General features: G+C 65.0%; 56 protein-coding genes and 1 tRNA gene (2 of these 57 only partly in view). 28 read left to right on the top strand and 29 right to left on the bottom strand.

The features are described 5' to 3' along the window. Positions 1 to 149 carry the 5' end (the start) of a sulfite exporter TauE/SafE family protein gene (locus HU735_RS06425; protein ID WP_186712850.1) on the bottom strand. The gene continues 601 nt to the left of window position 1, outside the view, so only the first 149 of its 750 coding nucleotides appear in the window; its start codon is at positions 147 to 149; the stop codon falls past the left edge of the window. A gap of 117 nt (positions 150 to 266) precedes the next feature. Between HU735_RS06425 and HU735_RS06420 the strand changes: the two genes are divergently transcribed. From HU735_RS06420 to HU735_RS06410, 3 genes are all read left to right on the top strand, one after another. Continuing rightward, positions 267 to 1,223 (top strand): LysR family transcriptional regulator, encoded by a 957-nt coding sequence (locus tag HU735_RS06420; protein WP_110736662.1) that lies wholly within the window; start codon positions 267 to 269, stop codon positions 1,221 to 1,223. Between the two features lie 55 nt (positions 1,224 to 1,278). Next, on the top strand, positions 1,279 to 1,734 hold the full coding sequence (locus tag HU735_RS06415) for a MarR family transcriptional regulator (protein ID WP_028691735.1): 456 nt from the start codon (positions 1,279 to 1,281) through the stop codon (positions 1,732 to 1,734). A gap of 130 nt (positions 1,735 to 1,864) precedes the next feature. Continuing rightward, a complete protein-coding gene (locus HU735_RS06410) occupies positions 1,865 to 2,293 on the top strand; it encodes an organic hydroperoxide resistance protein (RefSeq protein WP_023632623.1) in 429 nt (142 codons plus the stop codon). Positions 2,294 to 2,453: 160 nt separating this feature from the next. Here HU735_RS06410 and efp read toward each other — a convergent pair whose 3' ends face one another. After that, positions 2,454 to 3,023, bottom strand: coding sequence for an elongation factor P (efp, locus tag HU735_RS06405; RefSeq protein WP_028691737.1), 570 nt, complete (start codon positions 3,021 to 3,023; stop codon positions 2,454 to 2,456). 48 nt (positions 3,024 to 3,071) lie between these two features. Next, positions 3,072 to 4,205 (bottom strand): elongation factor P maturation arginine rhamnosyltransferase EarP, encoded by a 1,134-nt coding sequence (gene earP, locus HU735_RS06400; RefSeq protein ID WP_186712849.1) that lies wholly within the window; start codon positions 4,203 to 4,205, stop codon positions 3,072 to 3,074. Between the two features lie 134 nt (positions 4,206 to 4,339). Between earP and HU735_RS06395 the strand changes: the two genes are divergently transcribed. Beyond that, complete coding sequence (locus HU735_RS06395) at positions 4,340 to 4,738, top strand: hypothetical protein (protein WP_186712848.1); 399 nt, start codon at positions 4,340 to 4,342, stop codon at positions 4,736 to 4,738. A 2-nt stretch (positions 4,739 to 4,740) separates the two neighbouring features. Beyond that, positions 4,741 to 5,223 (top strand): GreA/GreB family elongation factor, encoded by a 483-nt coding sequence (locus tag HU735_RS06390; protein WP_186712847.1) that lies wholly within the window; start codon positions 4,741 to 4,743, stop codon positions 5,221 to 5,223. 16 nt (positions 5,224 to 5,239) lie between these two features. Here HU735_RS06390 and HU735_RS06385 read toward each other — a convergent pair whose 3' ends face one another. Further along, the gene (locus HU735_RS06385) at positions 5,240 to 6,181 is read right to left on the bottom strand and encodes a LysR family transcriptional regulator (protein ID WP_186712846.1); all 942 of its coding nucleotides are present in this window, start codon (positions 6,179 to 6,181) and stop codon (positions 5,240 to 5,242) included. 116 nt (positions 6,182 to 6,297) lie between these two features. On the opposite strand from HU735_RS06385, the gene HU735_RS06380 reads away from it, so the two are divergent. Further along, positions 6,298 to 7,047: a 3-oxoacyl-ACP reductase family protein gene (locus tag HU735_RS06380; RefSeq protein ID WP_110736651.1), complete on the top strand. Its 750-nt coding sequence runs from the start codon at positions 6,298 to 6,300 to the stop codon at positions 7,045 to 7,047. 60 nt (positions 7,048 to 7,107) lie between these two features. On the opposite strand, the gene HU735_RS06375 is transcribed toward HU735_RS06380, so the two are convergent. Then, the gene (locus HU735_RS06375) at positions 7,108 to 7,986 is read right to left on the bottom strand and encodes a LysR family transcriptional regulator (protein ID WP_186712845.1); all 879 of its coding nucleotides are present in this window, start codon (positions 7,984 to 7,986) and stop codon (positions 7,108 to 7,110) included. Positions 7,987 to 8,094: 108 nt separating this feature from the next. On the opposite strand from HU735_RS06375, the gene HU735_RS06370 reads away from it, so the two are divergent. Next, complete coding sequence (locus HU735_RS06370) at positions 8,095 to 9,294, top strand: MFS transporter (protein WP_186712844.1); 1,200 nt, start codon at positions 8,095 to 8,097, stop codon at positions 9,292 to 9,294. 131 nt (positions 9,295 to 9,425) lie between these two features. Here HU735_RS06370 and HU735_RS06365 read toward each other — a convergent pair whose 3' ends face one another. The 5 genes from HU735_RS06365 to HU735_RS06345 form a co-directional block, all read right to left on the bottom strand. Then, entirely contained in the window at positions 9,426 to 10,709 is a 1,284-nt protein-coding gene (locus HU735_RS06365; protein ID WP_232966193.1) for a TolC family outer membrane protein, read from the bottom strand. A 78-nt stretch (positions 10,710 to 10,787) separates the two neighbouring features. Continuing rightward, positions 10,788 to 12,080, bottom strand: coding sequence for an HlyD family type I secretion periplasmic adaptor subunit (locus tag HU735_RS06360; protein ID WP_186712843.1), 1,293 nt, complete (start codon positions 12,078 to 12,080; stop codon positions 10,788 to 10,790). After that, on the bottom strand, positions 12,077 to 13,798 hold the full coding sequence (locus tag HU735_RS06355) for a type I secretion system permease/ATPase (protein ID WP_186712842.1): 1,722 nt from the start codon (positions 13,796 to 13,798) through the stop codon (positions 12,077 to 12,079). Before HU735_RS06355 ends, HU735_RS06360 begins: the two co-directional genes overlap by 4 nt. A 44-nt stretch (positions 13,799 to 13,842) precedes the next feature. Then, on the bottom strand, positions 13,843 to 14,220 hold the full coding sequence (locus HU735_RS06350; protein WP_186712841.1) for an AprI/Inh family metalloprotease inhibitor: 378 nt from the start codon (positions 14,218 to 14,220) through the stop codon (positions 13,843 to 13,845). 53 nt (positions 14,221 to 14,273) lie between these two features. After that, on the bottom strand, positions 14,274 to 15,731 hold the full coding sequence (locus HU735_RS06345) for a serralysin family metalloprotease (protein ID WP_186712840.1): 1,458 nt from the start codon (positions 15,729 to 15,731) through the stop codon (positions 14,274 to 14,276). A gap of 441 nt (positions 15,732 to 16,172) precedes the next feature. Here HU735_RS06345 and HU735_RS06340 point away from each other — a divergent pair, with 441 nt between their 5' ends. Both HU735_RS06340 and HU735_RS06335 read left to right on the top strand, forming a co-directional pair. Beyond that, positions 16,173 to 16,550 carry a hypothetical protein gene (locus HU735_RS06340; protein WP_186712839.1) on the top strand — a complete coding sequence of 126 codons (378 nt, stop codon included), beginning with the start codon at positions 16,173 to 16,175 and terminating at the stop codon, positions 16,548 to 16,550. 299 nt (positions 16,551 to 16,849) lie between these two features. Further along, positions 16,850 to 18,991, top strand: coding sequence for a TonB-dependent siderophore receptor (locus tag HU735_RS06335; RefSeq protein ID WP_186712838.1), 2,142 nt, complete (start codon positions 16,850 to 16,852; stop codon positions 18,989 to 18,991). Between the two features lie 132 nt (positions 18,992 to 19,123). Here the strand turns inward: HU735_RS06335 and HU735_RS06330 are convergent. Further along, positions 19,124 to 19,213: transfer RNA gene (locus HU735_RS06330), tRNA-Ser, on the bottom strand. A 290-nt stretch (positions 19,214 to 19,503) separates the two neighbouring features. Between HU735_RS06330 and HU735_RS06325 the strand changes: the two genes are divergently transcribed. The 3 genes from HU735_RS06325 (at position 19,504) to HU735_RS06315 (ending at position 22,150) form a co-directional block, all read left to right on the top strand. Continuing rightward, a complete protein-coding gene (locus HU735_RS06325) occupies positions 19,504 to 20,193 on the top strand; it encodes a crotonase/enoyl-CoA hydratase family protein (protein WP_186712837.1) in 690 nt (229 codons plus the stop codon). 190 nt (positions 20,194 to 20,383) lie between these two features. Then, on the top strand, positions 20,384 to 21,103 hold the full coding sequence (locus tag HU735_RS06320) for a 1-acylglycerol-3-phosphate O-acyltransferase (protein ID WP_186712836.1): 720 nt from the start codon (positions 20,384 to 20,386) through the stop codon (positions 21,101 to 21,103). A 75-nt stretch (positions 21,104 to 21,178) separates the two neighbouring features. After that, entirely contained in the window at positions 21,179 to 22,150 is a 972-nt protein-coding gene (locus tag HU735_RS06315) for a magnesium and cobalt transport protein CorA (RefSeq protein ID WP_186712835.1), read from the top strand. Between the two features lie 42 nt (positions 22,151 to 22,192). On the opposite strand, the gene HU735_RS06310 is transcribed toward HU735_RS06315, so the two are convergent. Further along, on the bottom strand, positions 22,193 to 22,918 hold the full coding sequence (locus tag HU735_RS06310) for an amidotransferase (protein WP_186712834.1): 726 nt from the start codon (positions 22,916 to 22,918) through the stop codon (positions 22,193 to 22,195). A 528-nt stretch (positions 22,919 to 23,446) separates the two neighbouring features. Here HU735_RS06310 and HU735_RS06305 point away from each other — a divergent pair. Beyond that, positions 23,447 to 24,250 carry a cytochrome c gene (locus HU735_RS06305; protein WP_186712833.1) on the top strand — a complete coding sequence of 268 codons (804 nt, stop codon included), beginning with the start codon at positions 23,447 to 23,449 and terminating at the stop codon, positions 24,248 to 24,250. Positions 24,251 to 24,263: 13 nt separating this feature from the next. On the opposite strand, the gene HU735_RS06300 is transcribed toward HU735_RS06305, so the two are convergent. From HU735_RS06300 to HU735_RS06285, 4 genes are all read right to left on the bottom strand, one after another. Next, the gene (locus HU735_RS06300) at positions 24,264 to 24,596 is read right to left on the bottom strand and encodes a ribonuclease E inhibitor RraB (protein WP_186712832.1); all 333 of its coding nucleotides are present in this window, start codon (positions 24,594 to 24,596) and stop codon (positions 24,264 to 24,266) included. A 185-nt stretch (positions 24,597 to 24,781) separates the two neighbouring features. Then, positions 24,782 to 25,018: a hypothetical protein gene (locus HU735_RS06295; protein WP_028691758.1), complete on the bottom strand. Its 237-nt coding sequence runs from the start codon at positions 25,016 to 25,018 to the stop codon at positions 24,782 to 24,784. A gap of 144 nt (positions 25,019 to 25,162) precedes the next feature. After that, a complete protein-coding gene (locus HU735_RS06290; RefSeq protein ID WP_186712831.1) occupies positions 25,163 to 27,238 on the bottom strand; it encodes an LTA synthase family protein in 2,076 nt (691 codons plus the stop codon). Between the two features lie 186 nt (positions 27,239 to 27,424). Next, positions 27,425 to 27,616: a PLDc N-terminal domain-containing protein gene (locus tag HU735_RS06285; RefSeq protein WP_023629733.1), complete on the bottom strand. Its 192-nt coding sequence runs from the start codon at positions 27,614 to 27,616 to the stop codon at positions 27,425 to 27,427. A 126-nt stretch (positions 27,617 to 27,742) separates the two neighbouring features. On the opposite strand from HU735_RS06285, the gene HU735_RS06280 reads away from it, so the two are divergent. Further along, entirely contained in the window at positions 27,743 to 28,681 is a 939-nt protein-coding gene (locus HU735_RS06280) for a ZIP family metal transporter (RefSeq protein WP_186712830.1), read from the top strand. A 149-nt stretch (positions 28,682 to 28,830) separates the two neighbouring features. Here the strand turns inward: HU735_RS06280 and HU735_RS06275 are convergent, their stop codons facing one another. After that, positions 28,831 to 29,361: a hypothetical protein gene (locus HU735_RS06275; RefSeq protein ID WP_186712829.1), complete on the bottom strand. Its 531-nt coding sequence runs from the start codon at positions 29,359 to 29,361 to the stop codon at positions 28,831 to 28,833. A gap of 60 nt (positions 29,362 to 29,421) precedes the next feature. Continuing rightward, complete coding sequence (locus HU735_RS06270) at positions 29,422 to 29,943, bottom strand: ankyrin repeat domain-containing protein (protein ID WP_186712828.1); 522 nt, start codon at positions 29,941 to 29,943, stop codon at positions 29,422 to 29,424. 268 nt (positions 29,944 to 30,211) lie between these two features. Here HU735_RS06270 and HU735_RS06265 point away from each other — a divergent pair, with 268 nt between their 5' ends. Next, positions 30,212 to 30,484, top strand: a complete 273-nt coding sequence (locus tag HU735_RS06265) for a DUF3509 domain-containing protein (RefSeq protein ID WP_028691763.1) — start codon at positions 30,212 to 30,214, stop codon at positions 30,482 to 30,484. 80 nt (positions 30,485 to 30,564) lie between these two features. Here the strand turns inward: HU735_RS06265 and HU735_RS06260 are convergent, their stop codons facing one another. From HU735_RS06260 to aroC, 3 genes are read right to left on the bottom strand one after another with little or no spacing between them, the layout of a single operon-like run. After that, positions 30,565 to 31,101: an oxidase gene (locus HU735_RS06260; RefSeq protein WP_186712827.1), complete on the bottom strand. Its 537-nt coding sequence runs from the start codon at positions 31,099 to 31,101 to the stop codon at positions 30,565 to 30,567. Then, complete coding sequence (locus HU735_RS06255) at positions 31,101 to 32,255, bottom strand: MFS transporter (protein WP_186712826.1); 1,155 nt, start codon at positions 32,253 to 32,255, stop codon at positions 31,101 to 31,103. The genes HU735_RS06260 and HU735_RS06255 overlap by 1 nt, the downstream gene beginning before the upstream one ends. Before the next feature lie 44 nt (positions 32,256 to 32,299). Continuing rightward, the gene (gene aroC / locus HU735_RS06250; RefSeq protein WP_186712825.1) at positions 32,300 to 33,391 is read right to left on the bottom strand and encodes a chorismate synthase; all 1,092 of its coding nucleotides are present in this window, start codon (positions 33,389 to 33,391) and stop codon (positions 32,300 to 32,302) included. 193 nt (positions 33,392 to 33,584) lie between these two features. On the opposite strand from aroC, the gene HU735_RS06245 reads away from it, so the two are divergent. Both HU735_RS06245 and HU735_RS06240 read left to right on the top strand, forming a co-directional pair. Continuing rightward, a complete protein-coding gene (locus HU735_RS06245; RefSeq protein ID WP_186712824.1) occupies positions 33,585 to 34,544 on the top strand; it encodes an alpha/beta fold hydrolase in 960 nt (319 codons plus the stop codon). A 151-nt stretch (positions 34,545 to 34,695) separates the two neighbouring features. Continuing rightward, positions 34,696 to 35,478: a hypothetical protein gene (locus tag HU735_RS06240; RefSeq protein WP_186712823.1), complete on the top strand. Its 783-nt coding sequence runs from the start codon at positions 34,696 to 34,698 to the stop codon at positions 35,476 to 35,478. Positions 35,479 to 35,562: 84 nt separating this feature from the next. Here HU735_RS06240 and prmB read toward each other — a convergent pair whose 3' ends face one another. Continuing rightward, on the bottom strand, positions 35,563 to 36,471 hold the full coding sequence (prmB, locus tag HU735_RS06235; protein ID WP_028691769.1) for a 50S ribosomal protein L3 N(5)-glutamine methyltransferase: 909 nt from the start codon (positions 36,469 to 36,471) through the stop codon (positions 35,563 to 35,565). Between the two features lie 179 nt (positions 36,472 to 36,650). Here prmB and HU735_RS06230 point away from each other — a divergent pair, with 179 nt between their 5' ends. The 5 genes from HU735_RS06230 to HU735_RS06210 all read left to right on the top strand — a co-directional run bounded on the left by HU735_RS06230 (position 36,651) and on the right by HU735_RS06210 (position 39,465). Continuing rightward, positions 36,651 to 37,241: a cysteine hydrolase family protein gene (locus HU735_RS06230; RefSeq protein WP_050704637.1), complete on the top strand. Its 591-nt coding sequence runs from the start codon at positions 36,651 to 36,653 to the stop codon at positions 37,239 to 37,241. A gap of 88 nt (positions 37,242 to 37,329) precedes the next feature. Beyond that, complete coding sequence (locus tag HU735_RS06225; protein ID WP_028691771.1) at positions 37,330 to 37,650, top strand: hypothetical protein; 321 nt, start codon at positions 37,330 to 37,332, stop codon at positions 37,648 to 37,650. 209 nt (positions 37,651 to 37,859) lie between these two features. After that, a complete protein-coding gene (locus HU735_RS06220) occupies positions 37,860 to 38,420 on the top strand; it encodes a Smr/MutS family protein (protein WP_186712822.1) in 561 nt (186 codons plus the stop codon). Between the two features lie 69 nt (positions 38,421 to 38,489). Next, on the top strand, positions 38,490 to 39,035 hold the full coding sequence (gene folE, locus HU735_RS06215) for a GTP cyclohydrolase I FolE (protein ID WP_110736603.1): 546 nt from the start codon (positions 38,490 to 38,492) through the stop codon (positions 39,033 to 39,035). Positions 39,036 to 39,093: 58 nt separating this feature from the next. Continuing rightward, positions 39,094 to 39,465 (top strand): glutathione S-transferase N-terminal domain-containing protein, encoded by a 372-nt coding sequence (locus HU735_RS06210; protein ID WP_186712821.1) that lies wholly within the window; start codon positions 39,094 to 39,096, stop codon positions 39,463 to 39,465. Between the two features lie 110 nt (positions 39,466 to 39,575). On the opposite strand, the gene HU735_RS06205 is transcribed toward HU735_RS06210, so the two are convergent. Then, the gene (locus tag HU735_RS06205; RefSeq protein WP_110736600.1) at positions 39,576 to 40,178 is read right to left on the bottom strand and encodes a glutathione S-transferase family protein; all 603 of its coding nucleotides are present in this window, start codon (positions 40,176 to 40,178) and stop codon (positions 39,576 to 39,578) included. Positions 40,179 to 40,323: 145 nt separating this feature from the next. Between HU735_RS06205 and HU735_RS06200 the strand changes: the two genes are divergently transcribed. After that, the gene (locus tag HU735_RS06200; RefSeq protein ID WP_186712820.1) at positions 40,324 to 41,514 is read left to right on the top strand and encodes a benzoate/H(+) symporter BenE family transporter; all 1,191 of its coding nucleotides are present in this window, start codon (positions 40,324 to 40,326) and stop codon (positions 41,512 to 41,514) included. A 97-nt stretch (positions 41,515 to 41,611) separates the two neighbouring features. On the opposite strand, the gene HU735_RS06195 is transcribed toward HU735_RS06200, so the two are convergent. Together HU735_RS06195 and HU735_RS06190 are read right to left on the bottom strand one after the other, a co-directional pair. After that, positions 41,612 to 43,552 (bottom strand): methyl-accepting chemotaxis protein, encoded by a 1,941-nt coding sequence (locus HU735_RS06195; RefSeq protein ID WP_186712819.1) that lies wholly within the window; start codon positions 43,550 to 43,552, stop codon positions 41,612 to 41,614. Positions 43,553 to 43,665: 113 nt separating this feature from the next. Next, complete coding sequence (locus tag HU735_RS06190) at positions 43,666 to 45,063, bottom strand: PLP-dependent aminotransferase family protein (protein WP_186712818.1); 1,398 nt, start codon at positions 45,061 to 45,063, stop codon at positions 43,666 to 43,668. Between the two features lie 123 nt (positions 45,064 to 45,186). On the opposite strand from HU735_RS06190, the gene HU735_RS06185 reads away from it, so the two are divergent. Next, entirely contained in the window at positions 45,187 to 46,356 is a 1,170-nt protein-coding gene (locus tag HU735_RS06185) for an MFS transporter (RefSeq protein WP_186712817.1), read from the top strand. Between the two features lie 121 nt (positions 46,357 to 46,477). Next, entirely contained in the window at positions 46,478 to 48,346 is a 1,869-nt protein-coding gene (locus HU735_RS27380; protein WP_186712816.1) for an LTA synthase family protein, read from the top strand. Between the two features lie 71 nt (positions 48,347 to 48,417). Here HU735_RS27380 and HU735_RS06175 read toward each other — a convergent pair whose 3' ends face one another. Beyond that, positions 48,418 to 49,179, bottom strand: coding sequence for an SDR family oxidoreductase (locus tag HU735_RS06175; protein ID WP_186712815.1), 762 nt, complete (start codon positions 49,177 to 49,179; stop codon positions 48,418 to 48,420). 176 nt (positions 49,180 to 49,355) lie between these two features. Here HU735_RS06175 and HU735_RS06170 point away from each other — a divergent pair, with 176 nt between their 5' ends. After that, positions 49,356 to 50,357, top strand: coding sequence for an NADP-dependent oxidoreductase (locus HU735_RS06170; protein ID WP_186712814.1), 1,002 nt, complete (start codon positions 49,356 to 49,358; stop codon positions 50,355 to 50,357). Between the two features lie 100 nt (positions 50,358 to 50,457). On the opposite strand, the gene pyrF is transcribed toward HU735_RS06170, so the two are convergent. Further along, positions 50,458 to 51,159 (bottom strand): orotidine-5'-phosphate decarboxylase, encoded by a 702-nt coding sequence (pyrF, locus tag HU735_RS06165; RefSeq protein WP_069017485.1) that lies wholly within the window; start codon positions 51,157 to 51,159, stop codon positions 50,458 to 50,460. Positions 51,160 to 51,341: 182 nt separating this feature from the next. On the opposite strand from pyrF, the gene HU735_RS06160 reads away from it, so the two are divergent. After that, positions 51,342 to 51,509 (top strand): DUF2897 family protein, encoded by a 168-nt coding sequence (locus tag HU735_RS06160; RefSeq protein WP_186712813.1) that lies wholly within the window; start codon positions 51,342 to 51,344, stop codon positions 51,507 to 51,509. A gap of 55 nt (positions 51,510 to 51,564) precedes the next feature. On the opposite strand, the gene HU735_RS06155 is transcribed toward HU735_RS06160, so the two are convergent. Further along, the gene (locus HU735_RS06155; protein ID WP_186712812.1) at positions 51,565 to 51,888 is read right to left on the bottom strand and encodes a ComEA family DNA-binding protein; all 324 of its coding nucleotides are present in this window, start codon (positions 51,886 to 51,888) and stop codon (positions 51,565 to 51,567) included. Between the two features lie 623 nt (positions 51,889 to 52,511). On the opposite strand from HU735_RS06155, the gene HU735_RS27255 reads away from it, so the two are divergent. After that, positions 52,512 to 53,456, top strand: a complete 945-nt coding sequence (locus tag HU735_RS27255) for a WxcM-like domain-containing protein (protein WP_186712811.1) — start codon at positions 52,512 to 52,514, stop codon at positions 53,454 to 53,456. A 269-nt stretch (positions 53,457 to 53,725) separates the two neighbouring features. On the opposite strand, the gene HU735_RS06145 is transcribed toward HU735_RS27255, so the two are convergent. Beyond that, positions 53,726 to 54,630: the final stretch of a nucleoside-diphosphate sugar epimerase/dehydratase gene (locus HU735_RS06145; RefSeq protein ID WP_186712861.1), read on the bottom strand. Its footprint extends 1,090 nt past the window's final position; only the last 905 of its 1,995 coding nucleotides appear in the window; the start codon falls outside the window, past its right edge; its stop codon occupies positions 53,726 to 53,728.

The following is a 54,630-nucleotide window of genomic DNA, read 5'->3' as shown; positions in this document are numbered from 1 at the left end:
ACCAGGGCGGTGCCCTGGGCCAACTGCTGGTCAAGGCCGAACAGCACGCCCAACGCCGGAATGGCGATCAATCCGCCGCCGATGCCAAACAGCCCACCCAAGGTGCCGAGCGCGGCCCCCAGCACGATATACATCACCCACTCGATCATCAGCGCCTCATCCGCCTGGTTTCAGAGAATGAGGGCATGCTAGCCAGTCGCGGCTGGCGGGGAAACGCACAGCAGCGCACAATGGCTTTGCGCATTTCGCACAAGCACCGAGCCGCCATGAGCCCCGATATCCTCACTGAACAACTCAGCCTGTTCCTCGACGTGCTGGAAACCGGCAGTTTCTCCGCCGCCGCCCGGCGCCACCCGTTGACGCCCTCCGCCGTGGCGCGGCGCATCGACAACCTGGAAAGCGCGGTGGGCAGCCGCCTGTTCTCGCGCAGCACCCACGCCGTGCGCCCGACGCCGGCCGGCAACGCCTTCGCCGAGCGGGCCCGGCGCATCATCGAGGAACTGCGCCTGGCACGCGCCGAGGCGGTGTCGCTGAGCAATGCCCCGGAAGGCTTGATCCGCATCGACGCACCGGCCGCCTTCGGTCGTCGCCATCTGGCCCCGGCCATCGCCGATTTCCTGGTGGCCTACCCCGGGCTCGACGTGCAGCTGCGCCTGATCGACAGCTTCGTCGACCTGCACGGCAGCCACCTGGGCGAAGTGGACCTGGTGCTGCGCGCAGGCCCCCTGGCTGACACCCGCCTGGTAGCCACGCCCCTGGCCTACATGGTGCGCATCGCCTGTGCCAGCCCCGCGTACCTGGCCAGCCGCGGGGTGCCGGCCTGCCCCAGCGAGCTGCCCGGGCACGACGGCCTCGACTGGGACGGGCTGGCCCCGCCGTTCGCCTGGCGCTTCGCGGTCGACGGCCAGACCCGCCTGTACCGTCCGGCGCGCATGCGCATGGCCGCCAACAACGCCGAGACCCTGCTGTTCGGCGCCCTGGCCGGCTTGGGCGTCGCCCACCTGCCGACCTGGCTGATCAGCGACTACCTGCTGCGCGGCGAACTGGTCCCGCTGTTCTGCGACAACGGCCTGCCGGAACCCGAGACCAGCGGCATCTACGCCCTGCGCCTGGAACATGAAACGAACTCTCGCAGCCGCTTGCTGCTCGAATTCCTCAAGAGCCGTTTCAGCCCGGTGCCGCCCTGGGACCTGGCGCTGAGAAGCGAGCTGCGCTGGCAATGAGCGCACCAAGCTTTGGCGTGCTAGATTTTAACCCTTACCGATTCCAAGGACCTGCATGAACGCCGACACCCAAGCCCCCTGCGACGCGCTGCTGCTGGACAACCAGGTCTGCTTCGCCCTGCACTCGACCTCGTTGCTGATGACCAAGGTCTACAAGCCCCTGCTGCAGGCGCTGGGCCTGACCTACCCGCAGTACCTGGCCATGCTGGTGTTGTGGGAACAGGACGGCCTGACCGTGGGCGAGATCAGCCAACGCCTGCTCACCGACCCCGGCTCGCTGACGCCGCTGCTCAAGCGCCTGGAAAGCGAAGGCCTGCTCAAGCGCAGCCGCAGCCGCGAGGACGAACGGGTGGTGCTGGTGCAACTGACCGACCAGGGCCGCGCCCTGCAGGCCGAGGCCCAGCGCGTGCCGCAGTGCATCCTGCAGGCCAGCGGTCACAGCGCCGAGCAACTGCGCAAGCTGCAGGCCGACCTGCTCGCCCTGCGTGCGCAGCTGCAAGAAAACCTCTGACGTCTAAGCTGTGAGATGGCTGTTCGGATGAATGGTCGAATATTTAACTTGCGCACTAAATAATTGCGCGCTAATTTAAATCCATACCCACTCAGCGCCGACGGCGCACAGCACCCAAGCGAGGCTCAAGATGCAAAAGGTCACTCCGCTGTACATCGCAGAAGCCACTTCCACCGGTGGTCGTGATGGCAAATCCCGCTCCAGCGACGGCAAGCTGGAAGTCAAGCTGAGCACCCCCAAGGAACTGGGCGGCGCGGGTGGTGACGGCACCAACCCCGAGCAGATGTTCGCCGCCGGCTACTCGGCCTGCTTCATCGGCGCGCTGAAGTTCGTCGCCGGCCAGGAGAAAAAGGCCCTGCCGGCGGATGCGTCGATCACCGCCAAGGTCGGCATCGGCCAGATCCCGGGCGGTTTCGGCCTGGACATCGACCTGCACATCAACCTGCCGGGCCTGGCCCAGGCCGACGCCGAAGGGCTGGTGGAGAAGGCGCACAAGGTCTGCCCTTACTCCAACGCCACCCGCGGCAATGTGGATGTGCGGTTGCATGTGACTGTCTGAGGACGTCATCGCGGGGCAAGTCGCAGCGGCGCACCGCCGCTCCCACGCTGGTCGCAATCTGGTGTGGGAGCGGGCTTGCCCCGCGATGAAGGCGACACGGTTTCACAGGCACAAAAAAACCCGGCCGAGGCCGGGTTTTTCGTGCTTATCACAAGAAGAATTACTTCTTGGAACGGCCCTTGAAGCTGTTGTCGCGAGTGTCGATGTCGATCCACTCGTCGATCTGGATGAAGTCGGCAACCGAGATCTCGGTACCGTTCTTCAGCTTGGCAGGCTTCATGACCTTGCCCGAGGTGTCGCCACGTGCGGCGTTCTCGGTGTAGACAACCTGGCGGCTGATGGTGGTCGGCAGTTCTACCGATACCAGGCGGCCTTCGAAGAACACGGCTTCGCAGACGTCTTCCATGCCTTCTTCGATGTACGGCAGAACGGCGTCGATGTCTTCGGCGTTCAGTTCGTACATGGTGTAGTCGGTGGTGTCCATGAAGGTGTACGAGTCACCGCTGATGAACGACAGGGTCGCTTCTTTGCGATCCAGGATCACGTCGTCCAGCTTGTCGTCCGCACCGTATACGGTTTCGGTCTTGTAGCCGGTCAGCAGGTTCTTCAGCTTGGTCTTCATGATCGCGCTGTTACGGCCCGACTTGGTGAACTCAGCTTTCTGAACCAGCCACGGGTCGTTGTCGATCCGCAGTACGGTACCGGGTTTCAGCTCTTTACCAGTTTTCATTACGAAGTATCCGAATCTGGATGGATTTATAAAAATCGAGGCCGCGTATCATAGCGAATTTCGGTAAAACTGTACCAGCCTCGTGGCAAGGTCCGGCCGAGCGGCCTGCGCGGCCTGCCACTGGCGGGCGTGTTCGCGCACTTCGTCCCAGTGCGGCTGCAGCGCCTGCCAGGCCTGGCCCATCGGGCGATCCATGTTCCAGGCGCGCCACAGTTCGGTCAGCGCCTGCCCGGCGGCGGCCGACAGGCCTTGGCGATAAAGGGCGAGGAATGCCTCGAGTTTTTCCCAGTGGGCGTTCTCTTCCTGGATGTAGATGTGCCAGAGCATCGGTACGCCAGCCCATTGCGCGCGCACGAAGGAATCCTCGCCGCGCACGGCGTTGAAATCGCAGCTCCACAGCAGCCGGTCGTAGTCGTCCTGGCTGACGAAAGGCAGCACCTGCACGGTCAAGGCCCCGCGCCGATGCAGCGCGCCCACAGGCAGGTCTGCCTCGCCCAGCCAGTTGCCGAGGTCACCCAGGATGCGCCCCTGCGGTACCAGCAAATGGGTGGGATGCGCATCGGCGGCCAGCACATCGAGCCAGTTGCCCAGCTGCGGGTTCTCGTAGGCGAACAGCGAGATCAACCGCGCCCCTTCCCGAGGCTGCACGCCCAGCCCAGCGAGGAAATCCACCCGCTCGCCGGGCGTCTGCCGGAACGCCTGGCAACGCGGCAGCAAGGTGGCTTCACGCAGCAACCCACCGGTGTTCTCGGTGAAACCCGGGAAGAAGAAGAACTTGCGCAGCCCATTGGCCTGGGGCGACGGCAAGCCATGGCAACCCTCCACCCAGTCTTCGGCACTGAGGTAGTCCAGGTTCAGCCACAAGGGCGGCGTAGGCTGTTGGCTCATGGCCTGGACATAGCCGTCCGGCAGTTGGCAGGCAAAGGCCCCCACCACCACCTGGGCTGGCTGCGCACCTTGCCACGTGCCAGGCCAGTGGCGTATCTCGACGCCCTGCTGCCACTGCTGCGGAGCCTGACTGTCTGCCTCGGGACACAGGCGCACAAAGGCCTGCAGGTCGTCCACCCACAGGCGCACCGCCAGGTCGTGCTCGGCCACCAGCTGGCGCGCCAGGCGCCAGGTGACGCCGATGTCGCCATAGTTGTCGACGACCGTGCAGAAGATGTCCCAGGTGGTTTTCATCGCCACGTTCCGTTACCTGCGAAAAAAGACCGCGGATTTTGCGGATATTTGCCCGCCAGCAAAAGCGCGGCGCTGAAAAAACCTGTCGCGCCATGCGAGAATGACACCCCCGACCCGCCTGCCAGGAGGCCGCCATGCCCCGCCCCCGCGAATTGAAGATCACCCTCAGACCCGTGCAACTGGTGCTGTGCGTCGCCCTGGGTCTGTGGCTCGGCGCCGTGGCCATCGCCTTGAGCCTGTGGCTGGCCCTGCGCCTGTGGCCGGCACAGGTGCAGCCACTGGTCGAGGCCGCCGCCCCCGCCGTGGTCCAGCCTGCGCCTGCCGCCGCGCCGGCACAACCGGCCGACGCCCAGGCGCAGATGTTCGAGCACTACAAGGAGATCCTGCACAAGCAGGAACTGCAACAGGCCGCCGAGGCCGCCCAGGGCAACCCGCGCAACCTCAACAGCCCCAAGTGCCAGTTCTGGCTGCAGCAGAACCGCACCGCGCCGACCGACAAGAGCCAGGCCAACGTGCTGGAGTTCTGCTACTGACCATGGACAAGGCCAGCCTGCTGCAACGCATCATCGCCACCCTCGAGCACGACATGGAGGTGCTGCGCCGCGCCGCCCAGACCGCCTACGAGGCCGCCACCGCCGAAGAGAACATCGCCGAGAACAAGTACGACACCCTGGGGCTGGAGGCGTCGTACCTGGCCACCGGGCAGGCGCGGCGCACGGCCGAGATCCGCCAGGCGTTGCTGACCTACCAGCAGTTGGCGCTGCGCGATTACGACCCGGCGCGGGGGATCCAGATCGGCTGCCTGGTGACCCTGGAAGATGAAGCGGGCCAGCGGCGCCGGCTGTTCCTCGGGCCGGAAGGGGCCGGACTGAAGGTTGGTGAGGGAGATGGGCTGGTGACGGTGATCACGCCGCGCGCGCCGCTGGGGCAGCAACTGCTCGGCAAGCGGGTGGATGACGAAGTGAGCCTGGTGGTGGCTGGGGTGGCGCAGGTGCAGTTCATCATCGATATCGCCTGAGCCCCGCGATAGGCCATCAATGGCTCTGCAACGCATCGAACCGCCCCGCCAGCCCCTGCTCGGCGAACTGCTCCACCACGAAATCGATGAAGGCCCGGGTCTTGCCCGGCAACAGCTTGCGCTCGGCGTAGTACAGGCTGATATGTCCATCGTCCACGTACCAGTCCGGCAACACCCGGCTCAGGCGTCCGGCGGTCAGGTAGGGCAAGGCGAAAGGTAGGCTGACCAGGGCGATGCCCAGGCCTTGCTCGGCCACCGCGCAGGCGGCGTCCGAATCGCTCATGGTCAGGCGCTGGGGCAGTTGCAGCGGCTGTTGCTCCTGCCAGCGACTGGTCAGCGGCCAACTGCGCACCCGGCCGGTCTGCGGCGAGCGAATAAGGATGCCGGCGCACGCCTGCAACTGCTCAGGGCGGCTCAGTGGTCCGTGCTGTTGCAGGTAACCCGGCGAAGCGACCAGCACCCGGTGCGCCGGGGTCAGCTTGCGCGCCACTACCCCTGGCGGCAGTTCGAAGCCACCACCGATGGCGGCGTCGAAGCCCTGGCCGATCAGGTCGACCTGGCGGTTGTCGAAATGCCAGTCCGCCGTCACCGCCGGATAACGGGCCAGGAACTCGCCCAGCAGCGGCAGCACATACAGGCGCCCGAACACCGTACCCATGCTGACCCGCAGCACGCCCGACGGATGCCCTTCGCAATTGGCGAGGTTAGACACGGCGTATTGGATGGTGCGAAAACTTTCGCTCACCTCGGCCAGAAATCGCTGCCCGGCCTCGGTCAAGGTCAGCTTGCGCGTGCTGCGCAGGAACAGGCGCACGCCGAGCCGCGCTTCCAGCTGGGCGACGTTCTTGCCGACTGCCGCCGGAGTGAGCGACAGGCGCCTGGCCGCCTCGGCAAAGCTGCCGACTTCGGCGCTGCGGATGAAGCATTCCAGGCTGCTGAAGGATTCCACCACGGCCATTATCAACTCCTGGTTTATTCTGAGTAACTCGATTGCCATCTTATCAACAGGTAATCGAGCGCGGATACTGCGTCCATCCCAAGGCATCCGGCCTTGCTTCACTGCAGGAGATCAGCATGTCCCAAGCACTTCCTCTCACCGGCAAGGTGGCCCTGGTCCAGGGCGGTTCACGCGGTATCGGCGCCGCCATCGTCCGCCGCCTGGCTCGCGACGGCGCCAAGGTCGCCTTCACCTATGTCAGTTCCAGCGCCAGCGCCGAGGCCCTGGCCGGTGAAATCAACAACGCCGGCGGCCAGGCCCTGGCCCTGCGCGCCGACAGCGCTGATATCCAGGCCGTGCAACAGGCCGTGGCCGACACCGCCAAGGCCTTCGGCGGCCTCGATATCCTGGTCAACAATGCCGGCGTGCTGGCGGTGGCGCCGGTGGCCGAGTTCGACCTGGCCGACTTCGACCGCCTGCTGGCGATCAACGTGCGCAGCGTGTTCGTGGCCACCCAGGCGGCGGTCAAGCACATGGGCAAGGGTGGACGGATCATCAACATCGGCAGCACCAATGCCGAGCGCATGCCGTTCGCCGGCGGCGCGCCCTATGCCATGAGCAAGTCGGCGCTGGTCGGCCTGACCAAGGGCCTGGCGCGGGACCTGGGGCCGCAGGGGATCACCGTCAACAATGTGCAGCCGGGGCCGGTGGACACCGACATGAACCCGGCCAGCGGCGAGTTCGCCGAGAGCCTGATTCCGTTGATGGCCATCGGGCGCTACGGGCAGGCGGATGAAATCGCCAGCTTTGTTGCCTACCTGGCGGGGCCTGAAGCGGGGTACATCACTGGTGCGAGCCTGCTGGCCGATGGTGGGTTTGCGGCCTGAGGTGCCATTCCCCTGTAGGAGCGCCCTTTCGCGACACAAGGCCGCTCCTACAGGGGAGCATCAGGTGGAAGGGAGGCTCTGCTCCATGACGTCGAGAAAAGCCCGCGCCGCGGGCGTGGGGCTCGGCGACCAGACCGCATACAGATGCCGCACCGGCGCATCCACCAGTGGCACCGTGGCCACTCCCTGAAAACCCCGGGCGATACGCTCGGGCACCAACCCCAGCGCCATCCCGCGCTGGACGAACTTTTCCACCAGGCGAATATGGCCGATCTCGAACTGCACCCGATGCCGCAACCCCGCCGCCTGGAACGCCTCGTCGGTCTGCCGGCGCGCCCCAGTGCCCTCGGGAAAGTCCACCAGCACCTCGTCGGCCAGGTCGGCCAGGGCCAGCCGTGCCCTGCCCGCCAGCCGATGGCCGGGCGGCAGCACCGCCACCAGTTCCTCCCGCGCCAGCAGGCGATGCTGCACGCCGTTCAGCGCCTCGCCCTGCCACAGGCCGATGAAGCCCACGTCCAGGCGCCGCTCACAGACATCCGCCATCAGCAACTCGCTCTTGGCGGTCAACCAGCGCACGTCCACATCCGGATAACGCTCATGAAACACCGCCAACAGATCGACCAGGTCGAGCGCGGTGAGCGAGCTGATCTCGCCGATCGACAGGCGTCCACGCACCTGCCCGCAGGCGGCGGCGACATCCTCGGCCACCCGCCGCGCTGCCGCCACCGCCGGCCGGGCGCTGAGCACGAAGGCCTCGCCCGCCGGGGTCAGGCGCACTCGCCGCGAACTGCGCTCGAACAGGCTCACCCCCAGCTGTGCCTCCAGCCGCGCCACCTGGTGGCTGAGGGCCGACTGCACCACGTGACAGCGCTCGGCGGCGCGGGTGAAGCTGCCGGTGTCGGCCACGGCCAGGGCATATTCGAGCTGCTTGAGGTTCATCGATCTATCTGCTTTCAAGATGGATAAGTTGAAAACTATACATTGGCGTCATGCCAGACACTTCCTGATACTTATCGCCACACAACCTTGCCTGCAACGAGACTGCCCATGAACGCTCCGACTCTCGGCCGCGCCCTGATCCTGCTGATGGCCACCGCCACCGGCCTGGCCGTGGCCAGCAACTACTACGCCCAACCGCTGCTGCACAGCATCGCCCAACAGTTCGGCCTGAGCACCGCCAGTGCCGGCACCATTGTCATCGCCGCCCAGCTCAGCTACGGCGCCGGGCTGCTGTTGCTGGCGCCGCTGGGCGACCTGTTCGAGCAGCGCCGGCTGATCGTCACCATGGTGCTGATCGCCACCGCCGGGCTGGTGATCAGCGCCTGCGCGCCGAGCCTGCCGTGGCTGTTGTTCGGCACCGCGCTGACCGGGCTGTTCTCGGTGGTGGCCCAGGTGCTGGTGCCCATGGCCGCCGCCCTCAGTGCCCCGGAGCAGCGCGGCCGCGCCGTGGGCACGCTGATGAGCGGGCTGTTGCTGGGCATCCTGCTGGCGCGCACCGCCGCCGGCTTCATGGCCGAACTGGGCGGCTGGCGCAGCATCTACGTGCTGGCGGCGGTGCTGATGGCGATCAGCGCCCTCGCGCTTTACCGCAGCCTGCCACAACACCACAGCCACGCGGGGCTCAAGTACCCGGCGCTGATCGGCTCGGTGTTCCGCCTGTTCGTCGAGGAACCGGTGCTGCGCCTGCGTTCGCTGCTGGGGTTGCTGGCCTTCAGCCTGTTCGCGCTGTTCTGGACGCCACTGGCGTTCCTGCTGAGCAATGCGCCCTACCACTATTCCGACGCGGTGATCGGCCTGTTCGGCCTGGCCGGGGCAGTCGGCGCGCTGGCGGCCAACTGGGCCGGGCGCCTGGCCGATCGCGGCAAGGGGCCACTGGGGACCACGGTGGGGCTGGTGGCGCTGCTGCTGTCGTGGGTGCCGCTGGGCTTTGCGCAGCAGTCGCTGGCGGCGTTGCTGGTGGGAGTGCTGCTGCTCGACCTGGCGGTGCAACTGGTGCACGTGAGCAACCAGAACGCGGTGATCGTGCTGCGGCCGGAAGCGCGCACGCGGCTCAATGCCGGGTATATCACCTGCTACTTCATCGGCGGGGCGCTGGGGTCGTTGCTGGGGACGCAGCTGTTCGAGGTGCATGGTTGGGACGGGATCGTGGTAGCGGGGCTGGTGATCGGGGCGCTGGCGCTGGTGGTGTGGGGGTTGGCGGAGCGCCGGCGGGGTAAACTCCTGAGCGCCGGGATATCCCCCCTATAGGAGCGGCCTTGTGTCGCGAAAGGGCTGCGAAGCAGCCCCAGGATCTCAGCGTCGACGCATAGATTGCCGGGGCCGCTTTGCGGCCCTTTCGCGACACAAGGCCGCTCCTACAGGGTCTTGCGCATGCCTGATTAGCCTGACTTGCCCTCGATGAATGCTTCATCCACCCGCGCCAGCTGCGTCTCGCTCAGCACCCCGGCCTGGTAGTGCAGCTTGATCCACGCCAGCAGGTAGTCGTAACGCGCCTGGGCCAGGTCGCGGCGGGTGGTGGCCAGCTGCTGCTCGGCGTTGAGCACGTCCAGGTTGACCCGCTCGCCGCCCTGCACGCTCTTGCGGGTGGACACCACCAGCGCCTCGGCCGCTACCAGCGCCCGCTCGTAGGCGCGCAGGCGGCTGGCGCCGGACTCGCAGGCGTTGTACTGCCTGCGCAGCTCGATCAGCGCGCTGCGGGTGTTGCCGTCGAGCTCGTACTCAGCCTGCTCCAGGTGCCGGCTGGCCTGGCGGGTCGAGGCCAGCACGCCGCCCCCGGCGAAGATCGGCACGCTGACTTCGATGCCCACGGTGTTGGTGTCGTAGCGCTGGTTGTAGGTGTTGCCGCTGTCCGACTCCTGGCGCCGCGAGGTGGCGAACGCGGTGACCTTGGGCAGGTGCCCGGCACGGTTGCGCTCGACTTCGTACCGCGCCACTTCCAGCGCCTGGCGTGACGAGGCCAATTGCGGGTTGTTGGCCAGGGCCCGCTCCTGCCAGGCCTCGTAGCCGCTAGGGTCGACCACCGGCAAGGCGAAGCCCAGGCGCAGCGGCGCCAGGTCTTCTACCCGCACCGCCGGCTCGCCGATCAGCGCCCCCAGCTCGCGCAGCGCGGCATCCTGCTCGTTGCGCGCCTTGATCTCCTCGGCATCGGCCAGCTCGTAGCGGGCCTGGGCCTCAAGGATGTCGGTGCGGGTGCCTTCGCCGGCGTCGAACAGGCGCTGGTTCTGCTGGAATTGCTGACGGTAGGCCTGCTTGCTGGCCACGCTGATGGCGATCTGGTCCTGGGCGAACAGGGCCTGGGTGTAGCTGGTCATCACCCGCACCAGCAACTGCTGGCTCTGGTCGCGAAAGCTTTCGTCGGCGAACAGCGCCTGGGCCACACCCTTGCGGTAGCTCGAATAGGCTTCGTAGTCGAACAGCGGCTGCTGGAGGATGAAGGTCGAACCCATGCTGTTGTAGTTGCGGTCCTCCTTCTGCCGGCGTGAGTCGCCGAGGTAGCGCACCTCGGAATCGTTGCGCCCCTTGTTGTAGCTGTACGAGATGTTCGGCAGCAGGCCGGCACGGCCGATGGCCCGGTACTCCTGGCCGGCCTCGCGGGCCTTGAATGCCGCCAGGTAGGTCGGGTCGCGGCGCAGGGCCTGCTCGTACACCTGGAACGGCCCCATGGCCGCCTGGGCGGCGGTCGGCAGCCAGGCGCAGGCCAGCAGCAGCCCGATCAGTGGGAACTTCTTCACTGGCGGTCCTTATTGTTCGGTCAAGGCGGTGCCTGCACGGTCGAGCAGGGGTTTGAACAGGTAGTTGAGCAGCGAGCGCTCGCCGGTGCGCACGAACAGCTCGGCGGGCATGCCCGGGCGGATCGCCAACCCTTCGAGACGCGCCAGCGCTTCTTCGCTGACGGTGCTGCGCAGCACGTAGTACGGTTGGCCGCTGCGCTCGTCGATCAACTGGTCGGCCGACACCAGCGCCACCTCCCCGGTCACCCGTGGCGTGCGGTTCTGGTTGAAGGCGGTGAACAGGATGTCCACCGGCAGCTGCGGCGCCACCTTGTCCACCAGGTTCACCGGCAGGCGCCCTTCCACCTCCAGCGCGGTGCCCTGGGGCACGATTTCCAGCAGGGTGTCGCCGGCCCGCACCACAGCGCCCTCGGTGTGCACGCCGAGGTTGACCGCCACGCCGTCGGCCGGCGCCAGGATCTCGCTGTGCTGCAACTCGAAGTGCGCGGAGTTGAGCTGCTGCTCCAGGGTCGCGGCCTTGACCTGGGCGTCGGCCAGTTGCGTGCGCACTTCCTTCTGGTACTCCTCACGGCGCTGTTGCAGGTTGAGCCGGGACTCGACGATCACCTGCTCCAGGCGCGCGCTCTCGCCGGCGTTCTGCGCCAGGTCGCGCTGCACCTGCGACAGTTGCCGCTGGTACTCGAGCACACGGTTGCGCGGGATGTAGCCGTCGCCGGCCAGCGGGCGCAGGCTGTCGAGCTGCTCGCGCAGCGAATCGGCCTGGGCCTGCAGGTCGCTGCGCGCGCGGCGCATGCCGGTCAGCTGGGCCTGGGAGCCGTCGATGCTGGCAGCCAGGGCGCCCTGCTCGCGAGCCTGGGCCTGGCGGCGGCTGTCGAACAGCTGGCGCTGGCCTTCGACAATCAGCGCAAGGCGGGCATCGGAATCCTCCAGCAACTCTGCCGGAAACTGCACCTGCCCCAGGTTGTCGCGCTCGCTCTGCCAACGCGCCAGGGCGGCGCGGGTCATGCGGTACTGGGCCTGCAGCGCATCGACATCGGCCTGCACCTGGGTGCGGTCGAGGCGGAACAGCGGTTCGCCCTGGCGCACCAGCTGGCCTTCGCTGACCAGAATGCGGCTGACCACGCCGGCGGCCATCGACTGCACCGCCTTGCGCTTGCCCGATACCACCACGGTGCCCTGCACCGGCACGCCCTGGTCAAGCGGGGCGAGGCTGGCCCAGGCCATGAAACCACCGAAACCGACCAGGGTCAGCAACCACCCCAGGCGAACATGGAAACGTGCATCACGGGTGTGCTGGCTCATGCGCCACCTCCGGCTTGCAGCGGGCGTTGCGCCGGGGCCTGGCCCATGGCGTGGAGGATGTCACGGGCCGGGCCGAAGCCCTGCATGCGCCCTTCGTTCATTACCAGCAGCTTGTCGGCCTGGGCCAGCGCCGCGCTGCGGTGGGTCACCAGGACCACGGTGCGACCCTGGGCCTTGAGCTGGACGATGGCGCTGGCCAGTGCGGCCTCACCGTGGCTGTCGAGGTTGGAGTTGGGTTCGTCGAGCACGATCAGCCGGGCATCGCCGTACAGGGCACGGGCCAGGGCGATGCGCTGCTTCTGGCCACCGGAGAGGTCGACGCCCTCCTCGCCCAGGCGCGTGTCATAGCCCTGGGGCAGGCGCAGGATCAGTTCGTGCACGCCGGCCAGGCGGGCCGCCTCGACCACCTTGATGCCGTCCAGCTCGCCGAAGCGGGCGATGTTCTCGGCGATACTGCCGCGCAGCAGTTCGATGTTCTGCGGCAGGTAGCCGATGTGCGGGCCCAGGGCATCGCGGTCCCACTGACTGAGCTCGGCGCCGTCGAGGCGCACATGGCCGCTCATTGTCGGCCACACGCCGACCAGCACCTTGGCCAGGGTCGACTTGCCCGAGCCGGAAGCGCCCAGCACGCCGAGCAGCTCACCCGGCGCCAAGGCGAAGTTCACCTGCTGCAGGGTGGCCAGGTTGCGCCCGGGCGGGCCGGCGCTGACCTGCTCCACCGCCAGTTGCCCGGTGGGCACCGGCAGGGGCATCGGCGTCGGCGGCTCGGGGTGCTCGCGCAGCAGGACGTCCAGGCGCTGGTAGGCCAGCTGCGCGCCGCTCCACTGCTTCCACACCGCGATCAGCTGGTCGATCGGGGCGAGCACCCGGCCCATCAGGATGGAGCCGGCGATCATCATGCCCGGGGTCATCTGGCCCTCGATCACCAGCAGTGCGCCCAGCCCCAGCACCAGCGATTGCAGGCACAGGCGCAGGCCCTTGCTGGTGGCGGTGATTACCGCCGAGGTGTCGCTGGCCTTGTTCTGCAGGTCGAGGAAGCGTCCGTGCAGGGTGTACCAGCGCTGGCGCAGGGCGCCGAGCATGCCCATGGCCTGGATGCTCTCGGCACTCTGCAACTGGCTACCGGCCAGTTGCGTCGACTGCTGCTGGAAGCCACTGGCCTCGGCCAGGGTGGCGTGGGTGAGGCGTTCGTTGAGGATCGCCAGGGCGATCAGCAGCAGCGCGCCGACCGTGGCCATCACCCCCAGCCAGACGTTGAAGGCGAAGATCACCGCCAGGTAGATGGGGAACCAGGGCGCATCGAAGAAGGCGAACAGCGCGGGGCCGGTGATGAACTGGCGCAGCTGGGTCAGATCACCCAGGGCCTGCCCGGCGGCGCCGTCACGCTGGCGCAAGTTGCGCTCGAAGGCGGCGCGGTAGACCTTCAAGTTGAAACTTTTCTCCAACTGGTTGCCCACGCGGATGACAATGAAACTGCGGACTGCTTCAAGCCCACCTATATAAACGAAGAAGCCGACCACCATCAGGGTAAGCACCCACAAAGTTGTGGTGCTCTGCGAACTCAGTACACGGTCGTACACTTGAAGCATATAAATCGACGGCACCAGCATGAGCAAGTTGATCAATGCCGTGAAACAGCCCACGCTGATCAAGGTCGACTTATGTTCGCCGAGTGCCGCCCACAAAGGCGCCCCGGGCTTTTTGCTCGGTAGTTTCATGTTTCGCCCTGGCTCGCCCGGAACTTTTTAGTTCCAGGTGGGAATTATTTGTCGAGGCGCTCGAGCACCAGTTGCTTGCCGTCCGGGGTGGTCCAGGCGTAGCGCTGGGCGCCTTCGCGGCTGAAATGCACCACGCTGCTGCCGTCACCGCCCACCAGGGCCAGGGTGTCGGGGGTCACCAGCCAGCTCCCGGGGCGCAGGCCTATCAGCCCTTTGGCACACTCCAGATCACCTTCGATTTCGCCTTCCGTGGCGCCAAGACGCAGGTCGCAGGCCTGCGCTTGCTGCTGTTCGGGGTAAAGCTGCCAACGGCCGGCCAGTTGCGCGGCGTTGGGGAGTAACAGGCTGCTCGCCATGACTACCTCGGTCATCGACACCATGGGGATCGCGGCCAGCGCGATCGTTCTCAGGATTGCTTTCATTGCTTCGCCTCACCGGCAAAAGGGGCGACGCGCGAGCGCCGCCCCCTGTTGCATCAGACCACGATGTCGGTGACAGCGGCCTGGCCAACGGTGGTCACCAGGAAGTCAGCCGAGCTGTTTCCGGTGAAGTCGATGGACAGGCTGCCCAGGTTGGTGGCCTGGTCGTAGGTCAGCAGCGCCTCGCCGGCATGACCGGTAAAGGCGTTGACGAACTGCAGCGGCAGCTTGTTCACGGCGAACGCGGAGATGGCCGACAGGTCGATCTTGTCCACGCCCGAAGTGAAGTCCATGATGCGATCTGGCGCCGCCTTGGTGGAGTCGCTGACGGCCGCGAACACGAAGGTGTCCGAACCGGTGCCGCCCCACAGCTGGTCGGCACCGCCACCGCCGTAGATGATGTCGTTGCCGGCACCACCCTTGAGCACGTTGGCCAGCGCATTGCCGATCAGCAGGTCGTTGCCCGAGCCGCCGAAGGCGTTTTCGATGGTCACGCCCTTGGCGATGGAAACGTTGCCGACCATGCCGCCGACGTCGGAGAACGACGCTTCGTTGAGGTTGATCTTCTGGTTCTGGGTGAACCCGGAGAAGTCGAAGGTGTCGTTGCCGCCACCGTCCCACACCGAGAACACCAGCTTCGACGAGGCCGAGGTGGCCGAGTAGAAGTCGCGATCAGCGGTGGAGTTGAAGCCGTAGGTGGTGTCGTTGGCACGGGTGGCGTAGTTGGCGCCGTAGAGCTTCTGGATCGCCAGGATGTCGTCCATCAGCGGGGCCGAGGCGTAGTACTGACCGCCGCCCTTGACGAAGTTCTGCCCGTTGTTGCTCTCGCTCCAGTAGCTCATGATGCTGTAGCCACGGGTGTCCTGGGCGTAGTCGGCGTCCTTGTAGGTCGGGTTGCCCTCGCCGGCGTTGTAGTCGCCGGGGTGGGACAGGCCCAGTACGTGACCGATCTCGTGGGTCAGGGTCTGACGACCGTAGTTGCCGGTGCCCGGGTTGATGTTGACCTGGTAGCCGCTGTTGATCAGGTACCAGGATTCACCCTTGTGCGAGCCCGGGCCGTCGAACGGCAGGTAGGCGAATGCCGCGCCGCCGTTGCTGGCGCTGAAGTTGCCGTAGGTCATGTGGCCATCGCCACCCGATGCCGCCTCGGTGAAGGTGACCTTGGCCACGTCCGCCCAGGACTGCATGGACAGCTTGGCTTGTTGCTTCTGCAGGTCGCTGAACTGGCTGAAAGTGCCCAGTCCGCGGCTGTAGAAGTCCGCCGGTGCCTTGGTCAGGAAGGTGTAGGTGAGGCTGATCGTGCCGTCCTTGTTCAGGTCTTTCCAGGAAGCGCCGTCACGCAGGATGTGATCGGCGGCCTGGTCGGCCGTGAAGGACTTCTTGCCATTGATGTTCGCGCCGCCGCGGTCGTACTGGTGGGCAAAGCTGTCGATCAGACCGAAGGACGAACTTGGCCCCTTCGGTTGCAGTGCGGAAACGGCGGAAACAATGGCGTTTTCTTTGACTTTCGACATGCAGATTACTTCCTTGTGTACAAAAAAGCAGTTGATGTCCGACAGGGTTCTCCCACCGGGCGAGAACTTCCTGTCACTCGCCTTTATGAGGCGCAAAAAAACTGACACACATTGAAACTTGATGTCCAGCGTTTTTTGGCGTCATTTTTTCGTTTTCGAAAATTAAACTGCGCCGCACTAATTTGCGCAAACTGCGATGGATCAACGGCGCCAGCGATAAGCATTAGTTACAGTCATGACCCATGACAGTTATAGACAACGGTTCGAAGTTTACTTTCGAAAATGCGACTTTCGCTTGTTGAACGCTAGCGGTCGTTCGTCTAGGCGCTTTACTACGCGACATCCCACCGCACGACCCTCCGTCGCCTGCTCGTTGACTTGCCGGCGTGGCGAGCGCTCAGTAGGCGTTGGTCAACGACCCCTTCCTGACAGGACGACGCAATGACAAGACTCACGGTGCAATCCGGCGATTTCTTGCAAGGTGAAGGCGAGTATCGCAATGGAGCGCTCACTCTCAAGACCCCCCGCAGCCCCTCGCCCGGCGAACGCATTTCGCTGGCGCGGATCAAGGACCTGAAGCTGGCCAACCTCGAATCGACCCGCAGCCTCGGTGGCGCCCTGGGCTGGGGCGTGGCCGGCGCCCTGGTGGCCGGCCCGGTCGGCCTGCTGGCAGGCCTGCTGCTGGGCGGCAAGGAAGAGGAAGTCACCTTCCTCGCCACCTTCAAGGATGGCCGCAAGCTGCTGGCCATCACCGACGGCAAGACCTGGTCGAAGATCGACGACAACTGGCGCCGGCACCAGCGGCCGGCCGCGGCCTGAATCCACGGCTGTTTCGTTCGTTCTGACATTACAGGCCTGATTGCCGGCAAGCCGGCTCCCACAGGGGCAGATGCATCTGTAGGAGCCAGCTTGCCCCACGAACCCCGGCGCAGCCGGTGCCATGCAACGCACCAAGGCAATCGCGGGGCAAGCCCGCTCCCACAGGGCATGCATCAGCCATACGAACGTTTCCCCTGAAACATCGAATCCCCCCTTGGCAGCCTGCTACCATGGCGCCCTTTTGCCTGCCCGACAGCTGCCGAGCGATAACGGCGCGTCCACTTTTCAAGGAGCCTTGCATGACCCCGCTTCGCCCCCGCCTGCCCCTTGGCCTGCTCGGCCTGGGCCTGGCCCTGCACAGTGGCCAGGGCCTGGCCGAGGACAGCGTGACCCTCGCCCCGGTACGCATCTCCGAGGTTCAGGACAACACCGGCTACCAGGCACGCGAAGCCCAGGTCGGCGGCCTGCACAGTGCGCCACTGCTCGACACCCCGGCCTCGGTCAGCGTGTTCAGCCGCCAGCTGCTGGACGACCGCCAGGTGCGCAAGCTGAGCGAGGTGCTGCAAAGCGATGCCTCGGTGGGCGAAAGCTACGCGCCGATCGGCTACTACGAGAACTTCAACGTGCGCGGCTTCGAGCTCAATGCCGCCAGCAGCTACCGGATCAACGGCCAGACCATCGCCGGCGAACAGAACGTGGCGCTGGAGAACAAGCAGCAGGTGGAGCTGCTGAAGGGGCTGTCGGGATTGCAGAGCGGCGTGTCGGAGCCCGGCGGGCTGGTCAACTACGTGACCAAGCGCGCCGAGGACGTGCGCTCGGTCACGGTCTCGACCAATGAGCAGGGCGAACGCTACCTGGCCACCGACCTGGGTGGCTGGTTCGGCGCCGAGCGCCAGTTCGGCCTGCGGGTGAACCTGGCCCACGAGGACATCCGTTCCTATGTCGACCACGCTGACGGCAAGCGGGATTTCGCCTCCCTGGCGCTCGACTGGCAGATCAACCCGAATGCGGTCCTGGAGCTCGACGCCGAATACCAGCACCGTGAGCAATACTCGGTACCGGGCTATCAACTGCTCGGCGGCAAGCAGCTGCCCCACAGCGTCGACCCCAAGGACCACCTGGCCTGGCAGTCCTGGGCCAAGCCGGTGCAGAACGACTCGCTGAACCTGGGCGGGCGCTTCAAGTACCAGTTCAACGACAACTGGAACGGCACTTTGAGCGCTTCGCGCAGCAAGGTGGTGATCGATGACTACAGTGCGTTTGCCTGGGGCTCGAGCGAGGGCGCCTTCTTCGGCAGCAACGGCGACTACGACATCTATGATTTCCGCAGCCCCGACGACACCCGCCGCATCGACGAGGCCCAAGCCATGCTCGACGGGCGCTTCGACGCCCTCGGTGTAGGTCACGAACTGACCCTGGGCAGCAGCGCCCAGCGCCGTACGCTCGACCAGCGCCCCAGCTTCAACGAGCTGCTCGATCCGCTAAACCCCGGCAACATCTACACCGGCATCCCCGCGCTGGATCCTTCCGACAAACCGCTCGGCCATAGTGAGCGCCGCCTCGACAGCCGCCAGTACGGCCTGTTCGTCAGCGACCGCATAACATTCAACGAACACTGGCAGACGGTGATCGGTGCCCGGGAAGTACGCCTGGATGAGAAAACCTGGGACCAGAACGGTGTCGCCACGCGACATACCCAGCAGTACCAATTACTGCCCAACGCCGCGTTGATCTATAAACCTCAACCGGACACCACACTCTACGCCAGCTATTCGAAGGGGCTTTCAGCAGGCGGCACGGCACCTTGGTTCGCCAGCAACCAGTTCGAAATCCTCGCCCCCACCCTGTCGCGCCAGCTCGAAGTCGGCATCAAGCGCGACTGGCAGGGCATGAGCTTCAGCGCGGCGCTGTTCCAGATCCGCCAGGCCTACCAATATGCCCGCCCCGACGGCACCCCGGCGCCGACCTACGTGCAGTCGGGCCAGCAAAAAAATACCGGTCTCGAACTCGGCGCCAGCGGCTGGGTGACCTCCAACCTGCAGATCCAGGCCAGCGCTGCGGCGATCCGCGCCCGCGTGCAGAACAGCGACACCGACGCCTACGAAGGCCACCAGGCGATCAACGTCCCGCGCCTGCGCGCGGCGCTGCAGGCCGACTACGCCCTGCCCGTCCCTGGCCTGGCCCTGCTCGGCGGCGCCCGCTACAGCGCCAGCAAGTACGCCAGCCACACTGGTGATGCCGAAGTCGGCGGCTATACCGTGTTCGATATCGGCAGCCGTTATCGCACGACCATCGGCGGCTACGAAACCGTGCTGCGCCTGACCGTGGACAACGTCTTCGACAAGCGCTACTGGCGCGACGTGGGCGATTACCTGGGCGACAACTACCTGTTCCAGGGGGCGCCGCGCACGGCACGCCTGTCAGCTTCCGTCAGTTTCTGACAGCGCCATCGCGGGGCAAGCCCGCTCCCACGCCAAAGGGAGCGGACTTGCCCCGCGATAAGGGCTTGAACAAAAACGCGAGACAAACAAAAAGCCCCCGAACCTTTCGATTCGGGGGCTTTTCGTAGAATGTGGCGGTGAAGAAGGGATTTGAACCCTTGATACGATTTCTCGTATACACACTTTCCAGGCGTGCTCCTTCGACCACTCGGACACTTCACCGTTTTCTCTTCAAGCTATTCAGCCTGTCGAGGCGCGCTAATTTAGTAGAAGCCTTTTCCTTTGGCAAGCATTTTTTTCAGAATTTTCATGCGCTTAAGCCAATCGACCGAAAAACCGGGGCAATCAGGGCAATGCTGCCATTGTGCCCAGCGCTTTTCCCGCCCCTCGTGCCCCCGCCCCGGTGGCACAGGGCACAAGGACGCGGCGCTGACTGACCAGTCAGTCTTGGCGCTTTACCTGGCCGGTGCCGCTGGGTAACGTCATCGCCACGCCCTCCAAAGGACTCTGCCATGAGCGAGCTGATTACCTACCATGCCGAAGACGGCATCGCCACCCTGACCCTGAACAACGGCAAGGTCAACGCCATCTCCCCGGATGTCATCAAAGCCTTCAACGCCGCGCTCGATCGCGCCATCGAGGAGCGCGCGGTGGTGATCATCACCGGCCAGCCGGGCATTCTTTCCGGCGGCTACGACCTCAAGGTGATGACCGCCGGCCCCAAGGAGGCCGTCGGCCTGGTCACCGCCGGTTCCACCCTGGCCCGCCGCCTGCTGTCGCACCCGTTCCCGGTGATCGTCGCCTGCCCCGGCAATGCCGTGGCCAAGGGCGCCTTCCTGCTGCTGTCGGGTGATTACCGGATCGGGGTCGAAGGCCCCTTCAAGATCTGCCTGAACGAAGTGCAGATCGGCATGACCATGCACCACGCCGGTATCGAGCTGGCCCGCGACCGTTTGGGCCGCGCGGCGTTCCAGCGTTCGGTGAACAACGCCGAGGTGTTCGACCCGCAGGGCGCCCGTGAAGCCGGCTTCCTCGATAAGGTGGTGCCCGCCGAGCAGCTGCAGGAAACCGCCCTGGCTGCGGCCCGTGAATTGAAGAAGCTGAACATGCTGGCGCACAAGAACACCAAGCTGAAGGTACGCAAGGCGCTGCTGGAGGCGCTGGACGAAGCGATCCTGGCGGATCAGAACCACCTGGGCTGATCCTGCCCACAAGCGTTTCCCTACGAACTTTGTGGGAGCGGGCTTGCCCCGCGATGGCGTCCGCCCTGACGAGCGCATCGCGGGGCAAGCCCGCTCCCACGAGGTCCAAGCCCCATTCGCCATAGCAACGTTTGCCCCTGACAGTGCACACCCGTACACTGCGCCGCGACTGTCCGGTGTGAGTCGTACCATGCTTTATATGCTTCGCATGCTCCTGTTGGCGCTGCACTTCCTGCTCGTAGGTGTCGTCGGTCTGGTGATCGGCCTGCTACGCCCGTTCAACCCCGACAACAGCCGCCTGTTCGCCCGCCTGTACAGCGTGCCGGCCGCCTGGCTCATGCGCATCAAGGTCAAGGCCGAGGTCGGCCCGCTGTGGGACCAGCCCCCCGGCTGCGTGATCATCGCCAACCACCAGTCCAACTATGACCTGTTCATCCTCGGCCAGGTCGTGCCGCGCCGCACCGTGGCCATCGGCAAGAAGAGCCTGGGCTGGATCCCGCTGTTCGGCCAGCTGTTCTGGCTGGGCGGCAATGTGCTGATCGACCGCAAGAACGCCTACCAGGCACGCAAGGCCATGCAGACCACCACCCGGACCCTGCGCGACGACACCTCGATCTGGATCTTCCCCGAAGGCACGCGCAACCCCGGCGAGCAGTTGCTGGCGTTCAAGAAAGGCGCTTTCCACATGGCCATCGAGGCCGGTGTGCCGATCGTGCCGGTGTGCGTCAGCCGCTATACCCAGCGCCTGGGCCTGAACAGCTGGCGCCAGCGCACCGTGGTGATTCGCTCGCTGGCCCCTATCGCCACCGCGGGCCTGACCCAGCAGGACCTGCCCGCGCTGATCGAGCAATGCCGCAGCCAGATGCAGCATTGCATCGACCATATGGAAAGCGAGCTCACCGCGCCCTGATCGGCGTGCGGACTTGCCCCGTGCCGCTACACAGCCCAAGCTGTGTAGCGTGTTCAATCGGATAAGCGGACAACCATGGGTCGAGTCGTCGCATCGGCGGTGTACAGCGCCGGCAGGAAGGTCACCAATATCAGCCTCGACGAGGGCGCTGAATGGGCGCGCAAGCCCGGGCACTTCGTCTGGATCGGCCTGGAAGAGCCCAACGCCGAGGAACTGGCCAACCTGCAGCGCCAGTTCGGCCTGCACGAGCTGGCCATCGAGGACGCCCTGGAAAAACACAGCCGGCCAAAGCTCGAGACCTTCGGCGACGCGCTGTTCATCGTCACCTACTCGCCGGTACGCCACGAGGGAAAGCTCGAGTTCATCGAGACCCATATCTTCGCCGGCAACGGCTACATCATCACCTGCCGCAACGGTCACTCGAAGTCCTACGCCCTGGTGCGCCAACGCTGCGAGGCGCGCCCGCTGCTGCTCGAGCACGGCGAGGACTTCGTGCTCTATGCCCTGCTGGATTTCGTCACCGAGAACTACCAGCCGGTGAGCGAGGCCATCCATGGCGAGATCGAGGAGCTGGAGCAAAGCGTGCTGAGCAATTCGCTCAAGGAAGAAGACATCCAGCGCCTGCACAGCCTGCGCCGCGACATCCTGCGCCTGCGCCGCTACGTGGCGCCGATGGTGGAAATCAGCGAGGAACTGCAGCGCCTGAGCTTCCCGTTCATCGACAAGAACATGCGCCCGTACTTTCGCGACGTGCAGATCCATGTCACGCGGCAGATGGAAGACCTGTCCGGGATCCGCGACATCGCCAGCCAGACCATCGAGATCGGCATGCTGCTGGAGTCGTCACGGCAAAGCATCACCCAGCGCAAGTTCGCGGCCTGGGCGGCGATCCTGGCGTTTCCCACGGCGGTTGCCGGGATCTACGGGATGAACTTCGAGAACATGCCGGAGCTGGCATGGCGCTACGGTTACTTCGGCGTGCTGGGGGTGATCGCCCTGGGCTGTTCGGGGTTGTACTACAGCTTCAAGCGTTCGGGCTGGCTGTAACGCCAATCGCGGGCGAGCCCGCGATTGAGGTCGATGCGGATCTCAGGTCGCGCGGCTGCCTGACTGCTGGACGAAACGCAGCATCCACTCGCCCACCAGATCCCCCTGGTGCTCGGTGGCCAGGCTGGCCACCGCCTTCTCATAGACTTCATTACCCAGCGACGCCTGTCGCGCGTCGAGCAATGCCCGGGAGTAGTCATGGACGAACTCCGGGTGCCCCTGGAAGCACAGTACCTGGTCACGGATGTGGTAGGCGGCGTTCGGGCAGAAGTCACTGGAGGCGATCACCGTGGCCCCTTCGGGCAGCTCGGTGACCTGGTCCTGGTGGCTGATCAGCAAGGTCAGCTCGGACACCTGCGGGTCCATCCACGGCGCATGGGCCGCCAGGCTGTAGCGGTGAACCCCCACGCCCCAGCCCTTGTCGGCGCGCTCGGCCTTGCCGCCGAGGGTCAGCGCCAGCAGTTGGTGACCGAAACACACGCCCAACAGCTTCTCGCCACGTTCGTAGAGCTTGAGCAGGTAGGCCTTGAGCGTCTGGATCCACGGATCGTCGCCGAACGAGTCGGCCTTGCTGCCCGTCACCAGGTACGCATCGAAGGTTTTGCCGTCCGGGGGATAGTCGCCGTTCATCACGTTGTACACATCGAATTCGGCCGCGATCGGCTGACGCGAGAACAGCTGCTCGAACATCCTTCCGTAGCCCTGGTACTGCGCGATCAACTCCGGTCGCAGGACATCGGTTTCAAGGATGCAGATGCGTAACGACATAGGGGTAGTCCTGAACGACATGTGGGTGGGATTTGCTGTAGAGACTGACGCGAAAGGGCCGTACAAGCAAGTAGGATGTCCGGACGAACGGTAGGCCCTGTAACCCTTGGTAACCCCTGCCGCGCACTCGTCTAGCCTGAGCGTGCCAGCGGGGTGGCCAGTGGCCTTAAATCCATGAGGAATCGACATGATAAATCTTAGAACAAAGGGTTCTGAAACAGGGATGACGCGGGCCCTACTGTTGGTTGTATATCCAGATACACGCGGCAAGCAGAAACGGCGTGCCATCACGCCGCTGCGATCGACCCGACGCTAGACAAGGAAGCCAAGGGTTATTCAGGAATAACAACAAGAAGGCGGTCCGCCATGTTCAGACAATCCAAGGTACGCCAAGCCGGCCTCATACTCTTCGCCACGACGCTGCTGCTGATCCTGCCGAACCTCACCCGGCTGTTCGGCTGAACGCGGCGGTGGCCTTTTCCAAGCACGCGTGGGTACTCTGCCGACCTTGATGGTTGGAGATCGCCCATGCGCCTGTGTCTTGCCCTGCTCTGCCTGCTGCTCGCCCCGACATTGTCGGCGGCGCAGCTGAACCTCGAACTGGGTGGCGATAGCCGGCACTGGAGCAGTGAACAGCTACTTTCCCACCCGCAGGCGCGAAACATCACCATCGAACAGGACGTGGCCTACAAGCGCACCCTGCATTACCGCGCCGTGCCCCTGGCGGTGCTGCTGCAGGGCGTGAACCCGAGCGATCACCTGCAGGCCGTGGCCCTCGATGGCTTCGCCGCCGAGATGCCCGCCGGGCCGCTGTTGCAGGCGGGCCCCGCGCAGGCCTGGCTGGCCATCGAAGACCCCAGCCACCCTTGGCCCGCGCTGAGCAAAGGCAAGCCAGGCGCCGGGCCGTTCTACCTGGTATGGACCCAACCGCAGGCCAGTGGTATTCGCCCGGAACAATGGCCGTATCAGATCGCCAGCATCCGCCGCCTGCCCCCGGTCGAAACGCGCTTCCCCGCCCTGCTGCCCGATTCGGCCTTGGCCGAGGACGACCCGGTGCGCCAGGGTTTTGCCCTGTTCCAGCAGAACTGCCTGGCCTGTCATCGCCTCAATGGCGCAGGCGACGCGCACCTGGGCCCGGACCTGAACCTGCCGTATAACCCCACCGAGTATTTCCAGCCGGCATTCCTGCGCCAGTACATTCGCGACCCGCAGAGCCTGCGGCACTGGCCGCAGGCGAAGATGCCCGGATTTTCCACCCAGGTGCTGGATGAGCCGGCGCTCGATGCCGTGCTGGCGTACCTGAAGCATATGGCGGGGCGTAAAGCGCACTAATGCCCTTGCGGGCCTAGGCGATCGGCCTTTCCTGCTTGACGCCCCAGCCCTCGACTTCGCCGCCGTAGGGCGAGACGACCTGTTCAAAGGCCTGTTCGAAGGCGCCGATACCGCCATGGGTGGCATACATCACCTTGCTCAACTCCAGGTGCCAGGCGCCGTCGTCGCGCTCGCTCACCTGGGCGTTGAGCGATTCGCCACGAAACTGCCCCGCCGCCCGGCGCGCTCCAGCCTCGCTGGGAAACACGGCGTAGAACTCGATGGGATGGATGCGGGTGAAATCAAAACCGCCAGCTTTCATCTGGCGCAGGACACTGCTGCTGATGTCGTCGTTCTGGCTGCTCATGAAACGTCCTCCTGCAAAGCAATGGATAGACTTTCCGTGCACAACGCACCTGCCTGGCACACAAGGAATGCCTGACAATACGAGCGGATTGCAAGACGCGATGAAAACGGCGGCGGCCCGCAGAGAAGGCCGGCGCCTGACTTGAGCGTAGCGCCTGGGTTGGCGCTACGCCAGAGACACCCGGTTCAGGGCGCTTCGCGAATGGTGGTGATGGTCACGCCGCTCTGTTCCTTGAGCCAACGTGCCGTGGGGGAAAAGCTGCGGTCCTGGAAGTCGTTGAGGTCCAGTTCGTCCATGAGCGGAAACAGCCGCGAACGGATCGCGCGGGCGGCATCCTCCTCGCTGGGGCATTGCTCGGCATTGAGCAGCAGCGTCTGCGGCTCGCCCTTCTGGTCGGCAAAGCTGACTTCCCATGCTTTCATCGATCAACCCTCGCTGACGCAACGGTGAATGGAACGGCCTACTCACTTGACCATGGCGCAGGGATGAATGTTCAGCCACGCACATGAAACCGCATGAAAAAAGCCCGCCGGGTCAGGGCGGGCTTCATGAGGCAGGCGGCGGCCTTACTTCGGCGTGCCGTGGACGACACCGGCGGTGTTGTCCAGCAGGCTCTTGGTCGCGGTCTGGATATAGGCCTCGAGCTTCTTGAGCATTTCCGGTTGATCCGGGCTTTCGATCAGTTCGGCCTTGAACTCGCGACCCAGCTGGTAGCGGTACATCCGCGGGGTCATGTCCTTGGACTCGATGAGGATACGGTCGCCCTGCACCAGGCCGACGATCTGCTCGCTGCCCGACGGCTTGATCATGCCCACGCCCTGGTCGCCCTCAGGCAGGTTGAGCAGGTCGCGGCCCCAGCACTGGTGACGGGCCTGGCCCCCCAGGCGGCCCATGATGGTCGGCACGATGTCGACCTGGGTGCCCACGGTGTGGTTGACCGCGCCGAACTTCTCCTGGATGCCCGGGGCGATCAGCAGCAGCGGCACGTTGAAGCGGCCCAGGTCGAGCTCGGTGACCTGCTGGTGGTTGCCGAAGCCGTGGTCGCCGACGATGACGAACAGGGTGTCCTTGAAGTACGGCTCCTTGCGGGCCTTCTCGAAGAACTGGCCCAGCGCCCAGTCGGAATAGCGCATGGCGGTCAGGTGCTCGTCCAGGCGGCCTTGCCCGGTGACCTTCTCCACCGGCAGGTCCTTGGGCAAGGCGTACGGCGTGTGGTTGGAGAGGGTCTGCAGCAGCGCGTAGATCGGCTTCTTGCCATCGTGCTTGGCCAGCTCTTCGTTACCGCGATTGAACATGTCCTGGTCGGACACGCCCCAGGTCGGGTCGGAGAACACCGGGTCGACGAAGTCGTTGCGACCGATGAAGGTGGTCATGCCCTGGTTGCCGAAGAAACCGGACTGGTTGTCCCAGGCGAAGTCACCGTTATAGACGTAGACATCGTCATAGTCGCGGGCACTGAGCAGCGCCGGCAGGCCGGACAGCTTGTGGCCGCCTTCCGGGGTCTGCATCAGGTACTCGAAGCCCGGCAGGTTGGGGAAGCAGGCCATGGTGGCGAACATGCCCTGGTGGGTATGGGTGCCGTTGGAGAAAAAGCGGTCGAACAGCAGACCCTCCTTGGCCAGCTTGTCGAAGTACGGGGTGATGTTGTTCGGGCTGCCCAGGGCGCCCACCGAGTGGCCGGCGAAGCTTTCCATGAGGATGACCACGACGTTCTTGACCGCCAGCGTGTTCGCCACGGGCGGCACGAAGTCGCGACGGATCGCCGCCTCGTCGGCATCGACCAGGGTGTCGTTGGCGGTCAGCAGCTGCTCGCGCACGGTCTGGGTGGCCAGCGGCTGCTCGAGTACCGGCTTCCAGATGTTGGCGCGGTCCTCGCCGAAGCGGCTCTTGGCGGCGTCGATCAGGGTCAGCGTGCCGTTCAGGCCCAGCTGGTTGACGAAGTTCGAGTCGGTGGTGAAGGCATCGCCCCAGCGCATCGGCGGGCCCTGGCGCAGGGTGCCGCGGGCGGCGACCACGGCCACCAGCAGCACGACCATGAACACTGCCAGGCGGCCGTACCACGGCGCGAGCTTGCGGCTGCTGGCGGGCTGGAGGCTTTGCTCGCCACGGGTCAGGCGATCGATGCCCTTGAACAGCAGGCTCAGCAGCCAGGTGCCGACCAGCCAGGCCAGCAGGTAGCGGACCACCGGGAAGCCGTACCAGAGCATGCTCATGACGGTCTTGGGGTCTTCCTTGATGTACTGGAACACCAGGCCGTTCAGGCGCTGGTGGAACTCGCGGTAGAAGTCCATCTCCATCAGGCCGAGGAACATCACCACGCTCGAGGCGATGGTCAGCCAGAAGCGGAAGAAGCCACGGCGGGCCATCAGCCAGGGGCTGAGCAACGCCAACAGCAACGGGATGCTGATGTACACCACCACCCGCAGGTCGAAGCGCAGGCCGTTGAGGAAGCCTTCGGCGACGGTCGAGTTCGGCGTGTCACCGATCATGTCGCTGTTGTAGACCAGCAGCGCCAGGCGCACCAGGCTGAGCATCAGCATGATCACCAGGCCACTGAGCAATGTGTAGGCCAGGTGGGATTTCAGGGTCGGCGAGAACGAGCCTCGCACGCCCTGTTGCTTCAAGGCGTCCGTGTTAGCCATGAATGGAGAGGTCCTAGGATTGCGGTTTGCGGGAAGGCGAAATCGCCGACAGCCTGGTGGCCGGCCCCTCGAACACGAGGTGAGACCAAGGCCGCATTGTGCGGCGCGGATTTTCAAAAATCGAGTGTGAAAATTTTGTCGAGAGCAGCCTGCCCTTACAAAGTTACACAGTTGGGATGAGAGGCTTCAGATCCGCACATTGCCCCGCGGCCCTGCAATGGCCCAGATAATCAGCCCCAGCACCGGCAGCAGCAGGATCAGCAGGATCCATAGCACCTTGATACCGACCTCGGCGCCGCTCTTGAGCACATTGAGAATGGCCCAGATATCCAGGGCCAGGATGATCAGGCCGACCAGGCTGTTGAAGGTGGACCCCATGGTGCCGCTCCCGCACGGTAAATGTGCTCAAGAGCATAGCTGGCTATGACCCCGATAGAAGGGAATCCTTGGCCGGGCAAGCCGGTCAGTGGATAGACTGCCGTCATCCACTGCCCCGAGGTTCCAATGCCCCCCGCCCACACCCAAAGCGCCGCCCCCGACTCAATGCTCAACGCCTGGCGGCAACAGGCCCAGGAAACGCCCTGGCTCAGCGCCGGCCTGGCGCTGAGCCTGCTGGCCGTCGCCGCGCTGTTGCTGGCGAGCCTGTGGAACGCGGTCAACGGCGACCACGCCGACAACCTGCACCTGGCCCTGCTCGGCGGGCTGTCGGGCTTCGGCGCCACCGCCCTGGGCGCGGTGCTGGCGGTGATCCTGCGCGACGTCAACGCCCGCACCCAGGATGTGATGCTGGGCTTTGCCGCCGGCATGATGCTCGCCGCCAGTTCGTTCTCGCTGATCCTGCCGGGCCTGGACGCCGCCCGCGAAATCACTGGCAACGGCCCGGCGGCGGCCTTCACCGTGGTCCTGGGCATGGGCCTCGGGGTGCTGCTGATGCTCGGCCTTGACCGCTTCACCCCGCACGAGCATGAAAGCACCGGCCCTTGCGGGCCGCAGGCCGAGCGGGTCAACCGGGTATGGCTGTTCGTGCTGGCCATCACCCTGCACAACCTGCCCGAGGGCATGGCCATCGGCGTGAGCTTCGCCAACGGCGACATGAACATCGGCCTGCCGCTGACCAGCGCGATCGCCATCCAGGACATTCCCGAAGGCCTGGCCGTGGCCCTGGCCCTGCGTGCCACGGGGCTGTCGAACGTCAAGGCGATGATGGTGGCGATCGGTTCGGGCCTGATGGAGCCGCTGGGCGCGGTGATCGGCCTGGGCATTTCCACCGGTTTCGCCCTGGCCTATCCGATCAGCATGGGCCTGGCGGCGGGGGCGATGATCTTCGTGGTGTCCCACGAGGTGATCCCGGAGACCCACCGCAATGGGCACCAGACCGCGGCGACGCTGGGGCTGATGGGCGGGTTCGCGGTGATGATGTTTCTCGATACCGCGCTGGGCTGAAAGGCCAATACGCAATCCCTGTAGGAGCGGCCTTGTGCCGCGAAAGGGCCGCAAAGCGGCCCCGCGATCATTGTATTGACGCTGAAATCCCGGGGCTGCTGCGCAGCCCTTTCGCGACACAAGGCCGCTCCTACAAGGGGAATCGTTGCTTAGACGTGCACCGCCACCTTCAAGGCCTCCAGCGCCGGCTCCACCTTGATGCCGACGGCCTCCCCCAACTCCAGCACACGGGCCAGGTCGTTCTGCCCCACCATCACCATCTGCAACTCGTCATCGAGCAGTTGGCTGAAGTTCAACAGCACGTAACCCCCGGCCTCCTTGTTCAGCGCGCCCATCTGCACCTGGATGCGGTTGAGTGCGGTCAGCGCCTCGGTGCGCGCCAGCTGCTTGGGCTTGAGGGTGAACGGCACGCTCTTGTCGAACGAGTCGCTGATCCGCTGGAACAGGTCCTGGTAGCTGTCGGCCTGGAACAGCACGGTGTCGGGCAGGCTGCCGACCACCACCCATTCGCCCAGCGGGAACGGGAAGCTGTCGTCGTAGTTGATGTCCGGGTTGGCGGCGAGGAAGGCGGCGGGGTCGGCGTAGGCCTGGGCGGCCTCGGCGGCGATGCGCTCGATATCCTCATCGCGCATGCAGCCGGCGCCGATGAGGCGGATGAATTCGAGCAACTGGTCTTTCATGAGGAGCCCTGCGGGTTGGCGTGAAAGGCGCCAAGGATAGCCGCAAACGCCCCCGAAGGGTTAGCCGGCCTTCGCCTCCAGGCGTGCGGCGGCGTCCACCGCGCCCATGGTGCGCGCAGCCGCCAACGCGGTGGCGCCGGCCGCGTCACGCTGTGCCGGATCGGCGCCCTGGGCCAGCAGGTAGTCGATGATCTCCAGGCGGTTGAACATCGCCGCCAACATCAGCGCGGTGCGGCCATCCGCGGCGGCGGCATCCACCGGCACGCCGTGCTCGAGCAGCAGGCGGATCATCGCCAGGTCGCCCTTGAAGGCGGCGCCGGCCATGGGCAACTGACCGTTGTCATTGGCGATCAGCGGATCGGCGCCATGGGTCAGCAGCACCCGCACGGCGTCGTGGTGGCCATGGTAACTGGCCAGCATCAGCAAGGTGTCGCCCTTGTGGTTGCGCAGGTCGGCGGGCAGGCCACCGTCGAGCAGACGACCGAGCATGGTCGCGTCGCCGCGGCGGGCGCGCTCGAAGACCTCCTCGGCGAAGGCCGCGGTTTCTTCGGCGGTCATGGTGGCGGGCTGGTGATCGGACATCGGGAACCTCCTGGCATCTGGCAATGGACCAAGTGTCCATCAGGCAGCGGCGAGCGGTCCAAGGTTCAGATTCTATCGGCGGCAGAGAGCCAGGCTATGACCGTGCAAAATGCACTGTGCAAAATGCACGGGCGTGCAGATTGCAATGCACGACCTGATAAAATCAAATCTAAACCATTGATTTTAAAGGATTTTTTGAAAATTAAAGGCTGGCACGGTCGCTGCAATCATCAACTCAAGTCTGCCAGTACAACAGTCAGGAGTTGATATGGACCTCATCCAGGAAAAATTTGCCTCGGTCTTCGCCGCTTACCAGGTCACCACCCAACCGCGTCCGGACGGTGGTGTCCTGCTGACCCTGCGCGCCAGCGACGGCGTGGTGACCCGCCGCGTGCTGACCTATGCGCAGCTGCACAGCGCCGAGCAACTGTCCTGGGCAATCAGCGCCATCCGCCGCGACCTGGCCGGGCAACCGAGCGAGCTGCCGGTGATTTCGATGCTGCAGAGCCAGCAACGCTTCGCCCTGCCGACCTACCGCTGATTGCGCAACCCTCTTCGCGGGGCACGCCTGTGCTCACCCACGGACGGTGTGAGCAGAGGCGGCCCCGCGAGCCAATTCCCTTAGTATTCGTCGAGCCCGGAAAATTGCCGGGCCGTGGCATCGCCGGTGAACCGCGGCTGCACCGCCGAGTCACTGGCGAACAGACGCAGGGCCAGGCAGAACGGCGTGTCGCCCAGGTCCAGCCAGCGGCGCATGCCGGCCGGCACCACCAGCACATCGTCCTTCTCGCACAGCACGGCGTACACCGCATCCCCCAGGCGCAGGCTGACCTGGCCGCGCCCGCTGATCAGCGCAAGCACTTCCTCGCCGTCATGCATGTGCTCGTCGCGCAGGTCAGCCTGGCTCGGGTCGACGCCATCGCGGCTGAGCACGCCGAACACCCGGCTGCCATGGGCAGTCATCAACTGGTCGAGCGGCCCACGGCACGCGGCGACCACCTCATCCTGGCTGCTGCCCGGGCGCAGGCGCGCGCCGGACTGCCAGCGGCCGAAGCGCACGCCCTGCTCGGCCAGGGTCGCGGCGATGTCGTCGTGGTGGGTCAGCACCTTGTGCGGCAGTTCCGGGCTGGACGGGTCGAATACGCTGAGGATGCTCATCAGGGGTGGTTCCTGCTGTCTTTGAGTCGGAAGACAATGATAACGGCTGCCGCGAGCGCCGCGACGCTGGCCATACCAAAGGTGAAGTGCGGGCCCAGCAGTTTCCAGCTGTAGCCCGAGTACAAGGCGCCCAGCGCGCCGCCGGTGCCCGAGAGCGCCGCGTACAGCGCCTGGCCCTGGCCCTGCTGGCGGGCGCCGAAACTGGCCTGGACGAAGGCGATGGCCGCGGCGTGGAAACAGCCGAACGTGGCCGCGTGCAACACCTGGGCGAACACCAGCACTGCAGGAATATCGGCCAGGTTACCCAGCAGCAGCCAGCGCACGGCGGCCAGCAGGAAGCTCGCCAGCAGCACCTTGCGCACGGAAAAACGGCCGAAGATCCGGCTCATGCCCATGAACACCAGCACCTCGGCCACCACCCCGAGCGCCCACAGCAGGCCGATGGCGCCGCGGCTGTAGCCCAGGTGCTCCAGGTGCAGGGTGAGGAAGGTGTAGTACGGCCCGTGGCTGAGCTGCATGAGGGCCACGCACACGTAGAAGGCCAGCACGCCGGGCGCCCGCACCTGCGCGAGGAAGCCCCCTGCCCCCCGCCGTTCGGCCTGTTCCACGGGTTGCGCGTTGGGCACCCAGAGGCTGGCGGCGACGATCCCGACCATGATCGCCACCAGCGCCACCGGGTAGATATCCAGGCTCAGCCATTCGAACAAGCGCCCAAGCCCGACCACGGCGAGGATGAAGCCGATCGAGCCCCACAGCCGCACCTGGCTGTAGCGCGCGGTCTGCCCGTGCAGGTGGGCCAGGGTGATCACCTCGAACTGCGGCAGCACCGCATGCCAGAAGAACGCGTGCAGGGCCATGACCATCGCCAGCCAGGCATAGCTCTTGCCGAAGAAGATCAGCGAAAAGGTCGCCAGGGTCGACAGCGCGCCCAGGCGCACGATCAGCAGGCGCTGGCCGCTGCGGTCACCCAGCCAGCCCCACAGGTTGGGAGCGACGCAGCGCATCAGCATGGGGATGGCCACCAGCTCGCCGATGCGTGCTGGGGAAAAACCCAGGTGGTCGAAGTACAGGGCCAGGAACGGCGCGGTGGAGCCGAGCAGGGCGAAGTAGAAGAGGTAGAAGCTGGAGAGGCGCCAGTAGGGGACCGGGGGCATAGGAAGTCCGTTCAGAAGCTTGCCCCGCGATAGGGCCGGGACTGTCAGAGCTGGCCCAGCACCGGGGTGTTGACCCTCACGTCGGCATTCTGCGCCCGGTGACGCAGCAGGTGATCCATCAAGGCGATGGCCATCATCGCCTCGGCGATCGGCGTGGCGCGGATGCCGACACACGGGTCGTGACGGCCCTTGGTGATCACCTCGACCGGGTTGCCGTCGACGTCGATCGAGCGGCCCGGGGTGGTGATGCTCGAGGTCGGCTTGAGCGCCAGGTGGGCGACGATCGGCTGGCCCGAGGAGATACCGCCGAGGATGCCGCCGGCATTGTTGCTGAGGAAGCCCTCGGGGGTCAGTTCGTCACGGTGCTCGGTGCCACGCTGGGCAACGCTGGCAAAGCCGGCGCCGATTTCCACGCCCTTGACCGCGTTGATGCTCATCAGCGCATGGGCAAGCTCCGCGTCGAGGCGATCGAAGATCGGCTCGCCCAGGCCCGGCATCACGCCTTCGGCGACCACGGTGATCTTCGCCCCCACCGAGTCCTGGTCGCGGCGCAGCTGGTCCATGTAAGCCTCGAGCTCCGGCACCTTGTCCGGGTCGGGGCTGAAGAAGGCGTTCTGCTCGACCGAGTCCCAGGTCTTGAACGGGATCTCGATCGGGCCGAGCTGGCTCATGTAGCCGCGCACGCGAATACCCTGGGTGGCCAGGTACTTCTTGGCGATGGCGCCGGCCGCCACGCGCATGGCGGTCTCGCGCGCCGAGCTGCGGCCACCGCCGCGGTAGTCGCGGATGCCGTACTTGTGGTGGTAGGTGTAGTCGGCGTGGGCCGGGCGGAACAGGTCCTTGATCGCCGAGTAGTCCTTGGACTTCTGGTCGGTATTGCGGATCAAGAGGCCGATCGAGCAACCGGTGGTGCGCCCTTCGAACACGCCGGAGAGGATCTCCACTTCGTCCGGTTCCTGGCGCTGGGTGGTGTGCCGGCTGGTGCCGGGCTTGCGCCGGTCGAGGTCGTGCTGCAGGTCGGCGAGGGAGATTTCCAGGCCTGGCGGGCAGCCGTCGACAATGGCGACCAACGCCGGGCCATGGCTCTCGCCAGCGGTGGTGACAGTGAACAGCTTGCCGTAGGTATTGCCGGACATGGACGCTCCGCGAATCTGCCTGAAGTGGTCGAAAGCGGCAGTATACGGAAAACAACGGGGATTTGGGGGCCGTGCGGGCCTTATCGCGGGGCAAGCCCGCTCCCACGAAACGGTTTTGCCGGGGCCATGAGGTCGGCGAACCTTCGCGGTGACGTAATGTCGAATGCACAACTTCCCATGTAGTACCCCCTCCATGAAGTCGCGCCTCGCCGCCCTGCTCCTGCTGTTCTGCGCCAGCCTCGCCCAGGCCGCCCCCACCGTGCTGCAACGCCCCATCGACCTGGATACCGGCCAGGGCGTGCTGCATGGCAGCCTGCTGTTGCCGCAACAAGCCACCCCGCCGCCGGTGGTGCTGATCATCGCCGGCTCCGGCCCTACCGACCGCGATGGCAACAACCCCGCCTCCGGACGCATCGACAATCTCAAGCGCCTGGCCCTGCTGCTGGCCGGCGAGCACATCGCCAGCGTGCGCTTCGACAAGCGCGGCGTGGCCGCCAGCCAGCCGGCCACCCCCGACGAACGCGACCTCAGCGTCGAGCGCTATGTCGCCGATGTGGTGGCCTGGGGGCGCGCGTTACGCCAGGACCCGCGCTTCGGCCCGCTGATCCTGGTCGGCCACAGCGAAGGCGCGCTGATCGCCAGCCTGGCCGCCGAGCAGGCCGGCGCCAGCGCGGTGATCACCCTGGCCGGTAGCGGCCGACCGGTGGCCGACGTGCTGCGCGAACAACTGGCCCAGCGCCTGCCCCCGGCGCAACTGGCCGGTGGCGTGGCGCTGATCGACCGCTTGCAGGCCGGGCAGACCAGCCTCGACGTGCCCGCCCCGCTGCGCCAGGTATTTCGCCCTAGTGTGCAGCCGTACCTGATCACCCTGCTGCACCAGGACCCGGCGGCCGCATTCGCCCGGCTCACGGTGCCCGCGCTGATCGTCCAGGGGCGCAACGACATCCAGGTGGAGGTGGCCGACGCCGAGCGCCTCAAGGCCGCCAAGCCCGACGCCCAGCTGGCGCTGATCGACGGCATGAACCACATGCTGCGCATCAGCCCCCGGGAGATGGGCCAGCAGCGTGACAGCTACCGCAATCCCGAACTGCCGCTGGCCCGTGAGCTGGGGGAGCGCATCGTCCTGTTCATCCACGGGCTGCCGCAGGCCTGAAAGCGCCCTCAGGTATTGGCCCGGCCTGCCGATAACGCGGCTAAGAAGGCAGTGATCCGGGGGCATGCGCGCCCTGATCGCGGGCAAGCCCACATCTGCGATGTCCTTGCAGGTACCGGCACCCGGCCGCCGTGCACCTGAGGATTCCCTGATGACCGATGCCCCCGCCGCCGAGGCGACCGAAGAACAAGCCCCGGAAAGCGCCCCGCTGCCCTGGGCGGACCTTGCCGCCGAGCACTTCCAGTTGCTGCGCCTGGCGCCGCTGCCGACCGACCGCAACAGTGGCGCCCGCCCGCTGCGTTTCGTCCAGTTCGGCTACGCCGAGCGCCACGACAAGGCCCACAGCCTGCTGCGCATGGAAATCCGCCTGCCGGGGCAGAAAGTGCGCAAGGAACAGAACCAGCTGGATATCCGCGTCGACCACGAAGCGCGCACGGTACGTATCGGCGACGCGGCCGGCCTGCAGCTGGAGCCGCTGAACCGTGGCCTTGGCCGCTACCTGCTGGCGCAGGCGGTGCAGTGGCTGCAGCAGCGTTGCTCGCACTACCGGGTCGAGGGCATGAGCCTGCCGAACAAAGACGCCCTGAACGAAGACACCCGCCTGCGCCGCGACCATGTGCTGAGCAGCGTCGGCCTGGCGGTGGAGTACACCGACGGCCAGTTGCTCAAGGGCCGCGTGGTGGAAACCCCGGTGGGCCAGCTCAAGGGCGGCTGGAACACCGAGAAGGTGCAGCGCGTGGACAACCTCGAGGCCGCCGGCATGCTGCAGCAGGCCGAGCAGAACCTGATGGAGAAGGAAGCCCAGCTGCGCGAGCGTGACGAGCGGGTAGCCAAGTACCGCCGCGAGGACAGCGGCCTGCGCTTCACCATCACCTGCCTGGTGGCGTTCGCGGTGTTCCAGGCCGGGTTGCTGATCTGGATCGCCACTCGCTGATATCACCATCGCGGGGCAAGCCCGCTCCCACGAAGGTTGCCGTCAACCCGTGGGAGCGGGCTTGCCCCGCGACAGGGGGCGCCGTCAGACCCGCGCCTTGAACAGCTCCTGATGCTGCCGGCACTGCTCGGCCGTCAGCATGAACACCCCGTGACCACCGCGCTCGAACTCCAGCCAGGCGAAGTCCACCTCGGGATAGAGCGACTCGACGTGCACCTGGCTGTTGCCCACCTCGACGATCATCAGGCCCTTGTCGGTCAAGTGGTCGGCCGCCTCGGCCAGCATGCGCCGCACCAGGTCCAGGCCATCGTTGCCGCAGGCCAGGCCCAGCTCGGGCTCGTGGTGGTACTCGGCCGGCATGTCGCCGAAGTCCTCGGCATCGACGTACGGCGGGTTGGACAGGATCAGGTCGAAGCGCTGCCCCGGCAGGCCAGCGAAACCATCGCCCTGCACGGTGTACACCCGCTCATCGAGGCCATGGCGCTCGATGTTCTGGTTGGCCACCTCCAGCGCGTCGAAGGACAGGTCGGCCAGCACCACCTCGGCGTCCTGGAACACCTCGGCGGCGACGATGCCGATGCAGCCGGAGCCGGTGCACAGGTCGAGGATGCGCGCAGGCTCCGCGGCCAGCCACGGCTCGAAGCGTTTCTCGATCAGCTCGCCAATGGGCGAGCGCGGCACCAGCACCCGCTCGTCGACGATGAACGACATGCCGCAGAACCAGGCCTCGCCCAGCAGGTAGGCGGTAGGCACGCGCTCTTCGATGCGGCGCTTGAGCAGGTGCTGCAGGCGTACCGTTTCGTCATCCTCCAGCGCGCAGTCCAGGTAGCTGTCGGCCACCTCCCAGGGCAGGTGCACCGCGCCGAGCACCAGCAGGCGGGCTTCGTCCCAGGCGTTGTCGGCACCGTGGCCGAAGAACAGCTCGTGTTCATGGAAGCGGCTGACCGCCCAGCGGATATGGTCGCGCAGGGTGCGCAGGCGGGATGTGATCACGGGGTACTCCTTTTCAGACAGGACAAAAGTCTAACAGCCCACACCGCACATTTGTTTCCTCCGATAGCCAAACCGATAGCCACAAGCCAGCAACCACGCTGTCTGCGCTGTCAACCATTCACATTGACGTCAAGGCAAGGGAGAATAGGTATACAAAAGCCCTACCCAAGGAGCCCTTGATGTCCGTTCCAACCACGATGTTCCGCCTCACTGGCCGCGACTACCCGCCGGCCAAGCTGGGCCAAGCCAGCCTGATCGTCATCGACGCGCAGAAGGAGTACCTGAGCGGTCCGCTGGCGCTGTCGGGCATGGACGAGGCCGTGGCGAACATTGCCAGGTTGCTCGATGCCGCCCGCAAGGCCGGCCGCCCGATCATCCACGTGCGCCACCTCGGCACCGTCGGCGGTCGCTTCGACCCCCAGGGCCCGGCGGGCGAGTTCATCCCGGGCCTGGAGCCACTGGCCGGTGAGACCATCATCGACAAGCGCATGCCCAACGCCTTCAAGAACACCAAGCTGCACGAGACGCTGCAGGCCTTCGGCCCGCTGGACCTGATCGTCTGCGGTTTCATGAGCCACTCCAGCGTCAGCACCACCGTGCGCCGCGCCAAGGACTATGGTTATCGCTGCACCCTGGTGGAAGACGCCTCGGCGACCCGTGACCTGGCCCTGAAGGACACCGTGATCCCCGCCGCGCAGATCCACCAGTGCGAAATGGCCGTGATGGCCGACAACTTCGCCTGCGTCGCCCCCACCGCCAGCCTGGTCTGAGCCACGACCGCCCGGCGGACGGGCGGAACCCCAAGGTGACCCGCAGGTCGAAATCCGGATCAGCTCCACCAGATCCTGAGGAATTCGAATGAAGCTCAAAGGCAGTTTCGATGCCAAGCGCCTGCGCCAGCGCGAGCCGAGCAACTGGGGCGCGCGGGTTGCCGCCGCCCTTTCCGTGCTGCTGGCCACCCTCGGCATATTGCTCGCCATGGCCGGTTTCGCTGGCCTGCTGGGCAATTACGCCGCGCTGGCCGAGCTCAATGCCAACCGCCCGCTGTCGGCGATTCTCGTCGTGGTCGGGTTGTTGCTGCTGTGGATCGGCGTGCGCGTCTGGCGACGCAGCCGCATCCGCCTGCGCCGTGGCCGCGAACTGAACCTGTCGCCGCACCTGATGAAGAAGCACGACTGACAGATTTACACATCCCCGTGTAGGAGCGGCCTTGCGCCGCGAAAGGGCTGCGCAGCAGCCCCAGGTTCTCCGCGTCGATGCCATAGATCGCCGGGGCCGCTTTGCGGCCCTTTCGCGGCACGAGGCCGCTCCTACACAAAACCGCGCGCAGCTCAGGGCTTCACTCCGACGCACAGTCGCGTAAACTACGCCGCCCACGTGGAGGCACCATGCAAGACGACGACTTTTCCCTCTTCCGCAGCCAAGTGCAGGGCGTCAAGCCGATCAAGCACGACCGCGCCGAAGTCGGCAAACCCAAGGCCGACCGCAAGCAGCTGGCCGGCCTGCGCCAGGCGGCGACCATCCGTAGCGACCAGCCGCTGGTGATCGACGGCCTGTCCGACCAGTTCGTCATCGACGTCGGCGCCGAGGACGAACTGATGTGGCGCCGTGACGGCGTCCAGGAAACCCAGATCCGCAAGCTCAAGCTCGGCCAGATCGCCTTCGAGGGCAGCCTCGACCTGCACGGCATGAGCGTCGAGAAGGCCCGCGAAACGCTGTGGGACTTCATCGCCGAGGCGACCAAGCTCGAAGTACGCTGCGTGCGCGTCACCCACGGCAAGGCCGCGCGCCTGGACGGCAAGCGTCCGATGATCAAGAGCCACGTCAACACCTGGCTGCGCCAGCACCCGCAGGTGCTCGGTTTCGCCTCGTGCCAGGCCCGCCACGGCGGCACCGGCGCGGTGTATGTGATGCTCAAGCGAACCATGCTCGAAGGCCGCGACGAGTGACATCGCGCTTGCAGCGCCGCCGTCGTCGCCGTACCCTTCGTCTTTGCGAAATTTTCCACAGGTAGATCCATGTCCCTGGAACAGAACTACACCGCGATCCTCAGCCAGATCGGCGAGGACGTCTCCCGCGAGGGCCTGCTCGACACGCCCAAGCGGGCCGCAAAGGCCATGAAGTACCTTTGCCGCGGTTATGAGCAAACCCTGGAAGAAGTGACCAACGGCGCGTTGTTCACCTCCGACAACAGCGAAATGGTGCTGGTCCGGGATATCGAGCTGTACTCGATGTGCGAACACCACATGCTGCCGTTCATCGGCAAGGCCCATGTGGCCTACCTGCCCAAGGGCAAGGTGCTGGGCCTGTCCAAGGTGGCGCGGATCGTCGACATGTACGCCCGTCGCCTGCAGATCCAGGAAAACCTCAGCCGCCAGATCGCCGAGGCCGTGCAGCAGGTGACCGGCGCCGCGGGCGTGGCGGTGGTCATCGAGGCCAAGCACATGTGCATGATGATGCGCGGTGTCGAAAAGCAGAACTCGACCATGCTCACCTCGGTGATGCTCGGCGAGTTCCGCGACAACGCCTCCACCCGCAGCGAGTTCCTCAGCCTGATCAAGTGATCGGCCTGTGTCCCGAGCCGACCCCATGGGGTCGGCTTTTTCATTTCAGGAGTTGCCCATGATCGTCAAAGCCCTGCGGGTCGGCCTCGGCCAGCTAATCGTGTTCGGCGACTGGATCAGCCGCCCGGCGAAAAAGCAGCGCGATGCCGCGGCCCAGGCCCAGGTCGAGCAACAGGCCAAGGGCCTGGCGCTGTACCAGTTCCATGCCTGCCCGTTCTGCGTGAAGACCCGTCGCACCCTGCACCGCCTGAACGTGCCGGTGGCGCTGCGCGATGCCAAGAACGATGCCCAGCACCGCCAGGCGCTGCTCGAAGGCGGCGGCCGGGTGAAGGTGCCGTGCCTGCGGATCGAGGAGGACGGCAAGGTGACCTGGATGTATGAGTCCAAGGACATCATTGCCTATCTGGACAAACGCTTCGCGGCGGTCTGACAGATCGCCATCGCGGGGCAAGCCCGCTCCCACGCAGACCCGCTCCCACGGGGGCTGGATTGCGTGGGAGCGGCGGTGCGCCGATGCGACTTGACCCGCGATGAGGCCGGTCAATCCACCATCGGCACATGCCGTGGATGACTGGCCACCCGCGCCAGCCAGGCCTGCACGGCCGGGTAACCCGCCAGGTCGAAACCGCCCTGATGCGCCACATGGGTATAGGCATACAACGCCACATCGGCAATCGAGTACTGCTCGCCAACCAGGTAGGGCGTCATTTCCAGCTGCTTGTTCATCACCTTGAGCGCCTTGTAGCCGCCCTTGTGCAACCCCTTGTATTCCTCCAGCCGGTCCTGCGGCAATCCCAGGTAGAACTGGATGAAGCGCGCCACGGCAATGTACGGCTCGTGGCTGTACTGCTCGAAGAACTGCCACTGCAGCACCTGGGTACGCAGGCGTGGCTCGCTGGGCAGGAACTCGCTGCCATCGGCCAGGTAGTTGAGAATCGCGTTGGACTCCCACAGGCAGGTGCCGTCCTCAAGCTTGAGCACCGGCACCTTGCCGTTGGGGTTCATGGCCAGGAACTCGGGGGTTTCGGTCTCGCCCTTGAGAATATCCACCGGGTGCCACTCATACGGACGGTCGAGCAGGCTCAGCATCAGCTTGACCTTGTAGCAGTTGCCCGACTGGTAATCCCCATACACCTTGTACATCGCCCCTCCCCTTTTTACGCAGTTGCGCAGTAATACCCCATAGTTGGCGACTGTACGGCTAAATGCAATGCCTGCTGTATGGCAAGGATCACGCCATTGCACGGTAGCCTGAAAAAACTGCTTACACCTGTACAAGGAATTCCCCATGACCGATGCCACCTCCGCGCGCCTGCGGCCGCTGGCGGACAGCTCCCCGTCGGCGGTCGTCGCCGGCTTCATCGCCATGCTCACCGGCTATACCAGCTCACTGGTGCTGATGTTCCAGGCCGGCCAGGCCGCCGGCCTCACCAGCGCGCAGATCTCGTCGTGGATCTGGGCCCTGTCGATCGGCATGGCGGTGTGCAGCATCGGCCTGTCGCTGCGCTACCGTACCCCGGTCACCGTGGCCTGGTCGACACCCGGCGCGGCGCTGCTGATCACCAGCCTCGGCGGCGTCACCTACGGCGAGGCCATCGGTGCCTATATCACCTGCGCCGTGCTGGTGCTGATATGCGGCCTGACCGGCAGCTTCGAGCGCCTGGTGCGGCGCATCCCCGCCTCGCTCGCCTCGGCCCTGCTGGCCGGCATCCTTTTCAAGATCGGCAGCGAGATCTTCGTCGCCGCCCAGCATCGCACGGTGCTGGTGCTGGGCATGTTCTTCAGCTACCTGCTGGTCAAGCGCCTGTCACCGCGCTACTGCGTGCTGGCTGCGCTGCTGGTCGGTACGGCGCTGTCCGGCGCCCTGGGCTTGCTGGACTTCAGCGGCTTCCAGCTGGAGATCGCCACCCCGGTATGGACCACGCCGAGCTTCTCGCTGGCGGCAACCATCAGCATCGGCATTCCGCTGTTCGTGGTGGCCATGACCTCGCAGAACATGCCCGGCGTTGCCGTGCTGCGCGCCGACGGCTACCAGGTGCCGGCCTCGCCGCTGATCTCGGCCACCGGGTTCGCCTCGCTGCTGCTGGCGCCGTTCGGCTCCCACGGGATCAACCTGGCGGCGATCAGCGCGGCAATCTGCACCGGGCCGCATGCCCATGAAGACCCGGCCAAGCGCTACACGGCGGCGGTCTGGTGCGGGATCTTCTACGGCATCGCCGGCACCTTCGGCGCGACCCTGGCGGCGCTGTTCGGCGCCCTGCCCAAGGAACTGGTGCTGTCGATCGCCGCCCTGGCGCTGTTCGGCTCGATCATGAACGGCCTGAGCGTGGCGATGGGCGAGGCGCGCGAGCGCGAGGCGGCGCTGATCACCTTCATGGTCACGGCGTCGGGGTTCACCCTGTTCTCGATCGGCTCGGCGTTCTGGGGGATCGTGGCGGGGGTGCTGACCTTGCTGATCCTCAGCCCGCGCAAGGGCTGACAACGCTATCGCGGGGCAAGCCCGCTCCCACGCCCAGACCCTGTGAGCGGGTATGCGTGGGAGCGGGCTTGCCCCGCGATGGGGCCGCCACAGCCAATCACAGACGAAAATGCCCCACCATCCCCTTCAGGTCATTGCCCAGCTGCGCCAACTCGACGCTTGAGCGGGCATTGTCCTGCATCGCCAGCGCCGCCTGGTCGGCACTGCCACGGATCTGCGTAACGCTGCGGCTGATCTCCTCGGCCACCGAGCTCTGCTGCTCGGCCGCCGCGGCGATCTGCTGGTTCATCTGCTGGATCAACGACACTGCCGCAGCGATGCTGCCCAGGGCACTCTCGGTCTGCAGCGTGTCGGCCACCGCCAGGCGCACCAGCTCGGTGCTGCCACGGATCTGCGTCACCGACTGCTGGGCGTTGCCGCGCAGGCTGGCGACCAGGCGCTCGATCTCTTCGGTGGACTGCCGGGTGCGCCGGGCCAGGGCGCGCACCTCGTCGGCCACCACGGCGAAGCCACGGCCCTGCTCGCCGGCGCGGGCCGCCTCGATCGCCGCGTTGAGCGCCAGCAGGTTGGTCTGTTCGGCCACGCTCTTGATCACCTCGAGCACGTCACCGATGGTATGGATCTCGGCGCTGAGGCTGTCGATACCGCTGCTGGCGGTCTCGGCCGCCACCGCCAGCTGCTCGATGCGCTGCATGCTCTGACGCACCACCTGCTGCCCCGACTCGACCTTGTCGTCGGCATCCTGGGCCGCCTGGGCCGCCTGCTCGGCGTTACGCGCCACGTCATGGACGGTGGCGGTCATCTGCTGCATGGCGGTGGCCACCTGCTCGGTCTCATCCTTCTGGCTGCCCACTTCGCGGTTGGTCTGCTCGGTCACCGTCGACAAGGCCTGGGCGCTGCCGGCCAGCTGATCGATGCCCTGCTGCAGGCCACTGACGATACCGGACAGTCCCTCGGCCATCTGCTGCATGGCCTGCAGCAGCTGACCGACCTCGTCGGCACGCGGCGGCTCGGCCTCGATACCCAGTTCACCCGCGGCAATACGCCGGGCACGGCTGATCACCCGCTTGAGCGGCGCAACCACGGCACGGGTGATCAACCAGGCCGCCAGCACGCCCACCAGCAGTGCCAGGGCCGTGGCCGCGGCGATGGCCACGGTGTTGCGCGCAAGCTCGGCCTGCATGGCCTGCTCCTGGGCGATGTAGGCCTGGTCGACCCGCGTGGTGACTTGCTCGGCCCGGGCCTGCAGCTGGTCCTTGATCCCCCGTTCCTGGCCCAGCAGGTCGGTGTACTCGTTGAGTTTCTCGGAGAAACTGGCGATATGCCCGGCCACTTCGCCCAGCACGCTCTGGTAGCCGGCGTCGGTCACCGCCGACTTGAGCTGCTCCACCAGGGTGGCCGCCTCCACGGTCTGGGCGATGCGCCCCTCGGCAACGGCCTCGCCGCCCTTGCGGCTCTGCTCCAGGCGCACCCGCGCCTCGTCCATCGCCTGCAGCATCAGCCGCGACACCTGCGACACCTGCCCGGCCTGCTCGAGGAACTCGCCGCCTTGCTGCCCCTGGGACTGCTTGAGGGTATAGGTGCCGTCATCGGCCAGACCGGCCTGCAGCACATCGAGGTTGTTGGCCACGCTCGACACCGACCAACTGGCCATGTCCAGCGCCAGCTCCTTGGCCTGCACGGCCTGGACGAACTGGTCGAAGGCCTGTCCGTAGGCGTTAAGGTCGGCCTCGGCCCAAGACAGCGCCGGCACCGCACGGGCCCGCTCCACCAGCCCCTGCAGACCCGTGCGCAGGGCATCGGCCTCCTTGATGTCCGAGCGCAGGGCGAAGGCCTGTTCGTGCTGGCGCAGCTTCAACAGGTCGGTATTGAACTGAGCCATCTGCCGCAGCCCCTCGAAGCGCTGGCCGACGTTGGCCAGGGCGTACACGCCGATGGCGGCCACCACCAGGGTGAGCAGCAACACCAGGGCAAAACCCAGGCCCAGCTTGCGCGCCATGCCCAGGTTGGCCAATACACCGTGCTTGGTCGCCGTCATCACCGCCCTCCTCGCCTTTGGCCCTCTGCCAACGGCAAGAGTGACAATGGCGCCGACCTCGTCACAAGGGCCGCGTGCGCGAATGGTGTCATTTAGCTATGAGCGTGTCGCTTTCAGACCGCCGGAGGTCGCCCCGCATGCCGGAAGAACGCCTGGGCCCGGGAATCCTGCCCATAGGCGACATTGATCCGCAGCCAGTCACTAGCCCGCCCCTGCGGATCGAAGGCGCTGCCCGGGGTGAGCAGCACCGTATGCTCCAGCGCCAGTTGCTCCAGCTCGGCAAAGTCGCGTCCGGGCACCCTGGCCCAGACGAACATACCGCCGACCGGCTCGCAGAACACCTCCCAGCCGCAGGCCTCCAGCTGCCCCAGCGTCTTGGCCCGGTGCTGACCCAAGCGCAATCGCAGGCGCTGCACGCTCTTGCGGTAGCCGCCATTGGCGAGCATCTGCCCGACCACCTGCTCGGCGAAGCGCGAAGTGCCGATACCAGCCACCATCTTCAGTTCGGCCAGGCGTGCGATCAAAGGCGCGTCGGCCACCAGGTAGCCGACGCGCAACGAACTGCTGAGGGTCTTGGAGAAGCTGCCCAGGTAGATCACCCGCTGCTCGCTGTCGAGGGTCGCCAGGCGCGTGGCCGGGCCGTCCTGGAAGTCCGCGTAGAGATCGTCCTCGATGATTCGCAGGTCATGCTCGCGGGCCAGTTCCAGCAAGCGGTAGGCGACCTTCGGCGTCAGGCAGGTGCCTGTCGGGTTCTGGTACAGGCTGTTGATGAACAGGCAACGGGGCTGGTGCTCGGCCAGCAACTGCTCGAGCACCACCAGGTCCGGGCCAATGGCGGTGCGCGGCACCTCGAGCATGCGTACACCGTGCAGGCGCAGCAAGTTGTACAGGTTGTAGTAGCCGGGGCGCTCCACCAGCACCGTGTCGCCCGGTTTGAGCAAGGTCCGCACCAGCAGGTCGAGGGCATGGCTGGCGCCCTGGGTGGTGAGGATCCGCTCCGGCTCGGCGGCGATATCCAGTCGCGCCAGCCCCTTGTGCAGTTGCAGGCGCAGGCTGGCCAGGCCCTGGGGCGGGCAGTAGTCGAACAGCGCCTCGGGCGCGCCGCGGCTGACCTGGCGGATGGCCTGGGCCAGCTCGGCTTCGGCGCGCCAGGCTACCGGCAGCCAACCGCAGCCGAGCTTGAGCAATTGTTCATGTCCTTCGCGAAACTGCCGCCAACTGCCGTCGATCGCCTCGCCCCAGGGCTCGCCGGGGTCGGGCCGCAGGCCCGGCTTGCGCTCGGCGACAAAGAAGCCCGCACCATGTCGCGCCTCCAGCCAGCCGTTGGCCGCCAGGCGGTCGTAGGCCTCGATCACACACGAGGCGCTTACCGACTGCGCCTTGGCCAGCGCGCGGATCGACGGCAGGCGCGCACCGGGGCGCAGGCGCTGCTGTTCGATCCAGGCCTGCAGTTGCTCGGTCAGTTGCTGGACCAGGGGGATGGGAAGATCGCGATCAAGATGAAAATGCATGGCAAGTGTTCGCTGTTTTCAGGCAAACAGTTAAGCATAAATGCCCCGCGAGTGTGCCTTGGCGAGCACCGCTGCCAAGGCCGATGCTGCCAGTCACTGTCACTGCCTTGCGGATCCGTCCCGATGCCCACTCGTAATGCCCCTGCCCTGCTGGCTTTCGCCCTGTGCCTGATCACCCTCGCGGTGAACCTGCAGGCCCCGCTGTACATCACCTACGCCGACCTGTCCGGGCAAGGCGCGGCGGCGACCGCCGTGGCCTTCTCCGGCTATGTGCTCGGCGTGCTGCCGGTGCTGCTGGCCCTCGGCGGCCTGGCCGACCGGGTAGGTCGGCGCCCGCTGATCCTGGTCGCGCTAGCCCTGTCGATGGTCGCCACGCTGCTCATGCTGGTGGCGCCGAGCCTGCAGATGCTGGGCCTGGCGCGCCTGTTCCTGGGCCTGGGCACAGGCCTTGCTTCGGCCACCGCCACCGCCTACATGAGCGAACTGATGGCGCCGGACGCCTGTGGTCGCGCCGCCACCTGGGTCACCGCCAGCACGTCGCTCGGTTTCGGCCTGGGCGCGGCACTGACCAGCCTGTTCCTGCTAAGCGGGCCGACCCTCACCCCCGGAAGTTTCCACCTGCAGCTGGCGCTGGCCGCCGTCGCCCTGCTGCTGGTCTGGCGCCTGCCCGATCCTCGCCCGGCGCAGCGCAGCGCCATGCTGCGCCTGCCCTGCTACCCCGCCGGAAGCCTGGCCTATGGCCTGGCGATCCTGCTGGCCTGGGCTTGTGTCGGGTTGGTCATTGCCCTCCTGCCTGGGATTCTGCGCCAGCACGGGCTGAGCGCCTGGTCGGGGTTCTCGACCTTCTGCGTGATCAGCTGCGGCTTGCTGTTCCAACCGCTGGCCCGGCGCCTGGCCAGTGCCCAGGCGACCTTGCTGGGGCTGCTGATCCTGCCGTGCAGCTACGCGCTGCTGGCCTGGGGCGCCGACAGTGGCAATCTGCTGGGTGTGCTACTCGGCGCCGTGGCCGCGAGCAGCGCCTGCTATGGTTTCATCTACCTCGGCGGGCTGGCGGCGGTGAACGCGTTGGCCGGCAGCGAGAAGACCCGGGCCAGCGCCGGGTTCTTCCTGCTCGCCTACCTGGGGTTCAGCCTGCCGGTGATCTTTACCGGGCTGCTCAGTGATCGGCTCGGGGCGAGCATGGCGCTGATCGTGTTCGGCGGCGCGCTGTCTGTGGGATGTGCTGTTGTGGCACTGGCACTGAGGAAATCCTTACGACGTCTTCCTGAGGCTGGCACATTCCGTTCGACATAACGCCGAAGTGGCCGCATGCCAGCTGCTGGCGGTGAAAGAAAATGTCGAAATCCTGGCGTCAGCCAAATAGAATCCGCCGCCGGGCAAGCCCATCCGACATCCACTCCACTGGTTTCGAATAGTGAGCAAAACAACAACATCAAGTAACGGCGTACTCCGATTTCTGCGTGAAGCCTTTATCTACCTGTCCTTCTCGATCGCGCTGGTGTGCCTGGTCGAGTGGTGTGCCGGATTGAACCTGGTAACCCTGGATTTCCTGAAAACCTCCTATCGCGAAGCCGGTGTGACAGCGCTGCTACTGGCTGGTCTGTGCGCACTCCTGGACACGTTGGCAAGGCGACGCTATTTCTCGATGCTGCCCTTGGCCGTGCCACTGATTCTGATCGCCCTGATCAGTCGACAGAAGCTGGGCTATCTCTCCGAACCGCTCTATCCATGGGACTTCATCTTTGCCGAGCAGATCTACAAGTTGCTTCCTGAGCTCGCGGGAGAAAAACCCAGGGAAGTCATCCTGGCACTTCTGGGCGGCCTTGCCCTGTTGGCCGTTGCCCTGTTGCTCATCAGCGTTGTGTACCGCAAGCAACGTGGCAAGTCACCCGGGCGACCACTGTTTGCTACCAGCCTTTTGCTGTTGGCGGCACTGGTGGCGTGCACCAATACCGGCGCGGGACTAAAGTGGCTGCAGGATGAACTGAAGATCGTGGCCATGCCTTGGGTCCAGGTCGAAAACTACAGGCAGAACGGATTCATTCTGGCCTTTGCGATGAACATGCAGTCTGCGCTCATCGAGCGCCCGGAAATGGCGACCGATACCCTGCTCGAGACGCTTGCCGACACCAGTCCCACGCCAGCAAGAGCCAACTCGGTAGATAAAGGCCCCGCTCCAGACATCATCATCATCATGAGCGAGGCCTTCTGGGACCCAACGCGGCTGCCGGGCGTGCACCTGACCCCCGATCCGATGCCGACCATCCGCGCGTTGTCGCACGGCGACCTCTTTTCTCCCAGCCAAGGCGGCAACACGTCGAACGTGGAGTTCGAGGTGCTGACCGGTTTTTCCAACGCCTTCCTGCCCATTGGCTCGGTTCCCTACCAGCAGTATCTGCACAGGAACCTCCCATCGATCATCTGGACCTTGAAAGCCCAGGGCTATGAAACGATGGCCATGCACCCCTACTACAAGCATTTCTGGAACCGTGACAATGCCTATCGGTACCTGGGGTTCGAGCATTTCCTGGCACTCGAGGACATGCCCGGACTGAGCGCGAGAGGCCCGTTCGTGAGCGATGGCGCCTTGCTCGAGCGGCTGTATGAAACGCTGCAGGCGTCGACCAAGCCGACGGTCCTGTTCGCCATTACCATGCAGAACCACGGCCCTTATGAAAAGGAACGATACGGTCCGCCGTCGATGTCCATGCAACTGGACGGACCATTGGACGAGCGTGACGCCGTGCAATCCTACAGCCAGGGTATTCGCGACTCCGACACCGCACTGCAGCAACTGATGGCGCGTTTGAGCCTGCGCCCGCGCCCCAGCCTGCTGATCTTCTTCGGCGACCACACGCCCTACCTGGGCAAGAATCTTTCCGCCTATCGACAGTCGGGCCTCATCGACACAAAACCGTCTGATGAACTGAGCCAGAGCGATTATGTGCGACTGCACCAGACACCGCTGGTGATCTGGTCCTCCATCATGGGCGCCGAGCGCAATCAGGTCGACGAGCTGGTCAGTCCGAGCATGCTGCCTGGGTACATCATGAACAAGCTGGGGATCCAGCATCCCTTCTATTCCAACGTGCTCCAGGATGTGGGCGGGAAGTTTCCCGTGATCGAGCGTCGGATGCTGCGCACCCAGGAGGGGCAATGGATCGAACGGTGGCGCGGGCATGACGATGCATCGCTCCAGCGCTACCACGCGATTCAATACGACATGATGTTCGGTAACCAGCAGACCCACTCGGCATTGTTCGGCGACATGCCCCTCGAGTAAACCCGGCACTGCATGAAGGGTATCGCCCGTGATGGAAAACAACAGGGGACGAATCAGCCCCCTGTTATCCTTCAGATAGCCAATGCCCCGCCATCGACGGTCAGGCTGTGCCCCGTCGTGAACGCCGCGCCATCGCTGCACAGGTACAACACCGCGCTGGCGATCTCTTCAACCTTGCCGATACGCCCGACCGGGTGCATCGCCGCAGCGAACTCGGCCTTGCGCGGATCGGCCTCGTAGGCGCGGCGGAACATGTCGGTGTCGATCACCGCCGGGCACACCGCGTTGACCCGGATGCCCTTCTTCGCATACTCGATGGCCGCCGACTTGGTCAGGCCGATCACCGCATGCTTGGAGGCCGCATAGATGCTCATCTTCGGCGCCGCCGACAGCCCAGCCACCGAGGCAGTGTTGACGATGGCGCCGCCGCCCTGGGCCAGCAACAGCGGTAGCTGGTACTTCATGCACAGCCACACACCTTTGACGTTGACCCCCATGATCGAATCGAACTCCGCCTCGCTGCCCTCGGCCAGGCGTCCCTTCTCGATCTCGATACCGGCGTTGTTGAAGGCATAGTCGAGCCGGCCATAGGCCGTGATGGCCTGCTCGTGAAGCTGACGCACGTCACTGTCACGGGTAACGTCGCAGGCGACGAACAGCGCCTCGCCGCCAGCCTGGCGAATCAGCGCCACGGTGGCTTCACCGCCGGTCGCGTCACGGTCGGCCACCACCACCTTGAGCCCTTCGGCGGCGAATGCCTGGGCCGTCGCCCGGCCGATACCCGCCGCGCCACCGGTGACCAGGGCAACCTGGCCGGAGAAAGTCATGCTCATCACTGGCTCCTGCAAAAGGATGGGAAGTCGTGGCTGAGTCTAGTCAGGGCACCGCCGAGCTGGGCAGCATCATCAAGGGCACGGTTGGACTACTATCGTTCGCGGTGATCTTGCGTGACGCGGCCCATTCAACCCGCCGATCATCAGCCCCTCACACTCGTTCAGGAGAACTCGCCATGCCCCACACCAACCGCCGCTTCCTGCTGACCCGCCGCCCGGTCGGCGCCGTGCGTCGTGACGACTTCACCTACGAGCAGGTGCCCGCCAGCGAGCCGGGCGAAGGCCAGGTACTGGTGAAGAACCTCTACCTGTCGCTGGATCCGGCCATGCGCGGCTGGATGAACGAAGGCAAGTCGTACATCCCGCCCGTGGGCCTGGGCCAGGTCATGCGCGCCCTCGGCGTCGGCGAGGTGGTCAGCTCCAATCACCCGGACTACAAGCCCGGCGACCATGTCAGCGGTGCCCTCGGCGTACAGGACTACTTCACCGGCGAACCCCAGGGCCTGCACCGGATCGACCCACGCCTGGCGCCGCTGCCCCGCTACCTGTCCGCCCTGGGCATGACCGGCATGACCGCCTACTTCGCCCTGCTCGATGTCGGCCAGCCCAAGGCCGGCGAAACCGTGGTGATCTCCGGTGCCGCCGGCGCGGTCGGCAGTATTGCCGGGCAGATCGCCAAGCTCAAGGGCTGCCGCGTGGTAGGCATCGCCGGTGGCGCGCAGAAGTGCCAGTACCTGCTGGATGAGCTGGGCTTCGACGGGGTCATCGACTACAAGGCCGAGGACGTGCTGGCCGGTCTCAAGCGTGAATGCCCCAATGGCGTGGATGTGTACTTCGACAACGTCGGCGGCGACATCCTCGATGCCGTGCTCTCACGCCTGAATTTCAAGGCCCGGGTGGTGATCTGCGGCGCCATCAGCCAGTACAACAACAAGGAAGCGGTCAAGGGCCCGGCCAACTACCTGTCGCTGCTGGTCAACCGTGCGCGCATGGAAGGCTTCGTGGTGATGGACTACGTCAAGGAGTATGGCAAGGCCGCGCAGGAAATGGCCGGCTGGCTGGCCAGCGGCAAGGTGAAGAGCAAGGAGGATGTGGCGGAGGGGCTGGAGACCTTCCCCGAGACGCTGCTCAAGCTGTTCAACGGGGAGAATTTCGGCAAGCTGGTGCTGAAGGTCTGAGATCAGCAGCCAGGCGCTTTGTGGGAGCGGGCTTGCCTCGCGATGGCGATTGCCTGAGCTGACGCCATCGCGGGGCAAGCCCGCTCCCACGGTTCCTGATTCAACCGCGGATTTCAGCCACCACGGCAGCCAATGCCTTGGCCGGATCAGCCGCCTGGCTGATCGGACGCCCGATCACCAGGTAATCGGAACCGGCGTCCAGTGCCTGGCGCGGGGTCAGGATCCGGCGCTGATCGTCCTGGGCGCTGCCCGCCGGACGAATACCGGGGGTCACCAGCTGCAGCGACGGGTGCGCCGCCTTCAGTGCCGGCGCTTCCAAAGCCGAGCACACCAGGCCATCCATGCCGGCCTTCTGCGCCAGCGCCGCCAGGCGCAGCACCTGCTCCTGCGGATCGACATCCAGGCCGATGCCGGCCAGGTCCTCGCGCTCCATGCTGGTCAGCACGGTCACGCCGATCAGCAGCGGCTGCGGGCCGCTGCGCTTGGCCAGCTCTTCACGGCAGGCCGACATCATGCGCAGGCCACCGGAGCAGTGCACGTTGACCATCCACACACCCATCTCGGCCGCGGCCTTGACCGCCATGGCGGTGGTGTTGGGGATGTCGTGGAACTTGAGGTCGAGGAATACTTCAAAACCCTTGCTGCACAGGGTTTCGACTATCCCTGAGGCGCTGCTGGTGAACAGTTCCTTGCCCACCTTGACCCGGCACAGGGCGGGGTCGAGCTGGTCGGCCAGCTTCAGGGCGGCGTCACGGGTGGGGAAATCCAGGGCGACGATCAGGGGCGTCTGGCAGGCGGACATGGGCAGGGTCTCTTGGCAAGTCGTAAACGGCGCGCATTGTAAACGAAGTGGCGTGGGGTTTGGGGGCCGTGGGTCATGAGAATTGGCCCGGCGGCAGGCGACTCCTATAATTGAACCAAAGGCTACGGCAATGGCTCGAATGCCATGCAAGTGGTGCCCTCTGCGCTTTCAGGAGAATCTCGATGCCTTGGTACGCTTGGTTGATACTTATCTTAGCCCTCGGCTCGATTGTCGGAGGGTTGATGTTGCTGCGGGACACGGCGAAGAAGCTGCCGCTGACAGAGGAGCAGCTGAAAAAGGTGCATGAGCGCAACGCCGAGGCCGACGCCAAGGACGCGAAGGAGCGTTGAGCCACTTCAAGCCAGTCGCCGACCGGGCTCTGGCCCGGTCAGCCACAGATAGCTGTTATTCAACGACCAGTTTGTCTCGATTGCGCTCCAGCAATGACTTGCCAATACCCTTGATCTCCAGCAATTCATCGACTGAAGTGAAAGGCCCATGGCTCTCCCGGTAATCGACAATGGCTTGAGCTTTGGCTTGGCCGATCCCGCTAAGTGCTTGTTGAAGTGATGAAGCATCGGCATGGTTGACGTTAACGGGTGCCACTATTGTGGCAGCCACCGAGGGTGCCTTCGACGGATCGGTGACTGCAGGGGTTGCAGCGGCGGCCCAAGAAGACACCACTGCAAACAGCGGGAGAAAAACATAAGGCAATATATTGTTACGCATGATAAAAATCCTTGGATAAATGACTTGAGACTTTCCTTGATTGCCCAGTTAACGCTAGGCGCACATAAGCCGTTTCGCAATCCAAGCGGCAGAGCGTATATTTACAAAACAATTCCGCAAGCCAACTTACCCACAAAAGAGGGAGTATTAGCCAGGCTCGCTTCTGACGAGGAAGTTCCACGCCAGAATTATCCAACACCCAAAGTAATCCAGCGAAATACCTGACACAGGTTACATCCCCTAAAAACTCTAGCGCCTGAATACTGAACACTCCCTCTTCAGTACCGCGCCAGCAGTTAACATATTCCCGCACCATTGCTCGAATCAGCAATGCAACAGCACTCACTGACGCAGCCTGAACGGCACGACAAGCTGTCCCCCGCATCGGCTTCGACAGGCATTGCGGGCAGCTTGCCACACGCCGCGCAGCATCTGGGATACACAAACTCAAGCCCATCCATCAACGAGCAAGATCAGGCCAAGCCAAAGACCGTTGGAGCACGTAAAGCCTCAGACGACGGCCCACCCCATTGCTCAGCTCCCCTTTCATTGTGCACATAAGGTATATTGCACGTCGCATGTCACGCTGAGAGCGTGTTGAATAGAGACCTTGGAGCAGGTGTATGGGTGCTGAACTGAACTATTTTGTGCACGAACGTGCATTGTGTGAATCGGTATCGATTGGCGCCGGCTCCAGAGTATGGGCGTTTGCACATATCCTGCCTGGAGCGGTTTTGGGCAAGGACTGCAATGTCTGCGATAATGTTTTTATCGAGAATGACGTTATCATCGGTGACCGGGTAACATTAAAGTGTGGCGTGCAGGTGTGGGATGGCATCACCTTGGAGGACGACGTGTTCGTTGGCCCCAATGTTACCTTTACCAATGATCTGTTCCCGAGAAGCAAAGTCTACCCTGATACGTTCCTGCGAACTGTCGTGCAGCAAGGCGCTTCACTCGGAGCCAATTGCACAATTCTTCCAGGGGTAACCATTGGGGAAAAGGCAATGGTAGGCGCCGGAGCCGTTGTCACTCGTTCAGTTCCCCCAGGAGCAATTGTCGTGGGCAATCCAGCCAAGGTCATCGGACATGTTGATGCCATGATCGCTCCGCCAGCTTCACCCGAGCCCGTTCCTGCAACGGATTCGATGGCCACATCGGTCAATGGGGTGACGCTCCACATCCAGCGTGAAATCATAGCGCCTCATGGCAGCCTCACAGTGAATGAGTTCGAGCGAGATGTGCCATTCAAGGTGCAGCGTTGCTTCCTTATCTACAATATGCCCGGCGAAAAAGCATGCGGCGAGCACGCTCATTTTAATTGTCATCAGTTTTTGATTGCCGCCAAGGGCAGTGTCCGTGTCATCGCTGATGACGGCGCCGTTCGCGAGGACTTTTTACTCGACACCCCGAACAAGGGTATCTATATCCCACCCATGACGTGGAGCACCCAGTATCAGTTCTCTAGTGATGCGGTACTGATGGTATTCGCATCGAACCATTACGACCCGAAGGATGACATCCGTAACTATGATGAATTCGTCCGACTTTCCAAACGTGATGCTTGATTCCATGCGCTAACGAGGCGATACCTAATCCGAACCGTGCTTCTTGAACACGCACCTTACGGAACAATCGCCACACCTCGTGAGAATCAGCCTGCTCTGAACCGGGCGGAGCCAAACCGCTTCATGGACAAGCAAGCAGGCAAACTTGGACACCTACTTGCACCTGCGGTCGTTACAGCAACCAGTGTTTCGACTAGCAGGCCTGCCCTGAGACAGGAAGGCTCCCGTATCGCCCTATGGAGCAGGCCCTTACCACGATCAGTGCCCTATCATGGATCTAGACGACGCTGAAGATAGATCCAATCTACTATTTCCCCTTCAGGGGTATAGCCACTCACCGTCTCCCTGAGTATTTGCCTGACGCGGTCATAATCGTCGGCGGTGACCGCACCCAGCAAATGGTCAAGCTTTTCCTTGAGTGTGTCCCACGGGATGTAGTCTTCATGCGCACTCATGATCTTCGGGTGACTGGTCGCAGCCACATTGTCGCCAATCAACAACTCCTCGTAGAGCTTCTCACCAGGACGCAAACCGGTAAATTCAATGGCAATATCGCCATGCGGGTTGCGTTCAGAACGAATGCTCATCCCGGACAGATGGATCATCTTCTCGGCGAGCTCTACGATTCTCACCGGCTCGCCCATGTCCAGAACGAACACGTCCCCTCCCCTCCCCATGGAGCCCGCCTGAATGACCAGCTGCGCCGCTTCGGGAATGGTCATGAAATAACGGGTGATCTTCGGGTGGGTGACCGTCAGCGGCCCGCCGGTGGCAATCTGCTTGTGGAACAACGGAATGACCGAACCCGAGGACCCCAGCACATTACCGAATCGGACCATGGTGAAGCGAGTCTTGTTGACTTGGGACACCTTGCCCGAATCAGCGAACAACACCGGTGCCAATTCACGGCTCAGCGCTTGCAAGGTCAGCTCCGCCAGGCGCTTGGTGCTGCCCATGACATTGGTCGGTCTAACCGCCTTGTCGGTGGAAATCAGTACAAAGTTGGCAACACCGGCCTGCAGTGCCGCTTGCGCGGTAAACAACGTGCCCATGACATTGTTCAGCACGCCTTCGGCAATATTGTGCTCGACCATGGGGACATGCTTGTAGGCCGCCGCATGATAGACCGTGTCCACATTCCAGGTCTTCATGATGTCGAACAGCTGCCCCTGGT

It is taken from the genome of Pseudomonas sp. BW16M2, from assembly GCF_014268865.1.
In the GTDB taxonomy this organism is placed as follows: Bacteria; Pseudomonadota; Gammaproteobacteria; order Pseudomonadales; family Pseudomonadaceae; genus Aquipseudomonas; species Aquipseudomonas peradeniyensis.
The sequence above is the reverse complement of the archived record's forward strand: the minus strand, read 5'-3'. Positions and strand labels throughout refer to the sequence as shown.

Coding starts and splice junctions, on each gene's coding strand:
- HU735_RS06325 (WP_186712837.1), top strand. CDS start 19,504: ATGAGCGAGCTGATTACCTACCATGCCGAAGACGGCATCGCCACCCTG.
- HU735_RS06340 (WP_186712839.1), top strand. CDS start 16,173: ATGACAAGACTCACGGTGCAATCCGGCGATTTCTTGCAAGGTGAAGGC.
- HU735_RS06205 (WP_110736600.1), bottom strand. CDS start 40,178: ATGTACAAGGTGTATGGGGATTACCAGTCGGGCAACTGCTACAAGGTC.
- HU735_RS06175 (WP_186712815.1), bottom strand. CDS start 49,179: ATGAGCATGACTTTCTCCGGCCAGGTTGCCCTGGTCACCGGTGGCGCG.
- HU735_RS06395 (WP_186712848.1), top strand. CDS start 4,340: ATGCCCCGCCCCCGCGAATTGAAGATCACCCTCAGACCCGTGCAACTG.
- HU735_RS06195 (WP_186712819.1), bottom strand. CDS start 43,552: ATGACGGCGACCAAGCACGGTGTATTGGCCAACCTGGGCATGGCGCGC.
- HU735_RS06350 (WP_186712841.1), bottom strand. CDS start 14,220: ATGAAAGCAATCCTGAGAACGATCGCGCTGGCCGCGATCCCCATGGTG.
- efp (WP_028691737.1), bottom strand. CDS start 3,023: ATGAAAACTGGTAAAGAGCTGAAACCCGGTACCGTACTGCGGATCGAC.
- HU735_RS06285 (WP_023629733.1), bottom strand. CDS start 27,616: ATGGGGTCCACCTTCAACAGCCTGGTCGGCCTGATCATCCTGGCCCTG.
- HU735_RS06230 (WP_050704637.1), top strand. CDS start 36,651: ATGTCCGTTCCAACCACGATGTTCCGCCTCACTGGCCGCGACTACCCG.
- HU735_RS06300 (WP_186712832.1), bottom strand. CDS start 24,596: ATGAGCAGCCAGAACGACGACATCAGCAGCAGTGTCCTGCGCCAGATG.
- HU735_RS06295 (WP_028691758.1), bottom strand. CDS start 25,018: ATGAAAGCATGGGAAGTCAGCTTTGCCGACCAGAAGGGCGAGCCGCAG.
- HU735_RS06265 (WP_028691763.1), top strand. CDS start 30,212: ATGGACCTCATCCAGGAAAAATTTGCCTCGGTCTTCGCCGCTTACCAG.
- HU735_RS06385 (WP_186712846.1), bottom strand. CDS start 6,181: ATGGCCGTGGTGGAATCCTTCAGCAGCCTGGAATGCTTCATCCGCAGC.
- HU735_RS06190 (WP_186712818.1), bottom strand. CDS start 45,063: ATGCATTTTCATCTTGATCGCGATCTTCCCATCCCCCTGGTCCAGCAA.
- HU735_RS06390 (WP_186712847.1), top strand. CDS start 4,741: ATGGACAAGGCCAGCCTGCTGCAACGCATCATCGCCACCCTCGAGCAC.
- HU735_RS06270 (WP_186712828.1), bottom strand. CDS start 29,943: ATGTCCGATCACCAGCCCGCCACCATGACCGCCGAAGAAACCGCGGCC.
- HU735_RS06415 (WP_028691735.1), top strand. CDS start 1,279: ATGAACGCCGACACCCAAGCCCCCTGCGACGCGCTGCTGCTGGACAAC.
- HU735_RS06410 (WP_023632623.1), top strand. CDS start 1,865: ATGCAAAAGGTCACTCCGCTGTACATCGCAGAAGCCACTTCCACCGGT.
- HU735_RS06245 (WP_186712824.1), top strand. CDS start 33,585: ATGAAGTCGCGCCTCGCCGCCCTGCTCCTGCTGTTCTGCGCCAGCCTC.
- HU735_RS06160 (WP_186712813.1), top strand. CDS start 51,342: ATGCCTTGGTACGCTTGGTTGATACTTATCTTAGCCCTCGGCTCGATT.
- HU735_RS06155 (WP_186712812.1), bottom strand. CDS start 51,888: ATGCGTAACAATATATTGCCTTATGTTTTTCTCCCGCTGTTTGCAGTG.
- folE (WP_110736603.1), top strand. CDS start 38,490: ATGTCCCTGGAACAGAACTACACCGCGATCCTCAGCCAGATCGGCGAG.
- HU735_RS06355 (WP_186712842.1), bottom strand. CDS start 13,798: ATGAAACTACCGAGCAAAAAGCCCGGGGCGCCTTTGTGGGCGGCACTC.
- HU735_RS06200 (WP_186712820.1), top strand. CDS start 40,324: ATGACCGATGCCACCTCCGCGCGCCTGCGGCCGCTGGCGGACAGCTCC.
- HU735_RS06290 (WP_186712831.1), bottom strand. CDS start 27,238: ATGGCTAACACGGACGCCTTGAAGCAACAGGGCGTGCGAGGCTCGTTC.
- HU735_RS06280 (WP_186712830.1), top strand. CDS start 27,743: ATGCCCCCCGCCCACACCCAAAGCGCCGCCCCCGACTCAATGCTCAAC.
- HU735_RS06185 (WP_186712817.1), top strand. CDS start 45,187: ATGCCCACTCGTAATGCCCCTGCCCTGCTGGCTTTCGCCCTGTGCCTG.
- HU735_RS06380 (WP_110736651.1), top strand. CDS start 6,298: ATGTCCCAAGCACTTCCTCTCACCGGCAAGGTGGCCCTGGTCCAGGGC.
- pyrF (WP_069017485.1), bottom strand. CDS start 51,159: ATGTCCGCCTGCCAGACGCCCCTGATCGTCGCCCTGGATTTCCCCACC.
- HU735_RS06335 (WP_186712838.1), top strand. CDS start 16,850: ATGACCCCGCTTCGCCCCCGCCTGCCCCTTGGCCTGCTCGGCCTGGGC.
- HU735_RS06225 (WP_028691771.1), top strand. CDS start 37,330: ATGAAGCTCAAAGGCAGTTTCGATGCCAAGCGCCTGCGCCAGCGCGAG.
- HU735_RS06255 (WP_186712826.1), bottom strand. CDS start 32,255: ATGCCCCCGGTCCCCTACTGGCGCCTCTCCAGCTTCTACCTCTTCTAC.
- HU735_RS06375 (WP_186712845.1), bottom strand. CDS start 7,986: ATGAACCTCAAGCAGCTCGAATATGCCCTGGCCGTGGCCGACACCGGC.
- aroC (WP_186712825.1), bottom strand. CDS start 33,391: ATGTCCGGCAATACCTACGGCAAGCTGTTCACTGTCACCACCGCTGGC.
- HU735_RS06220 (WP_186712822.1), top strand. CDS start 37,860: ATGCAAGACGACGACTTTTCCCTCTTCCGCAGCCAAGTGCAGGGCGTC.
- HU735_RS06360 (WP_186712843.1), bottom strand. CDS start 12,080: ATGAGCCAGCACACCCGTGATGCACGTTTCCATGTTCGCCTGGGGTGG.
- HU735_RS06345 (WP_186712840.1), bottom strand. CDS start 15,731: ATGTCGAAAGTCAAAGAAAACGCCATTGTTTCCGCCGTTTCCGCACTG.
- HU735_RS06320 (WP_186712836.1), top strand. CDS start 20,384: ATGCTTTATATGCTTCGCATGCTCCTGTTGGCGCTGCACTTCCTGCTC.
- HU735_RS06210 (WP_186712821.1), top strand. CDS start 39,094: ATGATCGTCAAAGCCCTGCGGGTCGGCCTCGGCCAGCTAATCGTGTTC.
- HU735_RS06170 (WP_186712814.1), top strand. CDS start 49,356: ATGCCCCACACCAACCGCCGCTTCCTGCTGACCCGCCGCCCGGTCGGC.
- HU735_RS06275 (WP_186712829.1), bottom strand. CDS start 29,361: ATGAAAGACCAGTTGCTCGAATTCATCCGCCTCATCGGCGCCGGCTGC.
- HU735_RS27255 (WP_186712811.1), top strand. CDS start 52,512: ATGGGTGCTGAACTGAACTATTTTGTGCACGAACGTGCATTGTGTGAA.
- HU735_RS06370 (WP_186712844.1), top strand. CDS start 8,095: ATGAACGCTCCGACTCTCGGCCGCGCCCTGATCCTGCTGATGGCCACC.
- HU735_RS06310 (WP_186712834.1), bottom strand. CDS start 22,918: ATGTCGTTACGCATCTGCATCCTTGAAACCGATGTCCTGCGACCGGAG.
- HU735_RS06365 (WP_232966193.1), bottom strand. CDS start 10,709: ATGGGGCCGTTCCAGGTGTACGAGCAGGCCCTGCGCCGCGACCCGACC.
- HU735_RS06315 (WP_186712835.1), top strand. CDS start 21,179: ATGGGTCGAGTCGTCGCATCGGCGGTGTACAGCGCCGGCAGGAAGGTC.
- HU735_RS06305 (WP_186712833.1), top strand. CDS start 23,447: ATGCGCCTGTGTCTTGCCCTGCTCTGCCTGCTGCTCGCCCCGACATTG.
- HU735_RS06240 (WP_186712823.1), top strand. CDS start 34,696: ATGACCGATGCCCCCGCCGCCGAGGCGACCGAAGAACAAGCCCCGGAA.
- HU735_RS06260 (WP_186712827.1), bottom strand. CDS start 31,101: ATGAGCATCCTCAGCGTATTCGACCCGTCCAGCCCGGAACTGCCGCAC.
- HU735_RS06420 (WP_110736662.1), top strand. CDS start 267: ATGAGCCCCGATATCCTCACTGAACAACTCAGCCTGTTCCTCGACGTG.
- earP (WP_186712849.1), bottom strand. CDS start 4,205: ATGAAAACCACCTGGGACATCTTCTGCACGGTCGTCGACAACTATGGC.